Origin of the sequence: Lysinibacillus sp. FSL W7-1291 (assembly GCF_038593415.1) — a bacterium.
Taxonomy (GTDB): domain Bacteria; phylum Bacillota; class Bacilli; order Bacillales_A; family Planococcaceae; genus Lysinibacillus; species Lysinibacillus fusiformis_D.
Window position 1 is genome coordinate 115,343 of record NZ_CP151994.1, and the last position, 57,671, is coordinate 173,013.

The 57,671-nt window shown below is 39.1% G+C and carries 51 protein-coding genes, 10 tRNA genes and 5 rRNA genes (2 of these 66 running past the window's edge); 52 read left to right on the top strand and 14 right to left on the bottom strand.

Going from position 1 to position 57,671, the window contains the following annotated elements; all coding sequences use genetic code 11:
- The 15 genes from NST76_RS00565 to rrf (NST76_RS00635) all read left to right on the top strand — a co-directional run.
- Positions 1 to 322, top strand: a 23S ribosomal RNA gene (locus tag NST76_RS00565); it begins 2,603 nt to the left of the window's first position.
- 111 nt (positions 323 to 433) lie between these two features.
- A 5S ribosomal RNA gene (gene rrf / locus NST76_RS00570) occupies positions 434 to 549 on the top strand.
- A gap of 10 nt (positions 550 to 559) precedes the next feature.
- Positions 560 to 635, top strand: a tRNA-Val gene (locus NST76_RS00575).
- An 8-nt stretch (positions 636 to 643) separates the two neighbouring features.
- Positions 644 to 715, top strand: a tRNA-Thr gene (locus tag NST76_RS00580).
- Between the two features lie 7 nt (positions 716 to 722).
- Positions 723 to 798: transfer RNA gene (locus NST76_RS00585), tRNA-Lys, on the top strand.
- A gap of 17 nt (positions 799 to 815) precedes the next feature.
- Positions 816 to 900: transfer RNA gene (locus tag NST76_RS00590), tRNA-Leu, on the top strand.
- A 35-nt stretch (positions 901 to 935) separates the two neighbouring features.
- A tRNA-Gly gene (locus tag NST76_RS00595) sits at positions 936 to 1,010 on the top strand.
- Positions 1,011 to 1,113: 103 nt separating this feature from the next.
- Positions 1,114 to 1,190 (top strand) — tRNA-Arg (locus tag NST76_RS00600).
- An 8-nt stretch (positions 1,191 to 1,198) separates the two neighbouring features.
- Positions 1,199 to 1,275 (top strand) — tRNA-Pro (locus NST76_RS00605).
- A gap of 16 nt (positions 1,276 to 1,291) precedes the next feature.
- A tRNA-Ala gene (locus NST76_RS00610) sits at positions 1,292 to 1,367 on the top strand.
- A 147-nt stretch (positions 1,368 to 1,514) separates the two neighbouring features.
- Positions 1,515 to 3,061, top strand: a 16S ribosomal RNA gene (locus NST76_RS00615).
- A 94-nt stretch (positions 3,062 to 3,155) separates the two neighbouring features.
- Positions 3,156 to 3,232: transfer RNA gene (locus NST76_RS00620), tRNA-Ile, on the top strand.
- A 12-nt stretch (positions 3,233 to 3,244) separates the two neighbouring features.
- A tRNA-Ala gene (locus tag NST76_RS00625) sits at positions 3,245 to 3,320 on the top strand.
- 214 nt (positions 3,321 to 3,534) lie between these two features.
- Positions 3,535 to 6,459 (top strand): 23S ribosomal RNA (locus tag NST76_RS00630).
- A 186-nt stretch (positions 6,460 to 6,645) separates the two neighbouring features.
- Positions 6,646 to 6,761 (top strand): 5S ribosomal RNA (gene rrf, locus NST76_RS00635).
- Together the 16S, 23S and 5S rRNA genes with 10 tRNA genes alongside form the textbook arrangement of a ribosomal RNA operon.
- A 238-nt stretch (positions 6,762 to 6,999) precedes the next feature.
- Here rrf (NST76_RS00635) and NST76_RS00640 read toward each other — a convergent pair.
- Positions 7,000 to 7,671, bottom strand: a complete 672-nt coding sequence (locus NST76_RS00640; protein WP_036122152.1) for a LytTR family DNA-binding domain-containing protein — start codon at positions 7,669 to 7,671, stop codon at positions 7,000 to 7,002.
- Positions 7,672 to 7,885: 214 nt separating this feature from the next.
- Between NST76_RS00640 and aceA the strand changes: the two genes are divergently transcribed.
- The gene (aceA, locus tag NST76_RS00645) at positions 7,886 to 9,169 is read left to right on the top strand and encodes an isocitrate lyase (RefSeq protein ID WP_036122155.1); all 1,284 of its coding nucleotides are present in this window, start codon (positions 7,886 to 7,888) and stop codon (positions 9,167 to 9,169) included.
- A 112-nt stretch (positions 9,170 to 9,281) separates the two neighbouring features.
- A complete protein-coding gene (gene aceB / locus NST76_RS00650; RefSeq protein WP_058843784.1) occupies positions 9,282 to 10,880 on the top strand; it encodes a malate synthase A in 1,599 nt (532 codons plus the stop codon).
- A 240-nt stretch (positions 10,881 to 11,120) separates the two neighbouring features.
- Here aceB and NST76_RS00655 read toward each other — a convergent pair whose 3' ends face one another.
- On the bottom strand, positions 11,121 to 11,786 hold the full coding sequence (locus tag NST76_RS00655) for an O-methyltransferase (RefSeq protein ID WP_058843783.1): 666 nt from the start codon (positions 11,784 to 11,786) through the stop codon (positions 11,121 to 11,123).
- Between the two features lie 129 nt (positions 11,787 to 11,915).
- Between NST76_RS00655 and NST76_RS00660 the strand changes: the two genes are divergently transcribed.
- The 6 genes from NST76_RS00660 (at position 11,916) to NST76_RS00685 (ending at position 16,973) form a co-directional block, all read left to right on the top strand.
- Positions 11,916 to 12,809 carry a LysR family transcriptional regulator gene (locus NST76_RS00660; RefSeq protein WP_036126611.1) on the top strand — a complete coding sequence of 298 codons (894 nt, stop codon included), beginning with the start codon at positions 11,916 to 11,918 and terminating at the stop codon, positions 12,807 to 12,809.
- Positions 12,810 to 12,882: 73 nt separating this feature from the next.
- Complete coding sequence (locus tag NST76_RS00665; RefSeq protein ID WP_342544496.1) at positions 12,883 to 13,278, top strand: GntR family transcriptional regulator; 396 nt, start codon at positions 12,883 to 12,885, stop codon at positions 13,276 to 13,278.
- 4 nt (positions 13,279 to 13,282) lie between these two features.
- On the top strand, positions 13,283 to 14,380 hold the full coding sequence (locus tag NST76_RS00670; RefSeq protein WP_058843781.1) for a DUF5808 domain-containing protein: 1,098 nt from the start codon (positions 13,283 to 13,285) through the stop codon (positions 14,378 to 14,380).
- 73 nt (positions 14,381 to 14,453) lie between these two features.
- Positions 14,454 to 15,125 carry a response regulator transcription factor gene (locus tag NST76_RS00675; protein WP_089933926.1) on the top strand — a complete coding sequence of 224 codons (672 nt, stop codon included), beginning with the start codon at positions 14,454 to 14,456 and terminating at the stop codon, positions 15,123 to 15,125.
- Positions 15,122 to 16,495 (top strand): HAMP domain-containing sensor histidine kinase, encoded by a 1,374-nt coding sequence (locus tag NST76_RS00680; protein ID WP_036126608.1) that lies wholly within the window; start codon positions 15,122 to 15,124, stop codon positions 16,493 to 16,495. Before NST76_RS00675 ends, NST76_RS00680 begins: the two co-directional genes overlap by 4 nt.
- A 73-nt stretch (positions 16,496 to 16,568) precedes the next feature.
- Positions 16,569 to 16,973 carry a hypothetical protein gene (locus tag NST76_RS00685; protein WP_036126609.1) on the top strand — a complete coding sequence of 135 codons (405 nt, stop codon included), beginning with the start codon at positions 16,569 to 16,571 and terminating at the stop codon, positions 16,971 to 16,973.
- 176 nt (positions 16,974 to 17,149) lie between these two features.
- On the opposite strand, the gene NST76_RS00690 is transcribed toward NST76_RS00685, so the two are convergent.
- Positions 17,150 to 19,066, bottom strand: coding sequence for a tetratricopeptide repeat protein (locus NST76_RS00690; protein WP_271912050.1), 1,917 nt, complete (start codon positions 19,064 to 19,066; stop codon positions 17,150 to 17,152).
- Positions 19,067 to 19,305: 239 nt separating this feature from the next.
- Here NST76_RS00690 and NST76_RS00695 point away from each other — a divergent pair, with 239 nt between their 5' ends.
- The 4 genes from NST76_RS00695 to NST76_RS00710 all read left to right on the top strand — a co-directional run bounded on the left by NST76_RS00695 (position 19,306) and on the right by NST76_RS00710 (position 23,146).
- Positions 19,306 to 20,013, top strand: a complete 708-nt coding sequence (locus NST76_RS00695; protein ID WP_058843778.1) for a glycosyltransferase family 2 protein — start codon at positions 19,306 to 19,308, stop codon at positions 20,011 to 20,013.
- Positions 20,014 to 20,098: 85 nt separating this feature from the next.
- Positions 20,099 to 20,359, top strand: coding sequence for a metal-sensitive transcriptional regulator (locus tag NST76_RS00700; protein WP_036125888.1), 261 nt, complete (start codon positions 20,099 to 20,101; stop codon positions 20,357 to 20,359).
- Positions 20,360 to 20,614: 255 nt separating this feature from the next.
- Positions 20,615 to 21,751 carry a transglutaminase domain-containing protein gene (locus tag NST76_RS00705; protein ID WP_342535248.1) on the top strand — a complete coding sequence of 379 codons (1,137 nt, stop codon included), beginning with the start codon at positions 20,615 to 20,617 and terminating at the stop codon, positions 21,749 to 21,751.
- 90 nt (positions 21,752 to 21,841) lie between these two features.
- A complete protein-coding gene (locus NST76_RS00710) occupies positions 21,842 to 23,146 on the top strand; it encodes a transglutaminase domain-containing protein (RefSeq protein ID WP_338652233.1) in 1,305 nt (434 codons plus the stop codon).
- Between the two features lie 460 nt (positions 23,147 to 23,606).
- Here NST76_RS00710 and NST76_RS00715 read toward each other — a convergent pair whose 3' ends face one another.
- The 7 genes from NST76_RS00715 to NST76_RS00745 form a co-directional block, all read right to left on the bottom strand.
- Positions 23,607 to 24,554, bottom strand: a complete 948-nt coding sequence (locus NST76_RS00715; protein WP_058843775.1) for a BadF/BadG/BcrA/BcrD ATPase family protein — start codon at positions 24,552 to 24,554, stop codon at positions 23,607 to 23,609.
- A complete protein-coding gene (gene argH, locus NST76_RS00720) occupies positions 24,551 to 26,065 on the bottom strand; it encodes an argininosuccinate lyase (RefSeq protein ID WP_058843774.1) in 1,515 nt (504 codons plus the stop codon). Before argH ends, NST76_RS00715 begins: the two co-directional genes overlap by 4 nt.
- Positions 26,066 to 26,092: 27 nt before the next feature.
- Positions 26,093 to 27,814, bottom strand: coding sequence for an iron ABC transporter permease (locus NST76_RS00725; protein WP_058843773.1), 1,722 nt, complete (start codon positions 27,812 to 27,814; stop codon positions 26,093 to 26,095).
- 12 nt (positions 27,815 to 27,826) lie between these two features.
- The gene (locus NST76_RS00730; RefSeq protein ID WP_271912055.1) at positions 27,827 to 28,897 is read right to left on the bottom strand and encodes an ABC transporter ATP-binding protein; all 1,071 of its coding nucleotides are present in this window, start codon (positions 28,895 to 28,897) and stop codon (positions 27,827 to 27,829) included.
- 83 nt (positions 28,898 to 28,980) lie between these two features.
- A complete protein-coding gene (locus tag NST76_RS00735; RefSeq protein WP_036124955.1) occupies positions 28,981 to 30,087 on the bottom strand; it encodes an extracellular solute-binding protein in 1,107 nt (368 codons plus the stop codon).
- Positions 30,088 to 30,286: 199 nt separating this feature from the next.
- On the bottom strand, positions 30,287 to 31,201 hold the full coding sequence (locus tag NST76_RS00740; protein WP_036124953.1) for a DMT family transporter: 915 nt from the start codon (positions 31,199 to 31,201) through the stop codon (positions 30,287 to 30,289).
- Between the two features lie 18 nt (positions 31,202 to 31,219).
- Positions 31,220 to 31,783 (bottom strand): GNAT family N-acetyltransferase, encoded by a 564-nt coding sequence (locus tag NST76_RS00745; protein WP_036124951.1) that lies wholly within the window; start codon positions 31,781 to 31,783, stop codon positions 31,220 to 31,222.
- A 338-nt stretch (positions 31,784 to 32,121) separates the two neighbouring features.
- Here NST76_RS00745 and NST76_RS00750 point away from each other — a divergent pair, with 338 nt between their 5' ends.
- From NST76_RS00750 to NST76_RS00775, 6 genes are all read left to right on the top strand, one after another.
- Complete coding sequence (locus NST76_RS00750; RefSeq protein WP_036124949.1) at positions 32,122 to 33,069, top strand: carbohydrate kinase; 948 nt, start codon at positions 32,122 to 32,124, stop codon at positions 33,067 to 33,069.
- A 20-nt stretch (positions 33,070 to 33,089) separates the two neighbouring features.
- Positions 33,090 to 33,521 (top strand): dual specificity protein phosphatase family protein, encoded by a 432-nt coding sequence (locus NST76_RS00755; RefSeq protein WP_058843787.1) that lies wholly within the window; start codon positions 33,090 to 33,092, stop codon positions 33,519 to 33,521.
- A gap of 111 nt (positions 33,522 to 33,632) precedes the next feature.
- A complete protein-coding gene (locus NST76_RS00760; RefSeq protein ID WP_004233126.1) occupies positions 33,633 to 33,836 on the top strand; it encodes a PLD nuclease N-terminal domain-containing protein in 204 nt (67 codons plus the stop codon).
- Positions 33,833 to 34,717, top strand: coding sequence for an ABC transporter ATP-binding protein (locus tag NST76_RS00765; RefSeq protein ID WP_036125076.1), 885 nt, complete (start codon positions 33,833 to 33,835; stop codon positions 34,715 to 34,717). The genes NST76_RS00760 and NST76_RS00765 overlap by 4 nt, the downstream gene beginning before the upstream one ends.
- Positions 34,714 to 35,496 (top strand): ABC transporter permease subunit, encoded by a 783-nt coding sequence (locus NST76_RS00770; protein WP_330493871.1) that lies wholly within the window; start codon positions 34,714 to 34,716, stop codon positions 35,494 to 35,496. The genes NST76_RS00765 and NST76_RS00770 overlap by 4 nt, the downstream gene beginning before the upstream one ends.
- An 834-nt stretch (positions 35,497 to 36,330) precedes the next feature.
- On the top strand, positions 36,331 to 37,035 hold the full coding sequence (locus NST76_RS00775) for a CBS domain-containing protein (protein ID WP_036125082.1): 705 nt from the start codon (positions 36,331 to 36,333) through the stop codon (positions 37,033 to 37,035).
- A 20-nt stretch (positions 37,036 to 37,055) separates the two neighbouring features.
- Here NST76_RS00775 and NST76_RS00780 read toward each other — a convergent pair whose 3' ends face one another.
- Positions 37,056 to 37,775, bottom strand: coding sequence for a DUF421 domain-containing protein (locus NST76_RS00780; protein ID WP_080717103.1), 720 nt, complete (start codon positions 37,773 to 37,775; stop codon positions 37,056 to 37,058).
- 102 nt (positions 37,776 to 37,877) lie between these two features.
- On the opposite strand from NST76_RS00780, the gene NST76_RS00785 reads away from it, so the two are divergent.
- The gene (locus NST76_RS00785) at positions 37,878 to 39,083 is read left to right on the top strand and encodes an MFS transporter (protein ID WP_036125084.1); all 1,206 of its coding nucleotides are present in this window, start codon (positions 37,878 to 37,880) and stop codon (positions 39,081 to 39,083) included.
- Between the two features lie 33 nt (positions 39,084 to 39,116).
- Here the strand turns inward: NST76_RS00785 and NST76_RS00790 are convergent, their stop codons facing one another.
- A complete protein-coding gene (locus NST76_RS00790; protein ID WP_036125087.1) occupies positions 39,117 to 39,803 on the bottom strand; it encodes a histidine kinase in 687 nt (228 codons plus the stop codon).
- A gap of 567 nt (positions 39,804 to 40,370) precedes the next feature.
- Here NST76_RS00790 and NST76_RS00795 point away from each other — a divergent pair.
- The 10 genes from NST76_RS00795 to NST76_RS00840 all read left to right on the top strand — a co-directional run bounded on the left by NST76_RS00795 (position 40,371) and on the right by NST76_RS00840 (position 48,768).
- Positions 40,371 to 42,782 (top strand): Na+/H+ antiporter subunit A, encoded by a 2,412-nt coding sequence (locus NST76_RS00795; protein ID WP_170829878.1) that lies wholly within the window; start codon positions 40,371 to 40,373, stop codon positions 42,780 to 42,782.
- The gene (locus NST76_RS00800; protein ID WP_036125091.1) at positions 42,772 to 43,194 is read left to right on the top strand and encodes a Na(+)/H(+) antiporter subunit B; all 423 of its coding nucleotides are present in this window, start codon (positions 42,772 to 42,774) and stop codon (positions 43,192 to 43,194) included. The genes NST76_RS00795 and NST76_RS00800 overlap by 11 nt, the downstream gene beginning before the upstream one ends.
- 3 nt (positions 43,195 to 43,197) lie before the next feature.
- On the top strand, positions 43,198 to 43,536 hold the full coding sequence (locus NST76_RS00805) for a Na(+)/H(+) antiporter subunit C (protein ID WP_036125094.1): 339 nt from the start codon (positions 43,198 to 43,200) through the stop codon (positions 43,534 to 43,536).
- Positions 43,529 to 45,034, top strand: coding sequence for a Na+/H+ antiporter subunit D (locus tag NST76_RS00810; RefSeq protein WP_036125097.1), 1,506 nt, complete (start codon positions 43,529 to 43,531; stop codon positions 45,032 to 45,034). Before NST76_RS00805 ends, NST76_RS00810 begins: the two co-directional genes overlap by 8 nt.
- Positions 45,034 to 45,516, top strand: coding sequence for a Na+/H+ antiporter subunit E (locus tag NST76_RS00815; protein ID WP_036125100.1), 483 nt, complete (start codon positions 45,034 to 45,036; stop codon positions 45,514 to 45,516). Before NST76_RS00810 ends, NST76_RS00815 begins: the two co-directional genes overlap by 1 nt.
- Complete coding sequence (locus NST76_RS00820; protein ID WP_058843768.1) at positions 45,516 to 45,800, top strand: Na(+)/H(+) antiporter subunit F1; 285 nt, start codon at positions 45,516 to 45,518, stop codon at positions 45,798 to 45,800. The genes NST76_RS00815 and NST76_RS00820 overlap by 1 nt, the downstream gene beginning before the upstream one ends.
- The gene (locus NST76_RS00825; RefSeq protein WP_036125106.1) at positions 45,778 to 46,137 is read left to right on the top strand and encodes a Na+/H+ antiporter subunit G; all 360 of its coding nucleotides are present in this window, start codon (positions 45,778 to 45,780) and stop codon (positions 46,135 to 46,137) included. Before NST76_RS00820 ends, NST76_RS00825 begins: the two co-directional genes overlap by 23 nt.
- 316 nt (positions 46,138 to 46,453) lie before the next feature.
- Positions 46,454 to 47,248 carry a transporter substrate-binding domain-containing protein gene (locus tag NST76_RS00830; RefSeq protein ID WP_036125757.1) on the top strand — a complete coding sequence of 265 codons (795 nt, stop codon included), beginning with the start codon at positions 46,454 to 46,456 and terminating at the stop codon, positions 47,246 to 47,248.
- Between the two features lie 145 nt (positions 47,249 to 47,393).
- Positions 47,394 to 48,053 carry an amino acid ABC transporter permease gene (locus tag NST76_RS00835; RefSeq protein WP_036125759.1) on the top strand — a complete coding sequence of 220 codons (660 nt, stop codon included), beginning with the start codon at positions 47,394 to 47,396 and terminating at the stop codon, positions 48,051 to 48,053.
- A complete protein-coding gene (locus NST76_RS00840; protein ID WP_036125761.1) occupies positions 48,046 to 48,768 on the top strand; it encodes an amino acid ABC transporter ATP-binding protein in 723 nt (240 codons plus the stop codon). The genes NST76_RS00835 and NST76_RS00840 overlap by 8 nt, the downstream gene beginning before the upstream one ends.
- A gap of 51 nt (positions 48,769 to 48,819) precedes the next feature.
- Here NST76_RS00840 and NST76_RS00845 read toward each other — a convergent pair whose 3' ends face one another.
- Together NST76_RS00845 and NST76_RS00850 are read right to left on the bottom strand one after the other, a co-directional pair.
- Positions 48,820 to 49,863, bottom strand: coding sequence for a saccharopine dehydrogenase NADP-binding domain-containing protein (locus NST76_RS00845; protein WP_036125764.1), 1,044 nt, complete (start codon positions 49,861 to 49,863; stop codon positions 48,820 to 48,822).
- On the bottom strand, positions 49,860 to 50,564 hold the full coding sequence (locus NST76_RS00850; protein ID WP_101966954.1) for a class I SAM-dependent methyltransferase: 705 nt from the start codon (positions 50,562 to 50,564) through the stop codon (positions 49,860 to 49,862). Before NST76_RS00850 ends, NST76_RS00845 begins: the two co-directional genes overlap by 4 nt.
- Before the next feature lie 99 nt (positions 50,565 to 50,663).
- Between NST76_RS00850 and NST76_RS00855 the strand changes: the two genes are divergently transcribed.
- The 8 genes from NST76_RS00855 to NST76_RS00890 all read left to right on the top strand — a co-directional run.
- Positions 50,664 to 51,716, top strand: a complete 1,053-nt coding sequence (locus tag NST76_RS00855) for a LuxR C-terminal-related transcriptional regulator (RefSeq protein ID WP_342544501.1) — start codon at positions 50,664 to 50,666, stop codon at positions 51,714 to 51,716.
- A 274-nt stretch (positions 51,717 to 51,990) separates the two neighbouring features.
- Entirely contained in the window at positions 51,991 to 53,127 is a 1,137-nt protein-coding gene (locus tag NST76_RS00860) for a hypothetical protein (RefSeq protein WP_342544502.1), read from the top strand.
- A 1-nt stretch (position 53,128) separates the two neighbouring features.
- Positions 53,129 to 53,524, top strand: a complete 396-nt coding sequence (locus tag NST76_RS00865) for a hypothetical protein (RefSeq protein ID WP_058843763.1) — start codon at positions 53,129 to 53,131, stop codon at positions 53,522 to 53,524.
- A 20-nt stretch (positions 53,525 to 53,544) separates the two neighbouring features.
- The gene (locus tag NST76_RS00870; RefSeq protein ID WP_330493874.1) at positions 53,545 to 54,006 is read left to right on the top strand and encodes a GNAT family N-acetyltransferase; all 462 of its coding nucleotides are present in this window, start codon (positions 53,545 to 53,547) and stop codon (positions 54,004 to 54,006) included.
- 182 nt (positions 54,007 to 54,188) lie between these two features.
- Positions 54,189 to 54,701 (top strand): tail fiber protein, encoded by a 513-nt coding sequence (locus NST76_RS00875; RefSeq protein WP_089933955.1) that lies wholly within the window; start codon positions 54,189 to 54,191, stop codon positions 54,699 to 54,701.
- Between the two features lie 15 nt (positions 54,702 to 54,716).
- Positions 54,717 to 55,217 (top strand): tail fiber protein, encoded by a 501-nt coding sequence (locus NST76_RS00880; protein WP_089933958.1) that lies wholly within the window; start codon positions 54,717 to 54,719, stop codon positions 55,215 to 55,217.
- Between the two features lie 14 nt (positions 55,218 to 55,231).
- On the top strand, positions 55,232 to 55,756 hold the full coding sequence (locus NST76_RS00885) for a tail fiber protein (RefSeq protein ID WP_058843759.1): 525 nt from the start codon (positions 55,232 to 55,234) through the stop codon (positions 55,754 to 55,756).
- A 15-nt stretch (positions 55,757 to 55,771) separates the two neighbouring features.
- A protein-coding gene (locus NST76_RS00890; RefSeq protein WP_342544503.1) for a cadherin domain-containing protein crosses the window boundary here: on the top strand, positions 55,772 to 57,671 show its 5' portion. Its footprint extends 2,687 nt past the window's final position; 1,900 of the gene's 4,587 nt are visible here — the first part of the coding sequence; it begins with the start codon at positions 55,772 to 55,774; the stop codon falls past the right edge of the window.

A 57,671-nucleotide genomic window follows, 5' to 3' on the forward strand; every position in this document is an offset into this window, starting at 1 on the left:
TGGGTTCAGAACGTCGTGAGACAGTTCGGTCCCTATCCGTCGTGGGCGTAGGAAATTTGAGAGGAGCTGTCCTTAGTACGAGAGGACCTTGGGATGGACACACCGCTGGTGTACCAGTTGTCTTGCCAAAGGCATCGCTGGGTAGCTATGTGTGGACGGGATAAGTGCTGAAAGCATCTAAGCATGAAGCCCCCCTCAAGATGAGATTTCCCATTACGCAAGTAAGTAAGATCCCTCAAAGACGATGAGGTAGATAGGTTCGAGGTGGAAGTGTGGTGACACATGGAGCTGACGAATACTAATCGATCGAGGACTTAACCAAAATGTTTGAACCATTCAATGAACCGTTTATCCAGTTTTGAAAGAACAAGAAAGTTTAAAAAAGCTTGCATTTATAACGAAATAAGTTATAATAAATCTTGTCTTTTAAAAGTCTAGTGATGATGGCAAAGAGGTCACACCCGTTCCCATACCGAACACGGAAGTTAAGCTCTTTAGCGCCGATGGTAGTTGGGGGCTTCCCCCTGTGAGAGTAGGACATCGCTAGGCATATTACCCAGGAGGATTAGCTCAGCTGGGAGAGCATCTGCCTTACAAGCAGAGGGTCGGCGGTTCGAGCCCGTCATCCTCCACCATATGCCGGTTTAGCTCAGCAGGTAGAGCAACTGACTTGTAATCAGTAGGTCGTGGGTTCGATTCCTATAGCTAAGCACCATTTTTTAGAGCCATTAGCTCAGTTGGTAGAGCATCTGACTTTTAATCAGAGGGTCGAAGGTTCGAGTCCTTCATGGCTCACCATTTTTAAATAATAATAAGCGGGTGTGGCGGAATTGGCAGACGCACTAGACTTAGGATCTAGCGCCGCAAGGCGTGGGGGTTCGACTCCCTTCACCCGCACCATTATTTCATTGCCAGATAAAAAAACTTATGCACATGCGGAAGTAGTTCAGTGGTAGAACACCACCTTGCCAAGGTGGGGGTCGCGAGTTCGAACCTCGTCTTCCGCTCCAAATGTCTTATGGGGTGGCGGAACTGGCAGACGCACAGGACTTAAAATCCTGCGGTAGGTGACTACCGTACCGGTTCGATTCCATCCTCGGCACCATTTTTAATGCGCCCGTAGCTCAATTGGATAGAGCGTCTGACTACGGATCAGAAGGTTATGGGTTCGACTCCTGTCGGGCGCGCCAAAAAAGAACGGGAAGTAGCTCAGCTTGGTAGAGCACTTGGTTTGGGACCAAGGGGTCGCAGGTTCGAATCCTGTCTTCCCGACCATTTCCTAAAAATATATGGGGCCTTAGCTCAGCTGGGAGAGCGCCTGCCTTGCACGCAGGAGGTCAGCGGTTCGATCCCGCTAGGCTCCACCAATTCGATTTATTAAATGAACCTTGAAAACTGAACAAGCAAAACGTAATCAATAAAGTTTTCAGTAACTAACTTCTGTTAGTGAACGAAACAAAATTTTGGACATCAAAATTGATGCCAGCAAAACAATTTGAGCTATTCAAATTTCTTTTATGGAGAGTTTGATCCTGGCTCAGGACGAACGCTGGCGGCGTGCCTAATACATGCAAGTCGAGCGAACAGAGAAGGAGCTTGCTCCTTTGACGTTAGCGGCGGACGGGTGAGTAACACGTGGGCAACCTACCTTATAGTTTGGGATAACTCCGGGAAATGGGGCTAATACCGAATAATCTGTTTCACCTCATGGTGAAACACTGAAAGACGGTTTCGGCTGTCGCTATAGGATGGGCCCGCGGCGCATTAGCTAGTTGGTGAGGTAACGGCTCACCAAGGCGACGATGCGTAGCCGACCTGAGAGGGTGATCGGCCACACTGGGACTGAGACACGGCCCAGACTCCTACGGGAGGCAGCAGTAGGGAATCTTCCACAATGGGCGAAAGCCTGATGGAGCAACGCCGCGTGAGTGAAGAAGGATTTCGGTTCGTAAAACTCTGTTGTAAGGGAAGAACAAGTACAGTAGTAACTGGCTGTACCTTGACGGTACCTTATTAGAAAGCCACGGCTAACTACGTGCCAGCAGCCGCGGTAATACGTAGGTGGCAAGCGTTGTCCGTAATTATTGGGCGTAAAGCGCGCGCAGGTGGTTTCTTAAGTCTGATGTGAAAGCCCACGGCTCAACCGTGGAGGGTCATTGGAAACTGGGAGACTTGAGTGCAGAAGAGGATAGTGGAATTCCAAGTGTAGCGGTGAAATGCGTAGAGATTTGGAGGAACACCAGTGGCGAAGGCGACTATCTGGTCTGTAACTGACACTGAGGCGCGAAAGCGTGGGGAGCAAACAGGATTAGATACCCTGGTAGTCCACGCCGTAAACGATGAGTGCTAAGTGTTAGGGGGTTTCCGCCCCTTAGTGCTGCAGCTAACGCATTAAGCACTCCGCCTGGGGAGTACGGTCGCAAGACTGAAACTCAAAGGAATTGACGGGGGCCCGCACAAGCGGTGGAGCATGTGGTTTAATTCGAAGCAACGCGAAGAACCTTACCAGGTCTTGACATCCCGTTGACCACTGTAGAGATATAGTTTCCCCTTCGGGGGCAACGGTGACAGGTGGTGCATGGTTGTCGTCAGCTCGTGTCGTGAGATGTTGGGTTAAGTCCCGCAACGAGCGCAACCCTTGATCTTAGTTGCCATCATTTAGTTGGGCACTCTAAGGTGACTGGTGACAAACCGGAGGAAGGTGGGGATGACGTCAAATCATCATGCCCCTTATGACCTGGGCTACACACGTGCTACAATGGACGATACAAACGGTTGCCAACTCGCGAGAGGGAGCTAATCCGATAAAGTCGTTCTCAGTTCGGATTGTAGGCTGCAACTCGCCTACATGAAGCTTTAATCGCTAGTAATCGCGGATCAGCATGCCGCGGTGAATACGTTCCAAGCCTTGTACACACCGCCCGTCACACCACGAGAGTTTGTAACACCCGAAGTCGGTGAGGTAACCTTTTGGAGCCAGCCGCCGAAGGTGGGATAGATGATTGGGGTGAAGTCGTAACAAGGTAGCCGTATCGGAAGGTGCGGCTGGATCACCTCCTTTCTAAGGATTATTTCGGAATACAAACCTAGGGTTTGTAAGATTACGTTTTGCGTTCAGTTTTGAAGGTTTATTAAATAATATAAAACTTCCAAGAGGGCCTATAGCTCAGCTGGTTAGAGCGCACGCCTGATAAGCGTGAGGTCGATGGTTCGAGTCCATTTAGGCCCACCATATATACCTCTTGGGGCCTTAGCTCAGCTGGGAGAGCGCCTGCCTTGCACGCAGGAGGTCAGCGGTTCGATCCCGCTAGGCTCCACCAATCTTTGTTCTTTGAAAACTGGATAAAACGACATTGAAATTGTAACAAACACATTTATTTTTTAAGTTTTTTTATAGGCTTAATAACATTAGAAGGTTTCAAGACACGAGCAGTTCTAGGAAGCAATCGAGTGAATGAAGGAGCGTACTTGAGTACGTGACTGATTGAACGAGTGAAGCTGACAACGAAATGTGATGTGTATTGAAAGCCGTTAGGTTAAGTTATTAAGGGCGCACGGCGAATGCCTTGGCACTAGGAGCCGAAGAAGGACGGCACTAACACCGATATGCTTCGGGGAGCTGTAAGTGAGCTTTGATCCGGAGATTTCCGAATGGGGGAACCCACTACGTTTAATCGCGTAGTATCTTGACGTGAATACATAGCGTCTTGAAGGCAGACCCAGGGAACTGAAACATCTAAGTACCTGGAGGAAGAGAAAGAAAAATCGATTCCCTGAGTAGCGGCGAGCGAAACGGGAAGAGCCCAAACCAAGAGGCTTGCCTCTTGGGGTTGTAGGACACTCAATACGGAGTTACAAAAGAGCGAGTTAGATGAAGCGACTTGGAAAGGTCCGCCAGAGCAGGTAAAAGCCCTGTAGTCGAAAGTTCGTTCTCTCCTGAGTGGATCCTGAGTACGGCGGAACACGTGAAATTCCGTCGGAATCTGGGAGGACCATCTCCCAAGGCTAAATACTACCTAGTGACCGATAGTGAACCAGTACCGTGAGGGAAAGGTGAAAAGCACCCGGAAGGGGAGTGAAAGAGATCCTGAAACCGTGTGCCTACAAGTAGTTAGAGCCCGTTAATGGGTGATAGCGTGCCTTTTGTAGAATGAACCGGCGAGTTACGATTACGTGCGAGGTTAAGCTTTAGAAGGCGGAGCCGCAGCGAAAGCGAGTCTGAATAGGGCGAAATAGTACGTGGTCGTAGACCCGAAACCAGGTGATCTACCCATGTCCAGGGTGAAGGTAAGGTAACACTTACTGGAGGCCCGAACCCACGCACGTTGAAAAGTGCGGGGATGAGGTGTGGGTAGCGGAGAAATTCCAATCGAACTTGGAGATAGCTGGTTCTCTCCGAAATAGCTTTAGGGCTAGCCTCGTGATGAGAATACTGGAGGTAGAGCACTGTTTGGACTAGGGGGCCATCCCGGTTTACCGAATTCAGACAAACTCCGAATGCCAGATATTTATACACGGGAGTCAGACTGCGAGTGATAAGATCCGTAGTCAAAAGGGAAACAGCCCAGACCACCAGCTAAGGTCCCAAAGTAATCGTTAAGTGGAAAAGGATGTGGCGTTGCACAGACAACCAGGATGTTGGCTTAGAAGCAGCCATCATTTAAAGAGTGCGTAATAGCTCACTGGTCGAGTGACGCTGCGCCGAAAATGTATCGGGGCTAAACGATTCACCGAAGCTGTGGATTGACATCTACGATGTCAGTGGTAGGAGAGCGTTCTAAGTGCGTTGAAGTCAGACCGGAAGGACTGGTGGAGCGCTTAGAAGTGAGAATCTTAGATGAGTAGCGAAAGACGGGTGAGAATCCCGTCCACCGTATGACTAAGGTTTCCTGAGGAAGGCTCGTCCGCTCAGGGTTAGTCGGGACCTAAGCCGAGGCCGATAGGCGTAGGCGATGGACAACAGGTTGATATTCCTGTACCACCTCCTCACCGTTTGAGAAATGGGGGGACGCAGTAGGATAGGGTAAGCGCGCTGTTGGTTATGCGCGTCCAAGCAGTAAGGCGTGTGTGTAGGCAAATCCGCACACTGTAACGTTGAGCTGTGATGGCGAGTCCGTATGGACGAAGTTCCTGATTTCACACTGCCAAGAAAAGCCTCTATCGAGGTGAGAGGTGCCCGTACCGCAAACCGACACAGGTAGTCGAGGAGAGAATCCTAAGGTGTGCGAGAGAACTCTCGTTAAGGAACTCGGCAAAATGACCCCGTAACTTCGGGAGAAGGGGTGCTCTTGAGCGTGCAAGCGCATGAGAGCCGCAGTGAATAGGCCCAGGCGACTGTTTAGCAAAAACACAGGTCTCTGCAAAACCGTAAGGTGACGTATAGGGGCTGACGCCTGCCGGTGCTGGAAGGTTAAGAGGAGTGGTTAGCGCAAGCGAAGCTGCGAATTGAAGCCCCAGTAAACGGCGGCCGTAACTATAACGGTCCTAAGGTAGCGAAATTCCTTGTCGGGTAAGTTCCGACCCGCACGAAAGGCGTAACGATCTGGGCACTGTCTCAACGAGAGACTCGGTGAAATTATAGTACCTGTGAAGATGCAGGTTACCCGCGACAGGACGGAAAGACCCCGTGGAGCTTTACTGTAGCCTGATATTGAATTTTGGTACAACTTGTACAGGATAGGTAGGAGCCAGAGATCTCGGAGCGCCAGCTTCGAAGGAGGCGTCGGTGGGATACTACCCTGGTTGTATTGAAATTCTAACCCATGCCCCTTAGCGGGGCAGGAGACAGTGTCAGGCGGACAGTTTGACTGGGGCGGTCGCCTCCTAAAAGGTAACGGAGGCGCCCAAAGGTTCCCTCAGAATGGTTGGAAATCATTCGTAGAGTGTAAAGGCACAAGGGAGCTTGACTGCGAGACCTACAAGTCGAGCAGGGTCGAAAGACGGGCTTAGTGATCCGGTGGTTCCGCATGGAAGGGCCATCGCTCAACGGATAAAAGCTACCCTTGGGATAACAGGCTTATCTCCCCCAAGAGTCCACATCGACGGGGAGGTTTGGCACCTCGATGTCGGCTCATCGCATCCTGGGGCTGTAGTCGGTCCCAAGGGTTGGGCTGTTCGCCCATTAAAGCGGTACGCGAGCTGGGTTCAGAACGTCGTGAGACAGTTCGGTCCCTATCCGTCGTGGGCGTAGGAAATTTGAGAGGAGCTGTCCTTAGTACGAGAGGACCGGGATGGACACACCGCTGGTGTACCAGTTGTCTTGCCAAAGGCATCGCTGGGTAGCTATGTGTGGACGGGATAAGTGCTGAAAGCATCTAAGCATGAAGCCCCCCTCAAGATGAGATTTCCCATTACGCAAGTAAGTAAGATCCCTCAAAGACGATGAGGTAGATAGGTTCGAGGTGGAAGTGTGGTGACACATGGAGCTGACGAATACTAATCGATCGAGGACTTAACCAAAACGTTTGAAACATTCAATGAACCGTTTATCCAGTTTTGAAAGAATAATTTCTTTTATGAAGGGTTTCAAGATACGAGTAGTTCGAGGAAGCAATGGAGAGAGGGAAGGAGCGTACTCAAGTACGTGACTGACTGAACGACAGAAGCTGATGAAGAAATGCGATGTATATTGAAAGCCGACTATAGTCTAGTGATGATGGCAAAGAGGTCACACCCGTTCCCATACCGAACACGGAAGTTAAGCTCTTTAGCGCCGATGGTAGTTGGGGGCTTCCCCCTGTGAGAGTAGGACGTCGCTAGGCAATTGTGAAAGACCAGAGAATAATTTCTCTGGTCTTTTTTGATTCTTCTAGTTAGATTTTTCGAGCTCATTAGAAAAATTCCTCTTCAAAATCTGTGACATCCGCTTGATGATTTAGCTTGATTCATCGCATGTGAACATCTGCTAAAAATAGCAACAAAATAAGCAATGATTATCCCCTATAGAGGAGTGATTCTTTGCTTTCGTTACAAAAATAATTGAAAAGACAGTCTTCGCACTTAAAATTCAAGAGCACTTCGAAGATTATTGATATAGGATTGACTTACTGGCAATTCACTTCCATCGGTTAATGTAATAATAAAATTTGATGTTAGATCTCGGGCCATTTTTTTTATGAAATGTATATTTACAATATAGGATCTATGAATACGAATAAAGTATGATGGCAACCTTAATTGCAGCTCTTTTAGTGTAATCCCCGTTTTAAACTGTTCTTTATCTACATAAAACCAAGTTTTTTTCTGCAGACTTTCTATATGAGATATTTTACTTATTGCTACTGGATTCCACTCCTCCTCTTGTTTCCCCGTTAAAAATTGGAATGGCTCTGCTTTTTTCATAGTGAATGTGGATGGTAAGATAACAACTAATGCAGCTGGCTTATCTTGAATGGATATGGGATAGCCAATGCCATAATAGGGCGTATTGAATAAAGAATTATCTAATATGGCATCTGTTTTTTTGTGAGTGCGTAACACTTGCTCTGCAATACTCCCAGGCATTACTTGTTGACCTATCTTTAACTGAATATCTTGATGACCTGAGTGAAAATAAATATAAGAATGTTCAACAGCAATTGCAATGGATGAATTCGCTGGAACCCAGTCCTGCAACATTAAAATATACTGTTGTGAAATATCATTTCCAAAAGATTTTAACTCATTGTTCATTGTGAATATCCCCCTTGTTTGTAAACAGTCTTCCAAATTTTATCGCTCAAAAAAGTAGTTTCATCCCGAAAAAATGGTCTTTTATCCAAAAATAATGAAAATTCAAACACTCTGTTATATATTAATTTACAACAAATAAACCTGTTATGGAACAGTTAATTAAAAGTTTTTTAACAGAGTATATTGTACACAAAGGGGAAGGTGGAATTTCAATATGTCAACTCGTCAAGAAAGAATCGAAGCTTTAGAAAAACAATGGGCTGAAAACCCACGCTGGGCTGGTATTGAACGCACATATTCAGCTGAAGAGGTTGTTAAATTACAGGGCACTGTGATAATTGAACAAACATTGGCGCAAAAAGGTGCTACTCGACTTTGGAATTCGTTACGTGAAGAACCATTCATTAATGCATTGGGGGCATTAACAGGTAATCAGGCGGTACAACAAGTAAAGGCTGGATTAAAGGCTATCTATCTATCAGGCTGGCAAGTGGCTGCGGATGCAAATCTTTCTGGTCAAATGTATCCTGACCAATCGTTATATCCTGCTAACTCTGTACCAGCAGTAGTAAAAAGAATCAACCAAGCACTTCAACGTGCCGATCAAATTGATCATGCTGAAGGACGTGTCGATCAATTTGACTGGTTTGCACCAATCGTAGCAGATGCTGAAGCAGGTTTTGGTGGTCCTCTAAACGTATTTGAGCTTGTAAAAGGCATGATTGAAGCTGGTGCAGCTGGTGTGCACTTAGAAGATCAATTAGCTTCAGAAAAGAAATGTGGACATCTAGGCGGTAAAGTTTTACTGCCAACGCAAAACGCTGTTCGTAACTTAGTGGCTGCTCGTTTAGCAACAGACGTTATGGGCGTAGATACAATTTTAATTGCGCGTACAGATGCCGATGCTGCGGATATGGTTACTTCAGATATTGATCCACGTGATGCGGAGTTCATAACTGGTGAACGTACACCTGAAGGTTTCTTCCGTACAAAAGCAGGTATTAAACAAGCAATTGCTCGTGGTTTAGCTTACGCACCATATGCAGACTTAATTTGGTGTGAAACTTCTAAACCATCACTAGAAGAAGCTCGTGAATTTGCTGAGGCCATTCATGCAGAGTTCCCTGGTAAAATGCTTGCATACAACTGTTCACCATCATTCAACTGGAAAGCAAACCTTTCAGAAGAGGAAATTGCAGAGTATCAACGTGAGCTTGGTAAGCTAGGTTATAAATTCCAGTTTGTAACATTAGCAGGTTTCCATGCACTAAACCACTCTATGTTTGAGCTTGCACACGATTATAAAGATAATGGTATGGCTGCATATTCTAAGCTGCAACAAGCTGAGTTTGCTTCAGAATCAAAAGGCTATACAGCTACACGCCACCAACGTGAGGTAGGTACTGGATACTTTGATGAAATTTCTCAAGTTATCTCTGGAGGTACTTCTTCTACAACGGCAATGGCAGGTTCAACTGAAACTGAACAGTTTGTATAAGTCTTGATTGAATTACGTGTTTTCCTAAATTCATAATCATAGAGTAGTCTCCTCCGCTCCTCCTAAGGCGGAGGATGACGAAACTAAAATAGCAAAGGTGGGTAAACAACTAATGGAACAGGCAACGACAGGTAAGCTTAAAATTGTTGGAGAACAAAACGAGCAAACGAAGGAAGTTTTAACACCTGAAGCTCTTGAGTTTGTTCTTGCCTTGCATAAAAATTTTGATGCTCGTCGTAAGGAGCTGTTGAACGCTCGCCAGGAAAGACAAAATCGTCTTGATGCAGGAGAGAAACTGGATTTCTTACCAGAGACTAAAGGTATTCGTGAAGGTGATTGGACAATTGCACCACTTCCAAAGGACTTGCAAGATCGCCGTGTCGAGATTACAGGTCCTGTTGATCGAAAAATGGTGATTAATGCTTTAAACTCTGGTGCAAAAATGTTTATGGCTTGCTTTGAGGATGCATCCTCTCCAACGTGGGAAAATATGATTGGTGGTCAAATTAATATGCGTGATGCTATTAATAAGACGATTGAGTTTACGCAAGCCTCCAATGGTAAAACGTATACATTAAATACTGAAACAGCAGTGCTGTTAGTTCGACCGCGAGGCTTACATCTGCTTGAGAAGCATGTGCTTGTTGATGGAGAGCCGATCTCAGGGAGTTTCTTTGATTTTGGGTTATATCTATTCCATAATGCGAAAAATGCACTAGCACAAGGTACTGGGCCATACTTCTATTTACCGAAGCTTGAAAGTCATTTAGAGGCTCGTCTCTGGAATGATATCTTTGTGTTTGCCCAAGATTATATTGGCATCCCACAAGGGACTATAAAAGCTACTGTTTTGATTGAAACGATTTTAGCAGCGTTTGAGATGGATGAAATTTTATATGAGCTACGTGAACATTCAGCTGGTCTGAATTGTGGCCGTTGGGATTATATTTTCAGTTATATTAAACGTCTTCGCAATCAAGCTGACGTTATTTTACCAGATCGTGGCCAAGTAACGATGACTGTACCTTTCATGAAGGCTTATACGTCTTTATGTATACAGACATGTCATAAGCGAAATGCACCAGCAATGGGCGGTATGGCTGCACAAATTCCTGTTAAAAATGATGATGAGGCGAATGCGGTGGCATTTGCAAAGGTTGCAGAAGATAAACGTCGTGAGGCAACAGAGGGACATGATGGTACTTGGGTAGCACATCCAGGTATGGTGGCAACTGCAATGGAGCAATTTGATGCTATTATGACAACTCCTAACCAAATTCATAAAAAACGCGAAGATGTACATGTAAAGGCAGAAGATTTAGTAGCTGTACCAGAAGGGACAATTACGCTTGAAGGTCTTCGTATTAACTGCAGTGTTGGTGTACAGTATATTGCTTCATGGCTTCGTGGTAACGGTGCTGCACCTATAAATAACTTGATGGAGGATGCTGCAACAGCAGAAATCTCTCGAACACAAGTATGGCAATGGATTCGTCATCCTAAAGGTATTTTAGATGATGGACGTGGCATTACGTTAGCGTTTGTCTTAGAGATATTGGAAGAAGAGCTTGTGAAAATTAAAGAGGCTGTTGGGGAACAAGCCTATAACAGTGGTCGCTATGAAGAAGCTGCTGAACTGTTTAAATCTTTAATTGAGCAAGATGAGTTCGCGGAATTCTTGACACTTCCAGGGTATGAAAAATTAGCATAAGATAAAATCTACTATTAACATATTCAACTTTCCTAATTCTACTAACATAACGTGACGGGGTCTGTTCCCCCGTTAAATGAAAGAGATAAGCATGATCGAATTAAAAGGGGTCTAAATAAAAGTTAAGAGGTTTTAAGGGGGAAAAGATGTCTTATTAGCTTAGATGGGGAGCTGTAGGGCATCTTTTTTGAAAAAAATCCGCGTAGCTGCTGCAGCAGTTTACGCGGATTTTTTTCCGTCTTAATTTACAATGGCTAGTACGAAGCCGTCATACCCCTTCACACCAACTGTTTGTATAGCTGTTGCTTCAATTCTAGGTTCCTCTTTTAGTAAATCTATAAATTGCTGTACGCCTCTGACACGTTCATCTTCACTAATTTCATCAGTTACCGCACCATTACGAACTACATTATCCGCGATGATGATGGCGCCTGGATGAGCTAGTTTTAACGCCCACTTCAAGTAAGCGGGGTTATTAGGCTTATCGGCATCAATAAAAATAAAGTCAAATAAATGGCCTGCTTTTTTCAAGTTTGGTAATGAATCTAAGGCGTTTCCTAAAATGATCTCAACCTGTTCCTTATAGCCAGCCCTCTCTATATTTTGTTGAGCGACTAAGGCATACTCTTCATTAATTTCTAAAGTCACTACTTTCCCTTCTTTAGGAAGAGCCTGGGCTAAGCAAATACTGCTATAGCCACCAAGTGTGCCAATTTCTAAAATAGTTGCTGCTCCTTTTATTTTAGCTAGTAAATATAATAGTTTCCCTTGAGTAGGGGATACATCTATCTCTGGAATACCTGCTTCTTTATTAGCCTGTAGTACAGCATCAAGGTGTTCGTTTTCTGGTAGAAGCTTATCCATAAAATAGTCATCTACATTTTTCCAAACATTTAACTCTGTCATCATACAGTCCTCATTTCCCTATATTTTAAAGTGCAAGCTTGCCAATAAAGTGTATGATAGAATAAATCATAATAAAAATATATTATTATTATTTATACATAACTTTATATTATGAATAGGGGTGAAATCATCAACAGTCATAGCTTAAAATTATTTTATCAGGTTGCTACTACAGGTAGCTTCACTAAAGCTGCAGAGATCTTGTGTATTAGCCAACCTGCCGTTTCAAGTCAAATGAAGCGATTTGAACATGAACTAGGAGTCCAATTATTTAAGCAACAAGGGCGTGGTGTAGTACTAACAGAAGTTGGTGAAGCTCTAGCAGAGAAAGCTCAAAATTTTATTGCTCTTGAACAGCATATTGAAACATTTATCGAAAATTACCGTTTGGCGAAAGCAGGGAATTTACATATTGTGGCTACCTATCTGCCTGCCAATTTTTTAATTCCAAAATGGGCAGCTACTTTCAAGGCTGCAAATGAACAGGTGGATTTAATGATTACAACAACCAATACGAAGGACGCTTTTGAACAACTAATAAACTATAAGGCGGATATTGCGATATATGGTGGAGGAATGTCTGAAAGGCCGAAAGAAATCGAGTGGGATGAATTATATGAGGATGAGTTATGGTTTGTTGTGTCTCCAAATCATCGCTTTGCACATCAATCCATTACATTGGTTGAAATGTTTCAGGAGCCTTTTATTATGAGGGAAGAAGGGAGCTCGATGAGAGAGCATCTGTTTTCGTTATGTCAAACATACCAAGTGAAACCACCGAAAATTGCCCTCCAATTTAATGGCATCAATGAAACAATTCGCTCGGTCATGGCAGGCTATGGTGCAAACTTTATTTCTTCCCTCGCAGTTCGAGAGTATGTAGAGAGTGGCCAATTGGCAAGGGTTTATGTAAAGGATATACATGCTATTAAACATAAAATCGCTATTTGTACGAGAAATAACGAGAAACAAAATATGCTTGTGCAAAAATTTATTGAAACAATTAGAAATTCCCCAATTTAATAAGCTTGTATCTCATGCATTATTGCAGTAAATTTGTTATACTAGTTATATAACAAATTTGGAGCTGATAAACATGTTTATTCAAATAGAGCCACAATCAGACGTACCGATCTATGAGCAGGTGACACGTCAAATTATTGAAGGTATTGCAAGAGGCGAAATAAAACCAGGCGATACCCTACCATCTGTGCGAGGGTTAGCTGCTGATTTAGGTGTGAATATGCATACTGTTAATAAGAGCTATCATGAATTAGAGGCGAAAGGAATTATTGTTATTCGACCGAAATCAGGAGCTATTATTAGTTCAACTGAGGAGAGAGCTTTGTCACCTGAGCAGCTACGACAAATCGAAAAGAATTTAAAGCCTGTTGTAGCAGAAGGAATGGTGCTCGGCGCAACAGTAGAACAAATTGAGTACATGATGAAAAAGGTATTCGCTGATTTGCAAATTCCAGCAGAGGGAGTGTAGCAAGATGCTACTGGGTGTTTTTACAACAATCTACATCATGACATTAGCTATGCAAATGGTGGTTCCTTATATTGTAAGAGAGACTATTGTTTTTGGGGTTACTGTACCTGATCAGCATATTAAGCATCTCGCATTAGCTAAGCTGAAAAAACAGTATGTTCAATTGGTAGGAGGCTCAGGCATAGTATTTCTAATCATTATGTTGATGTGCTACAATCGTCTAGCTTCTTCTGAATCCACTCAAAGTATCGTTTTACTAAGCTGTTTGTTTAGTATGCTTACCGTAAGTATGGTGCTGTACTGGATAAATCATCACAAGGTATCAACGTTGAAAAGGCAGGAGCAGTGGGGCGTAAATATTAAACAAGTACGAGCGGTTGATTTAACTGCTCGAAGCCGTGATGCAATGATTCCTTGGACATTTTTTGCTGTACCTATAGGGATAGCGGTGTTTTTAATCATTTACACATTGCTCCATTACGACCTAATGCCAAATGATATAGCCGTACATTGGGGACCAAGTGGAGAAGCAGATGCTTGGAGAAACAAGACTTATTTTACGGCTATTTCGCTGCCGCTTGTTATGCTAATGATGCAATGTATGATGTGGGGAATTACCGATTCTATTAAACGTTCTGCTATTAAATTAGCTGTAAACCGCAAAGCTGAATCGTTGGAAGATCAGCTAAAGACTCGAAAATACATGAGTTGGCAAATATTGCTGATGAGCTATGCCTTAACCATTCTATTAACGGTTTTACAACTAAGCAATATTTATCCTTCCATGATTGTTGGCTATAAGCTATTACCAGTATTTATTTTATTTCTAGCTGTTGTGTTAGGTTCACTATTTATTTATATTTTGAAAAAGCGTAAACATAGAGTGCGTTATGAAGATAATGTTGATTCACAGGTAATGGATGTAGATGAAGATCGTTATTGGAAAGGCGGCTTAATTTATATGAATCGACAGGACCCTTCCGTTTTTGTAGAGAAACGTTTTGGAGTAGGTTGGACCATGAACCTTGCAAATCCAAGAGGTTATATTGTTATTGGTTTGCCTTTTCTTTTATTACTGTTGATTTCCATATTCTCGTTATAAAATAATAGTAATTTGTGATGAAAAATTCGTTCCATATGAGCGAGTTTTTTTCTTATTGATTGGAGGTAGGCAGATGCAAATTCTTGTTGTCGATGACGATGCTCATATTTTACAGCTAGTTACTATTTATCTCACAAGGGAAGGCTATCAGGTACTATGTGCAGAAAATGCACAGCAGGCATTAGCCTTACTAGAAGGGAATCTGCCTGATTTAGCTGTTGTCGATGTGATGATGCCGGGGATGGATGGTTTTACATTAACCGAGACTTTAACGCAAGATTATGACATTCCTGTTTTATTATTAACAGCGAAAGGCGAGCTTGAGGATAAAGAGCGTGGCTTTTTAGCAGGATCAGACGATTATGTTGTAAAGCCTTTTGAGCCAAAGGAATTATTGTTTCGTATAGCAGCTATTTTACGGAGATTGGATAAGAAAAATCAAGTAACTTTCCAAGTAGGCAAATTAGTGATTGATCGTCGAAGCTTTGAAGTTGTCATAGGAGAGGATACACTTATATTACCTTTAAAGGAATTTGAACTACTTGCTTTATTGGCATCACGCCCTCACCAAGTATTTACGCGAAGCTATATTATGGAGCAAGTATGGGGCTATGACTATGAAGGAGACGAACAGACGTTGAATACTCATGTGAAGCGAATTCGTGAAAGATTAAATCGCTATGACACGGCTGTTGAAATCACAACCGTAAGAGGTGTTGGCTATAAGCTAGAGGAGACAACATGAAAACTTTATACAGTAAATTTGTTGTGACGACGATGCTAGTGATGATTGGTAGCCTATGTATTGGTTTTTTAGCAACGAATACGTATTATCATCAAGTGGTAAAAGAAAAGAATGATGCAAAAAACGTAAACATAGCAAAGGATATCGTTCATTATATTGAAACAGCGAAGCCAGAGGATTTAAATAATTATTTGAAGACACTGGGTGAAATTGGCTATCAAATATATGTAACATCAGGCGAGGAAGGGTATTTTTTTGGTGGAGACTATCGTGATAAAACATTGTCAGCATCTGTTGTTGACCGCGTTTTACAAGGAGAAACCTATCATGGTATGCGAGACTTCCCTAAAGAAACCTTTGTGACAGGATTTTTCGCTAATGAATTGATTAATACAGTTGGTGTGCCATTTACGTATGAAAACAAGCCATATGCATTATTTATAAGACCTGATATTCGCTTATTATTTTCGGAAGTGCATACGATACTTGCAGGGTTAATGTTGGTTATGACAGTACTGAGTTTACTAGCAATGCTATTGTTTGCTAAAGCATTAATTCGTCCGATTACAAAGCTAACGGCGGCAACTCAACAGCTTGCGCATGAAAAGTTTGATACGGTGTTAGATATTGATAGTGCAGATGAAATTGGTCAATTAGCTGTAAGCTTTAATAGGATGACCGAGAAATTACAAGAAAATGATCGTATACGAAAGGAATTTATTAGTAATGTATCGCATGATTTTCAGTCGCCTTTGTTAAATATTCAAGGCTATGTTGACCTCCTGAAAAATCCGCTGCTGACTGAGCAGGAAAGACAGGAGTATGCAGCGATCATCGAGTTGGAAACAAAGCGCTTATCTACATTAACCAAGCAATTATTATTATTAACATCTCTCGACCAATCGACAAGAATCGTAAAACGTGAGCCGTACCGATTAGACGAACAATTGAGGGAGACTGTGCGAAAATATCGCTGGCAAATAGAAGAGGCACAGCTTCAAATAGCCTACAAGCTAGAGCCAATTAGTTATGCTGGTGATGCAGGACTTTTACAAAATGTGTGGGATAATTTGCTGACGAATGCTATTAAATATAATGTAGAGGGTGGACAAATACATCTACAATTACAGAAAAAATCTACTTCACTTGAAATCCTTGTGGAGGACAATGGGATGGGGATGACGACAGATCAATTAGCCAAAGTATATGACCGCTTTTATCGCGCAGATGCTTCCAGGACAAAGCAAGGAACAGGTCTAGGACTAGCAATTGTCAAACAGATTGTAGAGCTACACGGAGGTACTATTCAGATGGAAAGTACGATGCATGTCGGTACAAAGGTTTATATTCATTTACCAGTCTTGTCATAAGGAGTTCATGTAAAGTTCATGTTCACACGTTAAACTGCTACTTAGTTGAAACAAGCTTAGGGGGAGTTTTCGTATGGAACAGAAGTGGAGTATACGTCTTATTCGATTAGCGGCTATTTTTGCTTTCATCGGTACGTATTTAGGTTCACATATGTCAGGATCAGGTAGTTATGAATATAGACCAATCCATGCACATATTTTACTTGTCGGCTGGCTAAGTATGTTTGCATGGGGCATTTTTTATCGAGCCTTCAAAGTGAAATCACAAAAATTAGTAGCCGTTCACGGTTGGACAGCTATTCTTGGTGTTTTGGGTTTAACAGTTGGCATGTGGTTTTACAATATAAATCCATTTAATTTTGGTAGTACATTTACATTAATCTTCTTTATTGTAGGTGGAACTACGCTATTAATCAGCTTTGCCTTATTTATTATAGTAACATTCATGATTCATCAACAAGACTATATAAAAAGTTAATCCATTACGCATTTCTAGCGCGCAGATAAACAATGTATCCAAAATTTTTCGATTTTGCCTGTAAAAATCTGTTGAGAAAAAATATTCATCTCCCACTATAGAAAAAGGAGATGAATGCCGAAACAAGAGAAAAACCTACCGTATCACAATTCATGATACGGTAGGTTTTAAACTGTCTATTTAATATTTTCAAGCGATTTTTTCAGCCATTTTTCAGCCTCTTGATAATCTTGTGCAACCCCATGCCCTTTTTTGTAGAGCATACCAAGCTGAAATTGAGCCTTTTGATGTCCTTGATTAGCAGCCAATCGATAAAGCTGGGCAGCCTTTGCAAAATCTTTCGGTACACCCTGTCCATGAATGTGCATTTGAGCTAGTTGATATTGTGCCTTTATATGCCCTTGTGACGTTGCTTGTTCAATCCATTTAGCTGCCTCCGTGTAATCCTGTTTAACACCTTTCCCTTTATCAAATAAATTACCAAGTTGATATTGAGCACCTGCATGGCCCTGAATAGCAGCTAGTCGATAACATCTGCGTGCTTCTTCAAGATCCATAGCAACCCCTAATCCCTGCTCATATAGTAAGCCTAATTGATACTCCGCTTGAATATGTGACTGATCCGTTGCGGCTCGCCACCATTTTACAGCCTCTGTATAGTTTATAGGTACATCAACCCCTGATGTCAGTAATAGACCAAGTTCATACTGAGCATCAGCATAGCCTTTGTTAGCAGCAACTTTAAAGTATGACATAGCTTTAGCAGGCTGTTTTTGCTGATAGACATAAAGCCGACCTAGCTCGAAGCCGGCGCTAATATGCCCATTGTCAGCTGCTCGTAGAAGCCATTTTTCTGCTGAAACAAGATCCTGTTCTTTTTCATACAGTAAGCCGAGACAGTACTGTGCATTTAAATGTCCTTTATATGCTGCTAGCTTGAACCATTTTAAGGCTTCTAGATGATCCTTCGTCATTCCTTGTCCCGTATTGTAGAGCATAGCCAATTGAAACTCTGCGTTCACATGGTCTTGTAAAGCAGCCATATGAAACCATCTCGCCGCTTCTTCAAGGTTTTGAACAATACCACGACCTTTAAGGTACATATAGCCGAGATTATACTGTGCACTGGCATCGCCCGCTAAGGCAGCCATTTCGAAATAAGCGATGGCCTCTGCGTAGCTTTGCTCGACACCTGTGCCATTATGATAAAGGAAGCCTAAATTGTTTTGAGCACTTGTATTGCCTTGGTTGGCTGCTAAAGTATACCATTTAGCCGCTTCATGAAAGTTTTGCGAAAGGCCTAGACCTTGATTATAAAGGACACCTAAATTATATTGCGCATCTGCATTTCCGAGATCTGCCGCAATTTGATAATGGTGCGCGGCTTCCTTATAATCTTGTCCAACCCCATGCCCTAAATGAAAGAGTACGCCTAGACTATAGTGGGCATTTGCGTCATTTTGTGCGGCAGCTCGTTCATACCATACTTTCGCAAGTTTATAGTCCCTTTTCACCCCTCGCCCGTGATTGTAAAGAGTTCCTAAATTATATTGTGCACTGGCATCACCGTTTTGCGCTGCCCTTTCAAACCATTTGGCTGCATGTGTATAAGCCTCTGGCGATTGATTGTGCTGGAGTATGTTCTTATCCAATATGGTTGGAAGCTCTGTAGTGTGAGGAGTTAGACTTGCTGACTTGAAACTACGATCATAGCGTTTCATAAACCATTCCACAATATCGCTAAGATAATCCAAAACAATTTTTGCCGCTTTGGCTTCCACAATGTCGTTACTATTATGACTTGTCATTTTATGAACTAAATTCATTAATAAATAAATCCGACGAGGGTGAATTTGCGCTACAAAACTTCGATTATTTAATAGTGTACGGATATTTTTCGTTTTAGGTTCAGTATGCATTTCCAGCCGATAAATCTCATAAAGAATTTCTTCCAATACAAAAAGAGATTTTTGTAAAGATGTAGCTGGGTTTGAAATAGCGAGCAAACTTGCATCCTGTAGGTTTTTTGCTAATTTTGTGAAGGACAGCTGCGTTAATTTCTGACATTGTTCTTCAAGAATTTCGTAATGCATAACAATCACCCTCACCTCTTTCATCAATGATGCCTCGGCATCATTGCGTCTAATTTTCTTCGAGCCAGTTGAAAGCCCCTCTTCTAAATCTCTTTGTACATATATCGGAGAAAAATCTATATTATTGATAAGTTTTAATGGGATTCATCAGTTGAATTGTTGCTGTGACATGATACTATTTGATATAAGGGAAATTCGTAGCTACGGAGAGCCCGTCAGCCTATAGGTGGGGGATCGAAATGAAAAATATTGCAGCTATTATTCCAGCATATAATCCACAACAATCACTCATTACCTATGTACATCAATTATTAGCAACGACCATTACACAAATTGTCATTGTCAATGATGGGAGTGATCAAAGATATAAAGATATTTTTGAAGATTTAAATAAAATTGATCGTTGTCAAGTATTGCAGCATGATCGCAATATTGGAAAAGGTGGTGCATTGAAGACAGCCTTTGCATTTATCCGAGAGCAAAAAGGAAAGTGTCATGGTGTCCTTACAGTGGGGGCACATGGGCAGCATGCACTGCAAGATGTTAAGCTTGTCTTAACGATGACAAAGGTGTTTTCAGAAGGTATTGTGCTAGGGGTACGTAATTTCCATTCTGCCGATAGTTCATTTCTTTCTTATTGGGGAAATCGTGCAACAAGCCTATTTTTTGAGTTACTGTATCATCGAAAATTAATGGATACACAAACGGGTTTGCGATATATATCGATAAATGAGTTGCCTTGGCTGATGAAGGTGAAAGGCGAACGCTATGATTATGATACAAATATGCTAGTTGCGGCACTGAAAAGAAAGTGTCCAATTTTTGAGGTAGAGATTGGGCAATTACGTTTAAAGAAAAATACAATTATCCAGTACGATGAAATAACCAATGCAAGCACTATAATCACAAGAATGCTGATGAATTATTTAAAACCAAGGAATGGCTAGGTTTAAATTTGAAATAATGAGCTAGGATAAAGAATAACGATTACTCATGAGGACGTAGCGAGTATAGAAAGAAGGAGCAATGTTTATGGAATATTCAGATCAAGTGAAAAATCGTGTGAAACGGATGGAAGGCCAGCTACGTGGTATTTTGAAGATGATGGAGGAAGGTAAGGACTGTAAGGCAGTCATTACACAGCTATCGGCTGTACGCTCTGCTGTAGATCGTACAGTTGGTGTTATTGTCAGTACAAACTTATTAGAATGTGTCCAAAATGCTGAAGGTGATGACGAAAAAATGAATGAAGCCATTCAGGAAGCCGTTAATTTGGTTGTGAAAAGTAGATAATTACCTCGATTTTCGGAACAAAAAATAGTAGCTGAATCTAAATAAAACTCACTATAAATGGGGTGAGTTTTATTTTTTTGCAAAAAAATAGTTATATTCGAGAATTATATTTGGTTTTTAGGTATTTTATATCATGTAAGTGTTGATATATTTTTAGATGAAAGTCTTAGTTAGTGAACTTGTATGATAGCTTAGTAGGTACTTTCTTTGTTATGCTAAATAGTAACAAAAGATTCAAAGGGAAGGTGATTAGTGATGAAAAAATGGTTGTTATGTGGAGCAACTTTATTGATGTTAAGCCCAACTGCTGCCTATGCAAAACAAACAGAAATTACTTCCCAAATTTATCCTGTGGTAGCTAACTCAACAGTAGTTACTTGGGATCAATTGACAAAAGAGCTTGCTAAGCAAATGCGAAATTTCGAGACGGAAATAAAATTTACGTATACAGGCCCGATGGGTGATTTCAAAAAAGAAATGATGGATGCATTTGAAAAGGCTAAACAACAAGCTGTTTATGCAAGTGGACATTTCGAAAGTATGACGGTTTCTGCAGATTCTCTCGGAAATGTAACGTATAAAGTGAAGTATCTGACGAATCAAACACAAGAAGTAGCTGTACAAAAAAAGATTAATCAAATACTGAAAAATATTATCAAACCTTCTATGACAGAGTTCCAAAAAGTAAAGGCTATTAACGATTATATTGTATCGAATACGATGTATGGAACAAAAACAAAGGCAAGCCCACATAGTGCCTATGCTTTATTTTTTGAAGGACAAGCTGTGTGTCAAGGTTATGCATTAGCTGCACAAGCCTTGTTAGAGCAATCTGGGATAGAGACAAAATATGTTATAGGTTTTGTGAATGGGAACGAGGCACATGCTTGGAATTTAGTAAAGGTAGATGGAAAATGGTATCATTTAGATACAACATGGAATGATCCTTTGCCAAATCGTGTTGGTGCTGCTTCATATGACTATTTTTTAGTGACGGACAGTCAGCTTAACAAAGATCACACTTGGGTTAAAGCCGATTATCCTACTGCTACAAGCACAAAATATAGTTATATGCACAATGTTCATTTTGCGTATCAGTTAAATAATGCTGTTTATTTTAGCAATACGGCAGATAACGATAAACTGTATAAGCTGGATATGACTAGTGGGAAAAAGACAAAAGTATTAGATAAACGTGCATTGTATATTACTGGAACTAATGATTATCTATACTATAGTGATTACAGTAACGGTGGGTATTTGACAAAGCTGAATTTGAAAACATTAAAAGCTGAAGTGCTAGTTAAGCAGCCAGTAACGAATTTAAAGATCAATGACAATGATTTGCTGTATACTATGAATACTAAAGAATATAAACTTAAAATTAATTAAGTCAACAAACAAATATTAACAAGCACAATTGGACCCTTAAGTGAGTTCTTTGTGCTTTTTTTGTATATAATGAAAAGAAGACGGTTGGAGGTGAGGAATTTGTGGAAGAAATTAGCTATTATTGCCATTATTATTATTTTTATTGATCCCATTTATATGGCTGGTAAGGCAGTCGTTCAGCAGGTGCTGGATTGGACAAATAATGACGAAATAGAAACAATGCTTCTTTCAACAAAGGAGAAAATCGTAGATGTTACTGCTAGACTTTCAGACGATGCCTCCATAGAAACAGCCATACCTATAGAAGATATACATGAAGCGGAGGTAGCACCTAAAGCGCCGCCAATTCAGAAACCAGAAACGAAGCTAGTCGTGACAAATGCCAAAGAGATGGCTGATGCCATGTATGCATATTATAGTAGTTTTTCACCGAAGTTTGAAATTCAATATAAAGGTAATACACAACGAATTGAACAAATTGTGGAAGAGGCCTACAACAATGCTATTGAACGAGATGATTATGTTTATGGTCATGTTAGTAAGCATTCAATTCGTTATGAATATGGGCGAAATAAGGCAACTATTTTTGGAGAGCAGAGCTATTTAATGACGCCAGAACAGGCTGCTTTTGTCGAGATGAATGTCCAAGAAATCATCAGCAAAATCAGTAAAGACTCTATGACAGAAGTAGAAAAGGTACGAGCAGTCAATGACTATATTGTCGCTAATACTGCCTATACAGATCAAACAAATTCTAGTCCACATAGTGCCTATACCGTACTTGCGGAGCATGGGGGAGTATGTCAGGGCTATGCTTTACTAGCTCACTCGATGCTTCAAAAACTGGGAATTGAAACAAAATATATCGTGGGCTATGTCGGTCAAGAGGGACATGCGTGGAATTTGGTCAAGCTGGATGGACAGTGGTATCACCTTGATACGACATGGAATGATCCAGTACCAGATCGCAAAGGTGCCATTCGTTACCAATACTTTTTAGTAGATGATCGTACAATGGCGAAAGATCACACGTGGATTGCTGAGGATTATCCAAAGGCAACAAGCACAATGTATAGTTATTATCATGATATAGACTTCCCAGCACAGGCTGGCGATCAATTATATTTTAGTAATATCTCTGATGACAATAAGTTGTATGTGCTTGATATAAAGACAGGTAAAATAAAGCGTGTCACAAATACTCGTGCACAATACATCGTTTACTCGGATGGGTGGCTATACTTTAGTAATTACTCTCGGGGGGCGTATTTAACAAAAATTCGTCCAGACGGTAGTGGAGAACAGGTACTAAATAGGGAAGATACAAAGGATATATTTGTGAAGGATGGCTTCCTCTATTTCACAACGAATGAATTGAAGAGAATGGCTCTCTAATTTAACATAAAAAAGGTGATGTCAACGGCACAAACAGCCATGTTGAAAGGCGGGGGGTAATTTCCGTTCTGCCAGCGTTCTTCCCAGGGGGCAGTTCACTAAATCCATGTGGCAAAGGTGTGTTTTCCTTCTCTTTTATACTAGCCGTAGCGATCAAAATATTTGTATAATTAGAGAAAGGATAGGCTCTTATTTTCAATGTGGAGAAGTGATTAGTTACACACCTCTCAATAAATAAGTAGTGAACGCCTTCACTTTACTTAGGAATTTTTTCTAAAAAGATAATCTTTTGTGAGGTGGAGCGGAAGGCTACTCGATTCCCGCGAGACTGGCGAGCCTCTAAACACGAAGCGGCTCGGCGCTAGCCCACGGGAAAGCAAGTAGCCTGCAACGGAAATCCATCTTCATCTTTCACAAAATAGATGGTTTTGTTTTTTTACACTATGAAAAGGGCAATGACTTATAAATAGTCATATGCCCTTTTTGTACGTTCAATCAAATAAGTAATAGGCTGATGCTGACAAAGTTTAATATCAATTTGTGGATATAGTAAGGTGATTTCCTCCGTAAAAGTCTTTAAAATGAGTGGATTATGCTTGATGGCACCACCATTACAATAAAGTGTAAATGGTCCATTCTGATAGCCCATTTTTTTCAATACAGCGCTTGCTAGAAGAACTAATTCGTAGGCAGCCTGTAGTGATATTTGCATGGCGCAAGCATCTTCTTGCTCGACTGCCTTTGCTACAAATGAGCTCATCTTGGCCAGCTGTGCATTCGTATAGGATGGATGGAATAACCATTCCGCAAGCTCTGTTACATCCTGTATATTTAAAAAATGATAGACGGCTTCTTTTAAGATTGTTGGTTCACCACGACCATCCTCCATTTTAAATACAGCTCTTACTACTTCCTGCCCTAGCCAATATCCACTTCCCTCATCACCAGCTCGATGTCCCCAACCTCCTGCACGTACAATTCGTTGCCCGTCATAGGCATAGGCGATGGCTCCTGTTCCGGCAATGAGTAATGCACCAGCCTGTCCAGCAGTCACACCAAGTAGTGTAGCTTCCGCATCATTTTCAATAATTAGCGTCTTGATTTGTAGCTGTGTGGCCTTTAGGGCATTTTGAACAATGGCCGTTACTGTGGCATGATCCTTAGGAGAATCAATGCCAGCTAACGCAAAGGTAGCTACAGCAATTTGAGAATGGGGGTACTTTTGCAAAAATGTTTGTACATTTGCTAAAAGTCCTTGTAATCTTGCTGTAGCTGATTCGACACCAATGGCTTGATAATTCGAGCCTTGCATTGTTGTAGAATAGTGAATGTCACCAGATTCAGCATGAACGACCGCACATGCTGTTTTTGTTGCTCCACCGTCAATAATCAATAACCAATCCTTCATTGATTCCATTCCTCAAGAAAGGCTGTTAATTCCTTTTCCGCTTGTATAATAGAATTTTCCTTTAAGCGGACCCATTCATAAAGGTTTTGAGCATTCATTTTTGAACGTTCGAGCGCTGCTTTCATTGTGGCTGGAGCTGGGCCACCTAGCAATGTTCGCACACCAACAAAAGATTCTGGCTTTAATGTTTTATAAAAGTCTTCTTCTGAAATAGCTAATTCCTTTCCCGTAATCAATTTAGATTGTGTATTGGCAAGGCCCCATGTAAGGCTTGCTAGTGATTCTTCGCCATGGGCAAGTAGAACTTTAATACATTTGCTAACAATACTATGTGCTTGGCGGAATGAAATCCCCTCTGAACGCACTAATGTATCTGCAAGCTCTGTAACATTGGCAAAGCTATTCTCTGCACGGTTTCTTAATTTCTTTTTATTAACATCCATTGTGACAACAAGAGAACCAAATAACTTGTAAATACCATTTAAACGGTCAATGGCACGCCATAAATAGGGCTGCATATCATCTTCAGTGTCGACGATATCTCCGAACGGTGTATTATGTACCATTTGTAATACTGTACTTGCATCTCCAACAACCGCAGATAGTAATGAACGTGTATGCTCTACGGAAACAGGGTTACGTTTTTGAGGCATTATGGAACTTATCTGGACATATGGACTTGCGAGTGTGAATGCATTAAATTCCTGGGTAGCCCATAATAAAAAATCTTGAGATGTACGGCCGAGATTGAGTGCAGCCAGCTGTACAATACTTGCCGCTTCAGCAATATAATCTGCGCCTGCAACAGCATCCCACGCATTTTCGATAATATCATCAAATGCCAGTAGATCACGCATCCGTTCTCTACTAATATTAAAGCCTGTCGTTGTTAAGGCAGCCGCCCCCATACTACTGCGATTGACAGTTTTATAGACATGCTGCATCCGCTCAAAATCACGCTCAAGCTGGTCAATAACAGCTTTTAAATAATGGGCAAAGGTTGTGGGCTGAGCCTGCTGTGTATGCGTGTAGCCAATCATGATGGTATCTATATGTTCCTCTGCAGCCGCGATTAAGTCATCACGTAATGTTAGTAACTCGTTCATTAATAATAATAGTTTTTTCCTTAAGGTCATACGATAGATGGCGATCCCCATATCATTCCTACTTCTGCCAATGTGAAGATTTCCTGCAACATCACCAGCAAGCTCAATTAGTTTATTTTCAATGCGGAAAAATAAATCCTCATATTGGGGACTGTAATCCTCTAAACGATAATAATTTAAATCTATTTTTTTTAGAGCTATCCCAATTTGTTTCGCTTCATCTTTTTTTACGAGTCCTTGTTCTTCTAACATTTTTAAATGAGCAATATTAATTTGTAGCATGATTGTTAAAAAATTTTTCTTCGCCTCATCATAAGCTGGCTGTAAGACAATTTTCCGATAGATGTTAGAAGGGAATATCATCCCATCTTCCCGCTGCGTTTTGTTGCGAAAATCTTCAAACATTGTAATGGCCCCCTAATAGATTGGCAGCTAGATGGCTGTACCAGCACTGCCTTTTGATAGTTTTTCAGAAATAATAAGAACAACTAAAATTAAGCAAATTTGTAAGACACCATAAGCACAGGCGGTCCCAAATTTAAATGCATATAATTTTTGGAATATCGCTACAGACAATGGAATAGTGGATGTACTGTATATTAGAATGGATGCAACAAACTCACCAAAGCTTTGCACGAGAGCTAAGAGTGTCCCTGCTAAAATTCCGGTGAATGTTAACGGTACGACAATCCGTCTAAATGTATACCACCAATTGGCGCCTAAGCCACGTGAAGCCTCTTCAATCGATTGATCTAGTTGTACAAGAGAGGCGGAAGTAGATCGAAAAACAAGTGGTAAATGTCGAATAAAATACGCTAATGGCAAAATCCAAAATGTACCGATCAATACTTGATTGAAACTAAAAATACTTTCTGTACTAAAGGCAGCGATTAAATTAACCGCTACAACAGTACCAGGTAAAGCCCAAGGTACCATAATCAAAATATCGAGCAATGTTTTCCCTTTAAAGTTTAACCGAACCATAGCATAAGCAGCAGCGACACCAAAAATGATATTGCCGATTGTTGCTATGACACCCATTTGAATGGAATTCCAAATAGGCCGCCATGTACGCTCATCAGTAAAAAGAGCAATATAATGATCGATCGTATAGTCGGTCGGGAGAATTTGCGTTTTCCAAGCACCATCAACAGAAAAAGATATCAATATCAAAACTAATATCGGCAATATTAATATGAATGTCCCAACAAAGGATGCGATTGTTGCCATAACTTTAATTTTTTTAGAGGATACCTCGGAACGATGAACACTGATACCCTTACTGAGATTTTGATAATTTCGCTGATTCTGATACCAACGCATGATGATTAAAAAGGTAATAGATACAAAGGATAAAATCATCGACTGTGTTGCAGCCATCTCAAGATTGCCATTTGTACGTGATAAATATATTTGCATCGTCATGGTGCGCTCTACACCAAACATTAAAGGTGCTGTATAGGAAGCCATTGAGATCATAAACACTAATAAGGACGAGGCGACAATGGAAGGTGTCAGCATTGGTAGAATAACCTTTGTCCATACGCGAATACGCCCTGCACCTAGACTGGTTGCAGCCTCTTCTAAAGCAGGATCGAGCCCCTTAATAGCAGCTGAAGCTGTTAAGTAGAAGTACGTATACATCGTGAAGGTATGAACGACGATAACTCCCCAAATGCCTTTCAATGCAAACGGTACATGGTCTAATCCGAATAGATGCTGAAAGATTCGAGGGAAAATACCGCTATCGCCATATAAAAATGAAAAAGAAAGTACACCCACTAGAGGAGGAAGTGCCATAGGAACTAATACTAAAATAGACAGTGTACGCCTTCCTGGGAAATTATAGCGCTCCAGTAAAAAGGCCATCGTAACCCCAACGACTGCACAGCAAATAACACTGATGATCGAAATATAAATACTGGTCCATAAAGCCTCTAAGTTTGCTGGGCTCGCCAGATCAAAAAATTTTTTATAGTGAAAGAAAGCCTCATCACCAGCAAAGCTTTGGATAAATGTTTGATAGAAGGGGTAAACCACATAGGCGAACAATACTAAAAATAATGGCGATATTAAAATATAAACAAACCAATTGGATTGAAAAATTCGTGTCCACGCGCTTTCCTGAGAGGCATTGACAGACTGTTTTCCCATATTGGCTTCCTCCTATTCCCCTAATAAGTACAGTGAATCATGAGCCATATTGATTGTAATGTCTTCACCGATTTTCTTTATTTGGTCATAAGAATTAATAATCATTACTTTAAGTGAAAATGCCGTAAAATCTACAATGTAATTGACGCTAATACCTGTAAATTCAACAAATGTAATTTTTCCTGTTAACGTATTATCACCAGTACCTAGTTGAATAGACTCCGGTCGAATAGAAATAAACACTTTGTCTCCAATCATATGCGTTAAAGAGGGGGAGCTTTGTTGCTTTCGCCCAGTCAAAAGATGTCCATTTAAGGTTCTCACTTGTACATTTTCACCATTAATGGCTTGTATAGTGCCTTCGATTAAATTGGTTTCACCAATAAAGTTAGCTACAAAACGATCTTCAGGCTGATGATAAATTTCTTGAGGAGTCCCAATTTGCTTGATCAAACCATTCTCCATGACCATGATTCGATCCGACATAGCCATTGCCTCCATCTGATCATGGGTAACGTAAATTGTTGTAACGCCAAGCTCAGATTGAATTCGTTTGATTTCAATACGTGTTTCCTCACGCAATTTAGCATCTAGATTGGATAGAGGTTCATCCAGTAATAAAATATCTGGCTCAATTACAAGCGCTCTAGCCAAAGCAACCCGTTGTTGTTGTCCACCAGATAGTTCATTTATTTTTCTGTTACCATAAGCTGCTAGATGTACTTGTCCTCTAATGCGGTCAACCTTGTATTGAATTTCGGTCTTTGAAAATTTCCGCACTTGTAAACCAAAGGCAATATTTTCATCAACCGTCATATGAGGAAAAAGAGCATAATTTTGAAATACCATACCGATATTGCGTTTATTGGGCTGAAGTCGAGTGACATCTCGATTGTCAAAAAGAATTTTACCTTTAGAAGGGTAATAAAAGCCTGCAATCATCCTTAAAGTGGTTGTTTTGCCACAGCCGCTAGGACCGAGAAAAGTAAAAAATTCCCCTGCTTTTATTTCAAGATTTATATCATTCACGCCATACACTTGACCAAATTGCTTTGAGACATTTTCAATTTTGACACTTCTCAATCATAAACTCCTCTCTAACAAAGAATGCAGATGATACAGGAAGGTAAAAATTCGCAGTATAAGTCGAATTTTTACCTATTTTATTATTTGCCGCGCCCTTTTACATTGTTATCCCAATATTCCATCCATTCAGCTTCTTTGTCAGACATTAGCTGCCAATCAATATCGAACGTTTTTAAATCTAATTCCTGATACCATTCTGGCATGGAAGCCTTATCGATATCAGAACGTGTAGGAATTTGATAATAATCGTTCGCCAATTGTGTCACCATTTCTTTTTCAAATAAGAACTCTACAAATAGTTTTGCATTGTCTAAGTTTTTCGCATTGTTTACAACGGCTACACCATCTACTAAAATAGGTGCACCACTTTTTGGATAAATATAATCAAAAGGATAATCAGTCGTATATTTCTTTAATAAAATATCTTGCAAATTCCATAAAGAAACACTACCTTCTTGTCGTGTTAGCTTTAAATATAAGGCATTAGGATCTTGTGTATACTCCTTTGTATTAGCATCTAATTGTAATAACCATTCATAGCCTTTATCAGGTGAATCGTCTCCCTGTCGTACAATCATAGAGGAATAAATTGTGCGCATTGTACCTGACGCAAGCACACCTCTAATTAGAATTTGATCCTTCCATTTAGGATCTAATAGGTCATCCCAGTCCTGAGGCCCTGTTTCTTTTGTCAGTAAATCACTATTAATCATAATGACCTCTGGTAGCAACATCTCACCAAACCAACGTCCATCTGCATCTTTGTGTGAGGCATCAATGGCACCGATAAAGCTAGGCTGCCAAGCATGCAATAAGTCTTCATTTGCTCCAACAATGAGAGCGGATTGCGTTCCACCCCACCAAAAATCTGCTTGAGGATTGGCCTTTTCACCGCGGAGGCGCTCTAAAATTTGCTGTGCCCCCATCGTTAAAAACTCGACCTCAATGTCTGGGTATTTTTCATTAAACTGATCGATCACATTTTGCACCATTTCTTCATCACGACCTGTGTAAATGACAAGCTTTCCTGAAGGTGTCGTTGCTGCCACTTCTGTTTTATCACCATCAGATGTTTTGTCTTTATTTGCTGCACCATCTGTAGAATTTTGCTGATTATTGCCGTTACAAGCAGCTAAAGCTAAAAACATCAACACAAGGAAAAAACCAAGAATGCGGGTTTTTTTCATCATCTTCTCCTTTCATAAAGTAAGGTACTTGCATATTGCAGTATAATACGAAAGGATAAGATTAATGTTAGAATTATTAAAAAATTACATTTGCCTTCATCATAGCTAAGTACTTAACAGTAAGCAATGCGATTTCAGCAAAATTCAAAAAAACTCCTTAAAAAGGAATCATTCCATTTTTAAGGAGTTTTTTGTCGATTTATGAATGGGCTTCTAATAAGCTGTCTTTTTGTTGCCGTTGTGCAATAATGGTTGGCAGCATCATACCAGCAATAACGAGAATAATCCCTACGATTTGTACAGCGGTTAAAGGTTCATGCAGAACAATAACCGAAACTGTAACGGCAACTGGTAATTCGATGGCACTTAAAATGGAAGCTAGCGCGCCACCGACTTTAGGAATAGCGATTGAAAATAAGTAAATTGGTAAAATGATACCGAAAAGACCTAGTGCTAGTCCAAATTTCCATAAGCCTTGCATGAATAATTGGCCATTCCAAATAACCTCAGGGCTAAGGAAAATACTAATCATAATAAGGGCTACGAAGGAAACGATTAATACCCGAGAAGTCGTAGTAACTCCCTCGACAGGCCGCGAATTGAATTGAATGAAGCAAGCAAAGGTAAAGGCTGCTGCAAAGCCAAATAGCCACCCTTGGATAGGGATGCCACTTAAATCTACATTTAATACACCAGCAGCTAAAATAGTTCCTGCAAATAAGATAATGATCGAAATTACTTCAGGACGACTGGGTAATCTTTTGTGTAGGGCACAATCAATTAGCAGACCAATCCATGTAAATTGGAATAGCATGACTACCGCAAGAGAAGCGGGTAGATATTTTAAAGATTCTCCATACACTATTCCTGTCGTCCCAGTAAAAATTCCAGCACAAATTAAAATAAGTAAGCCCTTTTTGGATGGACTCGGTAATTTTCTGTCTGTAAAAATAAAAATGGCTACAACGAGTAAAAAGCCGATTATATACTGACTTGATACTGCCTCTGATGTTGTAAAGCCATGCTGCATAGCTACTTTGACAATCGTTGACAATATACCGTAGCTACTAGAAGCAATGACAATCAAAAGAGGGTAAATAAAATTTGTTTTCATATATAAATATTTCACTTCCTAAAACTGTTTCACCATGTGATGGAATGGCTCATCGATTATGGACCATGGCTCTGTAATAACAAAGCCCAAACGCTCATAAAGTCGGCGAGCATCTTCTTTTTGGGTTTCAACATTTAATGATAATTTTGTATAGCCGCGCTGCTTTGTTAGCTCTTCGGCAAATTGTAATAGCAATGTTCCAATTCCTTTACCTCGTGCTTCTGGTGCTACGCAAACAGTATCGATATATGCCTCATCTTCATGTGCTTCTTGATCAATGACAATGGATGTAGCGTTTTTTGCTTCTAGCCATTTAACAAGGTTAGCATCCATGTGAACGGCTTGTGCACCGTGATAATAAACGAGAATCCCTAATATTTGCTCTCCTTCAGTAGCGACAAAGGTATTTAAATAAGAATGTCGATTGTCGTCACGTTGAAAAAGAATTGTCAGTTCTTGTATAACAGCTTCAGCTGATTTCTCGCCAGTTAAGCGATTAGCAATTTCACCAATTGCATCGATAATAAGAGGCACAACGGCATGGGCATCATGTGGTTGCGCTTGTCGAATTGTAATACTCATCTTGATAATCCCTACCTTTCTATAGGCAAGTATAACAAAGATAGAGATTGACTCAAATTTTATAGCCCACTAACAAAAGTAAAACCCATTAGCTTAATCCAGCAGGTGTTCAACAAGACACTAAATTAAAACAATGGCTCTAGCTGATATCAAAGATTTTGAAAAGAGGCTTGTATGATGCAGATCAGTCAACCGTTGTCACAGGATAGACAGACAGTTATAGATTCACTTCTACTCGTCAGCTCGAAAATATTTGGACGCAATGACGCCCCGGCGTCATTGATAGAATGACAATTTTCGTGTTAATCTATAATGACTAGACATTTTGGAGGACAATCATGACAAAGCAAGAGAAGGATTTTATATTAGTCTATGGAGATGCTTTTATTGACTATATTGCTGATGATGTAACAAACACATCATTTACTAAATATATGGGTGGTGCAACGGTAAATGTTGCAGCTGGTATTAGCCGAATTGGGGCACCGTCGGCATTAATTACTATTACAGGGGATGACGAAGGCTCTCAATTTGTGCGAGATGGGCTTGCCCAAGAGGGTGTACAACTGGATTATGCCGTATTTAATCCAGCAAAGCGAGTAAGTGGCGTATATGTGCATCTTACAGAAGCGTGTGAGCGGATTTTTAAAGATTATGTTGATGAAACACCCGATTTACAAGTGGAACCATCACAGCTAAATGAAGCAGCTTTTAAACATGCTTCGGCTTTAACAGTATGTTCAGGTACTATGTTCCATCCAACAGCACTTGCCACAACGCGAGCAGCTGTAGAAATGGCAAAGGATAAGGGTGCAATTATTGCAATGGATGCCAATATTCGACCGCTACGTTGGAGCAGTGAGGAAATTTGTCGAGAGACGATTACATCATTTTTTGAGGATGTTGATATTTTAAAGGTTACGGATGATGAATTATTCTTCCTGACAGAGACAACTACCTTAGAAGAGGGCATTGCACATCTCAATAGCTATTTAGTGCCTATTATCTTAATCACAGTAGGAGAAAATGGTACTTATGCTGTACTTAATGGTGAGGTTCTCCATGTGCCGACGGAGAAGGTAGTACCTGTAGATACGACAGGTGCGGGCGATGCATTTATGGCAGGCGTACTACGTGATGTCCATTATAATGGCTTACCTACAACGCAAGAAGAACTCGTGCGCTGTACAAGCTTCGGCAATAAATTAGGAGCTTTTGCTGCCACAAAAGCAGGTGCATTAACTGCCCTACCATATTATGAGGACATTAAGCATTTACTAAAATAAACATGCGGGATGTGGAGAATATGGAAAAGAACTACGATGCTTTAGTAGAAGATCGACTATTCTTTGGTGGCGCAAAAGACGCTGAGACTGCATTTGCACAAGAATCCGTAAATATTGTGATAGATGTTCGTGTTCAAGGGCTTTCCACACAAGAGCAGCAAACAGTTCCTTATTCTTATAAACATTTGCCAATTGCAGATGAAGAGATTGAGGTAGCATCATCTATTCAACAAGTAGCGAAAGAAATTGCATCAGCCTTCGAGGACGGGCAAAAAGTATATATTCACTGTGGAAGTGGTGGCGGACGTGCAGGTGTTGCCGCCGCAGCCGCATTAATGGAGCTGGGAATGGTTAATTCATTAGAGGAAGCAGAAGCAGCAGTTAAAAAAGCTCGTCCACAAGTATCCATTCGCCCAAAAATGGAAGATGCATTGCAACAACTATATAAATAAAAAAAGATGTACCTATTAGGGTGCATCTTTTTTATTAAATTTTATTTTGTTCTATACATATTAGAACAAAGTTGTTATAGTTAATATATAACAAATGATGAGGTGATCTGTATGATGGAGGAATTAGCAAAGGTTCCATGGGCGGTTATCGCACCGCTCATCATCGTTCAAATTATATTAATGATTGTAGCGCTTATTGATCTGCGTAAAATCCATGCCACAAATGGTCCTAAAATTTTATGGGTATTTATCATTCTATTTGCCAATCTATTAGGGTCCATTGCGTACTTTATAGTAGGGAGAAAGCAGTCATGACAACATTACTTCAAGTTACAGGCTTGACCAAGCAATTTGCAGAGCACACAGTTGTAGATAATATTCATTTCGTGTTAGAAGAAAAGACTTCAACAGCTTTAATTGGACCAAATGGAGCTGGCAAGACAACAACTTTATCTATGTTAACAGGGCTCTTAAAACCGACTGCTGGAAGTGTAAGGATGTTAAATGGAGATTTACGTGCGAATATAGGGTTTTTACCTCAATATCCGCAGTTTCATCCTTGGCTAAGTGCATTAGAGTTTACAGAAATGGCTGCTAGGTTGAATGGTGTAGCAGCCAAAAAAGCTAAATTAGAAGCACAAAAAACATTAGAGTTCGTAGGGTTGGGGGATGCGCTACATAAAAAAATAGCGACTTTTTCTGGGGGAATGAAGCAACGTCTTGGTATTTCCCAGGCAATTGTGCATAAGCCTAAATTACTGCTATTAGATGAACCAGTTTCAGCGTTAGATCCCGTTGGACGCAGAGAAGTGCTCGATTTATTAAAAGGTTTACAACAAGAGACAACCATTTTATATTCAACGCATATTTTAAATGATGCGGAAGAAATGACAGACCAGCTATTATTTTTGCAAAATGGAAAACTAGTGGAGCAGGGTACATTACGTGAGGTACGGCAACGTTTTGATGAGCAAAACTATGTAATTGAATTTGGCAGTGAAGAAGAGGCGAAGCTTTTTGCGGATCCATCCTATACTATAATCGGTTGTTATGTGTATATTGAGGTTGTGAATGAGGAGCCAACGATGAAGGAGCTGCTACAACGTTTAAGTGCATGTCCTTATACCATCCGAAAAGTGGAGCGACAAACAGCATCTCTGGAAGAAATTTTCATGAAGGTGGCGAAAAAAGCATGAGTGGATTCAAAGTACTTCTGCAAAAGGAATATAGAGAAGCATGGCGGAGCTGGAAATTTTTATGGATACCTCTCGTGTTTGCTTTGCTTGGAATGAGTGATCCACTAACAAACTATTATATGATGGATATATTAAATGCTGTTGGGAATGTACCTGAGGGCTTTGAAATGCTAATGCCAGAATTAGTGCCAGTTGATTTACTCCAAGCTTCTATTGGACAGTTTCAAACAATAGGCTTACTGGTGATGATGGCTTCATTTGTAGGGGCTATTAGTAAAGAACGAGCAAGTGGCATGGCTACCCTCTTATATGCACGGCCCATTTCATATGGCGCCTACTTTATGAGTAAGTTTATTGTTATAGGCACAGTTTGTTTTGTAAGTATTTTAGCTGGCTTTGCTGCAAGTGTATATTACACAAGCATATTATATGGAACTTTGGACATTGGAGCACTACTAATTAGTTTTTGTACGTACTATATTTGGCTGTTATTTGTAATAGCTGTTTCATTACTGATGAGTGCTAGTTTTAAAACGGTTATAGCTACTACATGTGCATTTACGGTGATCTTTGTAGGGCAAATCGTAGATATGATAGTGGGAATCTTTTGGACAATATCTCCTTGGAAACTAGCGAGCTATGGAATTTTGCTAGTACGAGGAGCAATGGACATGTCAGACTATTGGTGGAGCCTAATAATGACTGTGGCATTAACAATTATCTGTATTAGCATTGGGATCGCGATGATGAAAAGAAATGCGTCTATGGCAAAAATCTAAAAAAGATAAAACGGTAAAAACCAGTTTACGATGAGTTTTTACCGTTTTTTATTTTTAAATCATCCCACCATTTATAAGCAGTATCAGCCCGACAAAGAACATAATCCAAGAAAGAGCAGAACTTATACTTTGATCAAAAAGTGTTTGAATTTTTCTTAACGGTTGATTCATAAATCCACAGAATAAAAGATGTAAAACAAGTAGAATGATTCCTGGTGTAATCATCCCAAGTTAATGAGATCTATTTCGGCAGCTACAAAAATTTGCTGTCGGAAAGCTTGCTTTTTATCTCGTTATGGATTCGAAAGCTGGATGAATTTCTGGATAAGGGACTCTGTTAGCCCTCCCTCAATAGCCGCAGCGTTCTTTAATCCAAGTATGGCACTCTCCATCTGTTGTCATTTCTTTTGTTCCTCCGCTATAAAAGTTAACTTGTTTGCCACGCCCATGAATTATTTAGTAGAGTTTGAATTTCTTTTAATTTGAATCCTGATGCCTTTAAAAATACGATTTGTTGGGGCATTTTCACCGTAAATCCTCTGTCCATCCTCCGTCTTTGCTGTTGGAAGTAACAGTCCAATCTCCTCACAGTAAGCCAGTTTGCTTGGAAACATGGTGAATCGTCAGCAGAATAACTAATACCCCTCTCTGTTACAGCCAGTATATAAAATAACATTACGTCACTTTCAAGGGGGAATTGTTAATTCATTTCTATATTTAAAAACTACATTCTTGGAATCTCTATAACTTAGGAATATAATGGGTGTGTAACTCGAAATTTGTCAAATAACTCGGAAAATATATAGATGAATAGAGAAAGAAGGTACAAGAAAAGTGGGGACTGAAAACTCCGATCGTTTCCTGACAGCGTTTAATCGAATAGATCATAGATTACGAGATATTGTAGGAGCCAAGGATTTTATGGCTTTTTATAGACTGATTGATCAAGCAAAGAAAAAGGATGTCTTGGTGAAGAAATATGAGGATGATTTACGCTCATATGCCGACTTACGTAATGCTATTGTGCATCACCGTACTTCCTTACATTATGTCATTGCAGAACCACATACCGATGTTGTAGAAAGAATTGAATACATAGATGCTACCCTTGCTAAGCCAACGCTTGTGGGACAAATGTTCCGTAAAAGAGTACTGGTTTTTCAGGAAAACGATTCATTGAAACATGTACTAAAAGTGATACGCCAACGCAAATTTACGCAGTTCCCAGTTTATTATAATAAGCAATTTAAAGGGCTTATCACGACAGTAGGAATTACCAATTGGCTTGCTTCAAAAATGGGTGGTGACCATCTACCAAAAAGGATTCCTACGTTGCATGATATTTTAATGCATGAGAAAAATAGAGTAAATTACAAATTTGTCAGCAGATCTTTAACGATCTATGAGGCTGAGGAGATTTTTAAACAAGGGGTCGAAAGGGGAAGGCGCTTCGAGGCCTTACTAATAACAGAGCATGGCGAACCACATCAAAAATTACTAGGTATCATTACACCATTAGATATAGTAAAGATCGACTAACAAAGAGACGAGACAAACAATTACGGGCTTGAATGTCTCGATTTGTCTTTTAGGCTAATGTATAAGGATCCATTTGTTTGGACTTGAGCAAAATAAACTTCTTCTACTGATTGCACATTTTGTTTTTTTAATTTTTTCAATACCCAATCTTCTGTTAGCTCAAGCTCAACTATATTTTCTGTAATAAGTTGACCATCCGAAATGACTTCTGTAGGCAGATAAGTAGGTGGTGATACATCCGCTTTCACATCTTGCTTCGTAGCCACTTGCTCAGAAGTTTTTTGTAAAACACTGAGTTTACCATTTGTTTCTAACATAGCATATTCAACATCCTGTACAGAAAAAATGGCTTGTTCACGTAGCATCATTGTTAGCTCATCTAAATGAAGACGATTTTTTTGTAGAGCTGATTCTAATATAAGCCCCTTTTGAATAACGATGGTAGGTTTATCATCGATGAGAACACGAGCCTTTTTAGATTTAATGGTAATGACGGTCATCAAATAGGTTAAAGCACTCCACCAAACGAGGGATATCATACCATCTAAAAAAGGTGTTTCTTCCTGTGAGGCTATTTCTGAAGCAATCGAACCAAATGTAATACCTGTAATATAGTGGAAGAATGTTAACTGGCCCAATTGTTTTTTCCCAAGTATACGTGCCAGAATGAGTAATGCAAAAAACGAAAGTGTTGTTCGAAGAATCATTTCCCAAAAGTGAGCATGAATAAAGCTTTCCATGCATATATCAACTCCTTTTACAGCTGTCGAACTATAGCTTGTGCAAAATGGTCGATAGTATGCGACAATCCTGTATAAACAAAATATGAGCGAGGTGGCAACATGAATAAACAATTAAATTTAACAAATCCAATCTATCCAATTATGGTTGCAATCGGTGTTGCTCACCTTATCAATGATACGATGCAAGCTGTTATCCCAGCGATGTTTCCGATTTTTAAGAGTGAATTAGGTTTGACCTTTACACAAATTGGTATGATTTCTTTTGTTTTAAACATATTTGCTTCTGCATTACAGCCTGCTGTAGGCTTTATCAGTGATAAAAAACCAATGCCCTATGCTTTACCAATAGGTATGATTAGTTCTTTTATAGGTATCGCCATTATCGCGTTTACAACACAGTATTGGATTATTATTATTGCGGTATTATTTATCGGCTTTGGTTCAGCTATATTTCACCCTGAGGGATCGCGAGTTTCATTTATGGCAGCTGGTTCTAAAAGAGGACTTGCTCAGTCTATCTATCAAGTAGGAGGAAATTCAGGACAAGCTCTTGCACCGTTAATTAGTGCGTACATCTTTGATATTTTCGGGCAGCGTGGTGCTGCAATCGTATTAGTCGTTGCAACGTTCGGTATCATTTTATTGAGTAAAATAGCTACATGGTATAAAAAACAATTGGAGCAAGAGCGTATAGCGAAGAAAAAACGTGTACTAATCTCAACATTGCCTCCTTTAACAAAGAAACAAGTAGGAATTGCGTTAACATTATTATTTACAATTATTTTTGCACGATCATTTTATACAACAAATATAACAAGCTTTTATGTGTTTTATTTGATGGATCACTATGATGTCAGCCTGCGACTAGGACAAATATTAATATTCACCTTCATGGCATTCGGGGTAGTAGGTACATTTTTCGGAGGCTCTTTATCAGATCGTATTGGTAGAAAGAATGTCATTATTCTTTCTGTGGTAGTGCCAATGCCATTTTGTTTAGCATTGCCCTATGTACCATTATGGGCCGCTATGATATTTTTAGTCATTATCGGTACATTGATCATGATTAGCTTCTCCGTAACGGTAGTCTATGCTCAAGAGCTAGTACCAACAAAAATTGGTACAATGGCTGGCTTAACAACGGGCTTTGCCTTTGGTATGGGAGCAATAGGTGCGATGGTTATCGGCATTTTAATGGATCATAAAGGGATTGATTTTACTATGATGGTCGTTTCCTTATTACCGTTATTATTGTTGATTGCCTTCTTTTTACCGAAGGATAAACCAGCATCCACTGCAGTTTAAAAAACGCGTCCTCTTTAAGAGGTACGCGTCTTTTTATTGTCTTAATGGAGCTAAAAATTCTGCTGGCAACTTCTCTTGATCGATCACGTAGCCCTCTGAAATATGAACTTCATGCATTTTATCATTGTAAGTAAATTTAAAGATGCCATTGTCAAAGTCCGTGCCAATTTCCTTGAAAAATATACCTTCGATGGATACATATTTAGGGCAAGTAAATGCTACTTTAAAGTGATCCTGCTCTTTAATTAAGTAAGCACGTACTCCTTTTTCATATGTTTCATTTGCATCATCGTCTGTTGGACGTTGAACAGCCACAATATGAAAGTCTACAAAAGGAACTTCTTTTAACAGTACGTTTAGGAAAGAACCTTTAGTGATTTCCTCCCAACGACTTTGTGCGCTTTGCCCTACGATAATTTGTGAAATACCATAACTCTTTGCGACTTCTGCAATAACTTTTTGAATGGGGCGTTTTTCATTATCTTGCAAAATGAATTTTTCAACCTCAAGTTCATCTGATAGCTTCTTCCATTGCTCTATATAACTAGATTTTTCTGCGTCAAATGCATCAAGGGGTTGCGAATCGACTGAAAGAATATAGAGTGGACAATCTAGCATTGTGGCCATCTTATGACCACGACGTATTAAACGTTCGCCATTTAAGCCGTAGTAAACACAAACTAATATACTTTCATCCAAACGCCCTTTTACATGCTTCATAAAAAATGTACACCTCTTATCTGTTGGTATTTTGTTAATTTCACTGTTGTATCGAAAAAATTATCCTAAAACAGCTAAAATTGATGCTGTTACAGTGCATTATGCTCATTTATATTGTATACTTAAAAACGTATAAAAGTTAACGGAAATATATTGGAAAACCCTTGAAGGATTAAGCTTAAATCAATAATTTAAAATTATTTAATTTATGCATTATGTGCATCTGAGCAAAATTGCTTTCATATGCCACACTATTATGCAGTGTGTTAAATAGATAGTCAAGTGTCTTCATTGTACTGATATAACCTAAGTTACAACTGTATAAATTATCTGATTTTCCACAAGTTATTTAGGCTTGCATCGGGTTAGAAGTGACTAAATAACTAACATAACCATTTTTGATAAACGACAAGGCACTTTTTCACACCCCACCACATTCCATTTAAAAAATTTCAAGAATAGATCTGATATGTTACTTAGCTTGAACAAATTTCTAGAGTCTTAGCACTTACCATTCCAATCACCACAAAAATTTGCTAGATGATTTTGATAGTAGGAGGTTTTCATTTGGTTACTGTTCTCATCGCAATACTTTTGCCAATTGTTTGTGCTGCACTAATCCCATTGCTTTATAGGCGACTAAGGCGTGTCACACATCTTGGCTGGTTTGTTTTATCTGTTCCACTTATCTTGTTTCTTTTACTCGCGCGCTATATTCCTCAACTTGCCGAGGGTAAAACATTTATCCATACATATGAGTGGATTCCCTCTTTTAATATAAATTTCACAACTTACCTTGATGGACTCAGTATGATTTTTGGTTTACTGATTACAGGAGTAGGTAGTTTAGTCATTTTATATTCTATTTTTTATTTATCAACGAAAGAATCTCTTCATCATTTTTACTGCTATTTATTACTATTCATGGGCGCTATGCTTGGCGTTGTTTTTTCAGATAACCTAATGGTATTATACACATTTTGGGAACTAACAAGTGTGTCATCATTCCTATTAATTGCTTTTTGGCACCATAGAAAAGCATCTCGCGCAGGAGCTAAAAAGGCGATGATGATTACAGTCTTTGGTGGTCTATCGATGCTTGCAGGCTTCTTAATGCTTTACGTGGCCTCTCAAACATTTAGTATTCGTGAAATTGTAGCTAATGTAGAAGTAATACGTGATCATTCTCTGTTTACGCCAGCGCTAATTTTAATTTTACTAGGAGCTTTTACAAAGTCTGCTCAATTTCCATTCCATATTTGGTTACCAGATGCTATGGAAGCACCAACACCTGTTAGTGCTTACTTACACTCAGCGACAATGGTTAAGGCAGGAATTTATTTAGTTGCCCGTTTTTCACCAGTCTTTGGAGGAGAAGCCATTTGGTTCTGGCTAGTCAGTGTCGTTGGTCTAATTACACTATTCTGGGGTTCCTTTAATGCTGTTCGTCAAACGGATTTAAAAGCTTTATTAGCTTTTTCAACAGTGAGTCAGCTGGGCTTAATTATGAGTCTATTAGGCCTTGGATCTGTTGGTCATTATTATGGCTATGCAGAGAATTCTATTCTCTATACACAAGCAAGCTTTGCGGCGTTATTTCACCTTGTGAATCACTCGACATTTAAGGGAGCCTTATTCATGATGGTTGGAATTGTCGATCATGAAGTGGGAACTCGCGATATTCGCCGTTTAGGTGGCCTAATGTCTTTAATGCCTATAACATTTACAATCGCAGTTATCGGTAGCTTCTCGATGGCAGGATTACCGCCATTTAATGGTTTCTTAAGTAAGGAAATGTTTTTTGCTGCGGTATTGGCTATTCGAGATGTAGAGGCATTCTCAATTGCTGATGTAGGGCTGTTTTTCCCATTAGTAGCATGGGTGGCAAGTGTCTTTACATTTGTTTACAGTTTGATATTAATTAGCCGTACATTTTTGGGTAAACTACAGCCAGAGAAGATGGATAGAAAACCACATGAAGCTCCGTTTGGCATGTTAATTTCACCAATAATCTTATGCTTGTTGGTAATAGGTATCTTTTTCTTCCCAAATGTGCTAGGTCACTATATTTTAGAGCCTGCTATGGCAAGTATTTATCCTACATTCCCAACAACAAGTGAATTAACACCACATGTCCATGCGTGGCATGGCATCAATGCGGAATTAATAATGACGCTAGGTGTCATTATTATTGGGATAATCTTATTCAAAACATTAAAAAGCTGGAAGCCACTTTATCGCCTATTTTCACAAAAGTATACGTTTAATACGTATTACAATCGAATAATTGAGATGAGTGAAAGCGGCTCTAAGAAGCTCACTAGTAAATATATGACAGGTAATTTAACACATTATTTTGTCTATATATATGTATTTTTCGTTGCACTTATTGCTGGTTATTTTATTTGGTCAGACGCAATGACCTTTCATTTTGACATGGACTCTGCTGTTGAATACTATGAGCTAATTCTTGTATTTGTCATGATTTTTGCAGCTGTTTGGATGATTTTTGCAAAAGGTCGTGTGACAGCTATGTTGTTAAATGGTGTATTAGGTTATTCCATTGCCTTCTTCTTTGTCATTTTCCGTGCACCAGATCTAGCTTTAACACAATTGGTTGTTGAATCGGTAACAACGGCTTTATTCCTGTTGTGCTTTAAATATTTACCAGATCTAATGCCGGAAGCTCCTCGCAAAAGGGTTCAATGGTCAAAAGCGATGATCTCCATTTTTGTTGGGGCAACCGTAACAATGGTTGGATTGGCAGTCGTACACTACGATCGCTTTGAACCAGTGTCCACTTACTTCAATGATTCCTATGAATTAGCTGGGGGTTCCAATATTGTCAATACAATTCTAGGGGATTTCCGTGCCTTTGATACGATGTTAGAGGTTGTTGTTCTTCTGATTGCTGGCTTAGGGGTCTATATGTTGACAAAGCTTAAGCCACGAAAGGAGGAAGCAGATCGTGAAAATTAATGATGTGATATTAAGGACGGTCACAAAGACAGTCGTGTTCATTATTTTAACACTTGGCGTGTATTTGTTCTTTGCTGGACATCACGCGCCAGGTGGTGGCTTTATAGGTGGCCTCGTGTTAGCTTCTGGCATTGTTTTATTATACCTAGCCTATGATATTGAGACTGTGCATAAAGGAATGCCATTTGACTTTAAAAAGGTTGCAGCATTAGGCGTATTGCTTGCAACTGGAACTGCAATAGGTTCGTTGTTTTTCGATGTGCCGTTTTTAACACAGGCCTATACGTATATTGATGTGCCGATATTTGGGAAAATGGGTTTTTCAACCGTAACCATTTTTGAAGCGGGTGTAGCTTTAACAGTGGTGGGTGTTGTCGTGACAATTATTTTAAGTATAAGTGAGGATGAGTAGCCAATGGAGTCTTTAATACTTGTTTTAGTAGGTATATTAGTAGCTGTTGCAACGTACTTAATCCTCTCGAAACAGTTATTGCGTGTTATATTAGGCACTGCTGTTTTATCACATGCTGCCCACTTACTGATTCTGACAATGGGAGGTCTTAAAAAAGGAGCTGTACCATTATTAGGGGAATCAGAGGGCCCTTATACAGATGCGTTACCACAAGCGTTAATTTTAACAGCTATTGTGATTAGCTTTGCTGTTACTGCATTTGTTTTAGTTTTAGGCTATCGTGCGTACAAGACAAATGGTTCAGGGAATTTTGATGAATTGAGAGGTACGCCGGATGAGTAATATAATTGTCTTACCATTAATTGTACCGGTAATTACAGCTATTTTACTGGTTTTTTTAAAAGAGCATGTGATGTTACAACGTATCATCAGCTTATTGACATTAAGCTTTATTGTTATTATTAGCATTATTTTATTGTTAGAGATTCAACATCAAGGTATATTGCGAATTGATTTTAGTGGCTGGGCTCCGCCATTTGGTATTTCATTTGTGGCAGATTCATTTGCAACATTATTAGTGTTAGTTGCTAATCTTGTGGCCGTTATTTGTATACTATATGCAATTTTTACGATGGAGTTAAGGTATGAAAAAATGTATTTTTATCCATTTACCTTACTCATGGTAGCGGGCGTTAACGGCTCATTTTTGACGGGCGATATTTTTAACTTATTTGTATGTTTTGAAGTAATGCTGCTTGCTTCCTATGCACTTATTAGCTTAGGTGGCGAGAAAATTCAACTGCGTGAAGCATTGAAATACGTGCTCATCAATATTGTGGCCTCTTGGATTTTCTTAGTGGCGTTAGCTTTCCTATATGGCACAGTTGGTACATTAAACATGGCCCATATATCTGTTCGTGTGATGGAGGCAGGGACTAATCCCCTTATTACAACAGTGGCGCTTATTTTCTTAATTGTCTTCAGCTTGAAGGCTGGACTTTTATTATTCTTCTGGTTGCCAGGCTCCTATAGTGTACCACCAACTGCTATTGCTGCTTTATTCGCTGCTTTATTAACAAAGGTAGGGATTTATGCACTTGTACGTACTTTTACATTGCTTTTCCCTAACAATACGGAAGTCACACACATGGCACTCGGCATAATGGCTGGAGTCACGATTATAGCAGGCTGTATCGGCGCTCTTTCAGGACGAGATGTCAGAACGATTGCCTCCTACAATGTGCTGATTGGTGTTGGCTTTATAGTAGCTGGTCTAGCGATTGGTACAGAATCAGCCTTGCAAGGCGTTGTCTACTATTTAATGCATGATATGGTAGCCAAGGCTATGCTGTTTTTAGCAATTGGTATGATGATTTATGTCACTGGGGAAACGGTAATAGATAAAATGAGTGGACTTATACGAAATTATCCTTTTTTTGGATGGTTATTCTTTGTAGCTATGTGTTCTTTAGCTGGTATACCGCCATTAAGCGGTTTTCTAGGAAAAGTTTTAATTGGACAAGGTGCGATAGAAGGTGGCAATTTTGTTCTATTAGGTCTAGGATTTTTCTCTAGTTTAATTGTTTTGTATTCACTGCTACGAATATTTCTTTCTTCCTTTTTTGGAGAAACCATCATTAGTATAGAGGATGAAAAACCTTTACCAAAACGTATTCTGCTACCATTAACACTATTGGCTGCATGTACACTCGGTTTAGGTATTGGGGCTGAAAAATTGGCACCTTTTGTAACAGATGCAGCGGAAACACTTTATACACCATCTATTTATATTGATGCTGTTTTAGATGGTGATTTATGGCAAGGTGAGGTGAATAAATAATGGCGATGCAGTTTATCTTAAATTTATTTATCGCAACACTTTGGTTACTTTTACAGGATGAAGTGACACCACATTTTTCGACATTTTTAATGGGCTTTATTGTAGGTATGGGTATTTTATATGCGATGCATCGCTTTTATGGCACCCAATTTTATTTGCGACGTGTCTTTTCAATCTTAAAATTATTATGGCTGTTTAATTGGGAGCTATTTTTATCAAGTTATAGCGTTATAAGACAAATAACTACTCCAAGGCTTAACATTACACCTGGTATTTTCACGTATAAAACGGTACTTAAGGGCGATTGGGAGATTACAGCTCTTGCCTTACTGCTAACGTTAACACCTGGCTCTGTAGTGATGGAAGTATCAGAAGAGGGCGATGTCTTTTATATCCATGCCATGGACATTGAGCAGTCTAAGGATGCTGTCATACGCTCAATTGGGAAATTTGAACAAGCAATAATGGAGGTGACACGCTAATGATTACCAATGTTCTACTGCTAGCGCTTGCTTTTTTTAGTATTTCCATTGCGCTGTCGCTGTATAGAGTCATCCGTGGTCCATCAATGCCTGATCGAGCCATAGCTCTCGATACAATTGGTGTAAATCTTTTATCGGCCATTGCGATTGTTTCGATTATTTTAAAGACGAAGGCATATTTGGAGGCCATTCTTATTTTAGGTATTTTAGCGTTTATTGGTACAATTGCCTTTACCAAATATATTGAAAGAGGTGTGATTGTTGAACGTAAATCAAATGATTGAATGGGCGGCCGTCATCCTTATTTTGATAGGTTCAATAGTGAGCGTTATTAGCGCATTTGGCATGATTCGCTTACCAGATGTGTATACACGATCACATGCTGCTACGAAAAGCTCTACATTATCAGTGTTAACTTGTTTATTAGGTACGTTTATCTATTTTTGGGTGCATGATGGTTTTGTCAGTGTACGCCTCATTTTAGGTATTCTTTTCGTCTTTGTAACAGCACCAGTTGCTGGACATTTAATCTGCCGCGCAGCTTATCGTTCGCATGTTCCATTAGCAGAAGGCTCTGGGGAGGACGAGCTAAAGACAAAGTTGTTTCCTGAGGAAAAATAAATTGGAGGACCTCCATTACATTGGGGGTCTTTTTTTATTTATTTTTAATTCAATATTTATGGGATAATTGTTGTGCTTTCGGAAAATAGTATAGTAAAGAGCAATTGAAATATAAATAAATTGACTTATCTGAAAATTATGTATATAATAATTCGCTAAAATATTTTTAGTTTATCTTGATTATTATTTCAAAAGAGTATATCTTAATTAGCAGATAGATTTTTTATTCTTAAGTATGAATAAATATCCAATCAACTATTTTCGAGAAATGAATTCTCATACACAATAAATTATAAATAAAAGGAGATCAATGATTATGAAGAACAAGTTATTCATGGTAATGCTTGTACTTGTTATAGGTGTACTTGCAGCATGCGGCACTAAAGATAATAATGCAAGCGATACAGGATCTAATACTGATACAGGGAACAAGCAAGTATTAAAGGTTGGTACTTCAGCTGACTATGCTCCATTTGAATATGTTGATGCAGCTAAAGGTGAAGAAATTATTGGATTTGATATTGATTTAATCAAATTAGTTGGAGAAAAAATAGGCGTTGACATGCAAGTGCAAGATATGGACTTCAACAGTTTAGTACCAGCATTACAAGCAGGGAAAATTGATGTAGTTATTTCGGGTATGACACCAAACCCAGATCGTGAAAAAGTGGTTGATTTCTCTGATCAATACAATGAAACAGAGCAAGTAATCATTGTTAAAAAGGATAGCGGCATTAAAAAAGAAGCTGACTTGGCTGGAAAAAAGATTGGTGTACAAACAGCATCTATTCAAGAAAATTTAGGTAATGATATTGCAAAAAAAGTAGATGTAGCAGTAGAAGGACGTACACGTATCCCTGAGATTATTCAAGATATGATGTCTAAACGCTTAGACGCAGGTATTTTAGAGGGTGGCGTTGCGAAAGGTTATTTAAAAACAAATGACCAATTAGAAGCCTTTCCTGTAGAAGAACAACCGGAAGATTTCAAAGCGATCGCAGTTCCAAAGGGCAGCGATTTGAAAGATAAAATTAACAAAGCACTAAAAGAATTAGCAGAAGAAGGAAAAATTCAAGAGTTAGAAGAAAAATGGTTAGAAAAAGTTGAATAATTAAAGCGTGCGATAGCTCTTATTTGGGCTATCGCTTGTGCTTTTCTTCTCCCCTATAGAGGGGAGAGTTTTCTATGCTCGACGTTTCACCTTCTGTACAAAAAACAATAGCTGTATCAAGATGAAAAAGAAAGGAGGGAGCGCTGTGAATTTAGATTTTACGGCGATTGTTCCCTCTATTCCTTATATTTTAAAAGGGATAGGTGTTACACTTCAAATTGCAATCGGTGCATCCATCATCGGTTTTATCGTAGGTATACTACTGGCATTATGTAAAATTGGTAAGGTCAATGTTTTACGTTGGTTTGCTGATTTCTATACGTCGATTTTCCGTGGTACACCACTTGTATTACAATTATTGATTATTTATTATGCAGTACCACAATTACTGGATATTCAAATTGAACCAATTCCTACAGCGATTATTGCATTTGGTTTAAACTCTGGTGCTTATATTTCAGAAATTATCCGTGCTGGTATTAATGCAGTGGATAAAGGGCAAATGGAAGCTGCACAAGCACTTGGAATTCCATATGCAAAAATGATGAAGGATATTATTATTCCACAAGCAGTAAAAAATATTTTACCATCTTTAGTTAATGAATTTATTACATTAAATAAAGAAACAGCCGTTGTGACGGTAATCAGTGCATTAGATATTATGCGTCGTGCCTATATTGTAGGAGGTTCAACATACCGTTATCTTGAGCCATTACTTTTTGCGGGAGTAATTTATTACCTTATGACGCTTGTTTTAACGTTCCTTGGTAAACGAATCGAGAAAGGAATGAGAAAAAGTGATTAAAATTGAAGATTTACACAAATCATATGGGCAAAATGAAGTACTAAAGGGTATTTCTACAGAAATCAAAGAACAAGAAGTAATCGCCATTATTGGACCATCAGGATCTGGTAAATCGACATTCCTTCGTTGCTTAAACTTATTAGAAATCCCCACGAGTGGAAAGGTAACAATTGCAGGGGATGTCCTTACGGATAAAGGGACAAATATTATGAAAATACGTGCAGAAGTAGGAATGGTATTTCAGCATTTCCATCTCTTCCCTCATAAAACAGTACTAGAAAATTTAACATATGCCCCAATCAATGTGAAGGGGTTAGATAAAACAGCTGCTATCAACAAAGCAGAAGAACTACTGAAGAAAGTAGGACTGTTTGAGAAGCGCCAGGAATATCCAAACCGATTATCTGGGGGACAAAAGCAACGTGTTGCCATTGCGCGAGCACTTGCGATGGACCCTAAAGTTATATTATTCGATGAGCCTACATCAGCACTTGATCCTGAAATGGTAAAAGAGGTATTAGCAGTTATGAAAAGCCTCGCAGATTCAGGTATGACCATGTTGATTGTGACACATGAGATGGGCTTTGCTCGTGAGGTTGCTGATCGTATTCTTTTCCTTGATGGTGGTAAGCTCATTGAGGATGCTCCACCAGAATTGTTTTTTACAGCACCATCAACACAGCGTGCAAAGGATTTTTTGGAAAAAGTTTTATAAATAATCAGAGGCATTTAGCTCTCCCGTATAGGCGAGTGCTAAATGCTTTTTTTATTGGGAAGAAAATGTGAATTGAGCTTGTAATGTTTCTAGTGTAAACAGTTCCTCAATATGATAAGTTCCAAAAGGATGCTTGTTGTTCAGGAGTTCTTTAGCAATCGCCGTTGCAACTTTTGCTGTCACGAGAGATTCATCACGGTCAAGAAAGTCTAATGTAAAGACTGCTTCTTTATGATGTTTTTTCCCAATGGCTTCTACGTGAATGCCACATACCTCTGAGCCAATTTTTATTTTTTGAATGAGAGAAGCGAGTGTTGTTTGTATTTTGTTGAATTTTAACAATTTTGCAATTCGGCTTTTTTGCAAAAAGGATACGAACCAATTGAGTGACTCTACATCAAAGCCCAATCTTGTCATGATTGGAATAGTAGGGAAATGCTTTGCTAATGTATGTTGGTCTGAGAAGTTGAATTGGTACACACTACGTTTGCCAAGCTCTTTAAACGGAACTTTTCTCCTATTAGTAAAATTAGTGGTTTTTTTATTTTTATAACTATAAAACGGAATGTTTAGTTGGTGTAATATCCAGAGAATAGCCGCGTTTCCATGTGTATCGCCTGCTCCTAGTAGGATAGAAATATGGAGTTTCTCGATGGAGGCTAATTGCTGTGCAGCATGCATAGCCATTAAATTAGTCAATCCAGGTGCCATACCAACACTAAAAACGGCTGTTGCATTATTCTGTTTAGCTATTGGATGGAGTTCCTCTAATTTTTTTAGGAAGGCATAGCTTGCCGTAATATCGATATACATAATCCCTTCCTTCAAGCAGAGAAGTGCAAATGCAGTATCTTTTTGCTCTAGACACATAATGACAAGTGCTACATTGGCTAATTGCTGAGCGTTTACGGTCTTGGACACATCCATTTGGATAGGCTTAGCAAGATGATGGTGTTGTGCGCAAAATTGTTTTGCCTTTTCAAAGCTTCGACCTGCAATCCATATTTTGTTTGGATAGCTTGTGAGTAGCATAGTTGCCATTTTACTACCGACTTCACCATAGCCTCCGACAATTAAAATATTTTCTCTGCTCATTTATTTACCTCTTCCTTCGTGGCTACTAATGCATCGACTAAATATGATTTAAAATAGGGAACAATCTTTGTGAAGCCAACCTCATGTAGTAAGTCAATCAATAATTCAAGTTTAATTGGATAAATAGTTGAGCCAAAGGACTGCTCAAAACGTAACCAATCTTCTTCGGAAATATCATTTTGGTACATGGAATTTCGCCAATACTTGAGCTGCTGTTGGCATATTGTGTCTGTCATATCAGCATTAATAGAAGAAATGAATAAGACGCCCCCATTCTGTAGGCTTGTTGCCAATTTTTGCAGTAGTGCCCTTTTTTGTTCGAGATCCTTTATAAAATGTAAAACCAAATGGCAGGTAGTAACATCATATGGATGGTGGAATCTGAGGGAAAGTACATCATCCTCATACCAATCAATATGAAGGTCTTGATCAAGCTGCTGTATGCGCTGATCAGCAGCCTGTCGCATGATTGTTGAAGTATCAACGGCTGTAAAATGTGAGGAAGGGAAGGCTTCTCCTAGAGTAAGAAGTTCCTGACCTCCGCCAGCACCTACTACTAAAGTGTTATCAATGACAGGGTGACCACGAAGTATATCTGTCATCATGTTATAGATGAGGTCATAGCCTATAATTTTTTGTCGAATGGTATTTTGATAAGTAGATACAATGGGACTGTGCCAATCATGTAGTGGATTTTTCATTTTTATACCTCCGTGTTGTACAATATAATTAATAATTATTCTCAATTATAAATACTTATGGAGAATGTGCTATCCCATAATTCTGGGGGGAGGAGTTTTATGAGAAATTGTCATGATTGGCAAAGGATATCAGAGAGATGTATAAAAAATAGTCAAAATTCATTTCAATATCGACAAATGATGGTAGAAGAATTACGGAAATTCATTGATTTTGATGCCTATTGCTGTTCAGTGACAGATACGCAAACCCTTTTTTCGATCGGTGCTGTAACAGAGCAATCGATTGAGGATGTTCATCAAAAAATAATGACTTTTGAATATGCATTTGAAGATGTGAATAACTATAGAAAGCTAGTGGAAAGTGGCCAATGTATAGGACGATTAAGTGATGCAAGTAGTCAGAGCTTGCGTTATAGGGAGATATTAGTGCCCAATGGCTTTAGCGACGAAATTCGAGCTGCATTAATGTTTCAGGGGCAATGTTATGGCTTTTTAACCCTTTTTAAAAAGATGAAAAATGCACAGTCCATCTTTCAAGATGATGAGCTAGAACAAATAAAAATACTCATGCCAGTGATGGGAGAGGCATTAAAGGCGTTCTACCATTCGATTATTGAAGAGCAGCTGTCAACAGAAGCAGGAGAGAGTGGCATCGTTATTTTAGATAAGGATTATCATATTTTATCTATGAGTACGAAGGCTTCTCAAATACTAGCACTTTTAAGAAGTAATGAGGGCTTGTCGGATGGGCAATTACCCAAGCCCATACAGGCATCCTGCGCTAAGTTACAGGCTGAAGACAATACACCTATTTCCTTACTAGTGCCTATCCATGACAAAGGATATATTACAATCCAAGCGTCTTTTCTTATGACAACCGATTTACAGCAGCAAATAGCCATTTTATTAAATGAGGCGTCTCCTAAAGAGATGTTGGCTTTTTTACTAACTGCTTATCAACTCACACCTAGAGAAAAAGAGGTAGTAGTGGAAATGATGAGGGGCATACCAACAAAGGTGATTGCATATAATCTTGGCATTTCTAGCTACACTGTACAAGATCATTTAAAGCTAATCTTTCAAAAAGTAGGTGTGGGAGACCGTAATGAATTAGTCTGGAAGATATTCTCTCGCTTTCAAATAAATGAATAGGAAACAATAAAAATCTGCACCTTTTGCAGATTTTTGTTGTTTTGATAAGGTGAAAAGTTTCAATTTGATTGAATTGAACTAAATAATGAAGTGAAGGTTAAGAAAAATTAACCTAAAAAATGGAATTATTTTATAGAGAATAGATGGAACCTATACTATAATTAAAGCTGTAAGAAAGTCTCATAAAAATACAATAATCGACATCATGGGATACAGATAGTAAAAAATTACATGTAAATTATTCTGAAAATTCAATTAACAGGAGGATCAAACAATGACATGGACTTTCTATCTAAATGTCACGAATGACACAGATCGAGATTTAGAGCTGGTAGAATCACAGTTGCATTGGGGTTATTGGAATACAGGTGGTGAAGAGGATAAAGAACCTCAATCTATTAAAGCGGGGGAAACGATTCAAGCTGTTGGCGCCAAATCAGCTTTTGGACCAAATGGTTATGAATTTTCTTGTTCCTGGAAAGATAAAAATAATGAATATCAAGCACCGTATGGAGTAATAAGCCTTTATGTAAATGTTCCCTATAATGATCCTAATGAAGCTAGATGTCGAGCAAATGGATATTTTGAAGTAGCGGAGTGGAAAGATATTACACATGATGGTCATAACTTTGTTCGAAATATACGAATTTCTAACAAATTGGATAAATGGAGACAAAAAGAAATAAGTAACAATTTGTTTACGGAATGGTCCAAAATCAAAACATTGAAAGAAATTGAGGATGTTAGAGATATAGATCTGAATCAATATATTCCGAGTGGTGTTCATTTTGAAAAAATGTCATTATTCCGAACGTCTCTCTTCAATATTTCTAAAATATTATGGGACGGGGTAAATGATTTAGAATTTGATAGTCTTTATTTAAAGCAGCGTGAAGTGCAACAGTATTTTTCTGTAGAGGTGACTTGTTTAAGAGCGGATGCTACTAAGATTGAAACTGTTACTAAAAAGGGGAAAATTACAGTTAAAGATGAGTATGGATTATCTACTGCTAGTAAGGTGGTAGAGGAGAAGGTTAGCACTATTGAAACAGCGTTTAAATTTACTGAAAAGATCTCCGTATCTGAAGAAAAAGTAGTGAAGGCGAGCGTAACGCAGGAACTACAGGCGGAATTAAAGGCAAAATTTAATATATTAAATGCTGTTACAAAAGAGCAACAGCAAACTGAAAAAAAATCAAAGGAAAGAGTTTTTGAAGCCCCAAGCGATAAGGATATGGACGTTGTGCCATGGATTTTTAGTAAAATGATTCTTCTTTATCGAACGGACAATAATAATGTCACAACGCTCATTGGCGCATCTGAATGGGATTATGCAGTATTACATCGTACACATGTATATGATGTGATGGATAACGCGAAGAAAAAAGTGACGACAGGAGGAGAGTACTAAAATGGCGACTTGGACATTTTCATTAATGATTACAAATGCAACAGACCGTGAGCTTGAAGTTTTTCAATCACAGTTGGAATGGGGAATCTGGAATACCAATGATGAGGAGGACAAGCAGCCAGTTAGTATTCCACCAAATACAACATTGCAGGCATTAGGAGTAAAAGCTTCAACGGGTCCGAATGGTTATGAATGCTCTTGTTCATGGCGAGATAAAGTCCCATCAGGCGAAAAATCCTATGGCACAATCTCGCTAGTCCTAGACGTACCTCAAAAAAGTAAAAATCGAGCTGAATGCTTAACTGAACATCAATTGCATGTAGATAGCTGGGAAGACTTACCTGAAAAAGGACATAACTTTGTAAGATCTATCATTGTGACTAATAAGTATGTTTAAAAGAAAGTGGAACAAATGTGATGAAAATCGAGCTTAAATCTATTACAAAGGAAGATGAAGCATTTCTTTTCGAAATCTATGCATCTACAAGAAATCAAGAAATAGATTCATGGGGATGGTCAGCTGAACAAAAGAAGCTTTTTTTAGAAATGCAATGGCGCGCACAGCAAGCTTCCTATCATCAGCAATTTCCAGGGGCAAGTCATTCTATCATTGCTGTAGGTGAACAATACGTAGGGAGATTACTAACGGAAGAATTATCAGATTATCATCATCTTATTGATATTTCAATTTTACCAAGTTACCAAGGTAAAGGGATAGGTACATTTTTAATTACTCAACTTCAACAGAAGGCAAGAGAAGAGAATAAGCCAGTTATATTGCAAGTTTTTCATACAAATCCTGCGAAAAATCTTTATGAGAGATTAGGATTTCAAATATCGTCAGCAGATGAAATATATTTGAAAATGACATGGCAGTAAGAAAGAAATCTTTCAATTTCAAAAAGTTCAAGATTATGTACCTATCATTTTCTAAATATTTCGCATCGAAGTAGATATGAAAGTAGAGTCTATTCAAGAAGCACATAAAGATGTGTTAGCGAGTATTGCTTAATGCGTTTTTATAGCACTCATTGAAATTACAATAAGGGAGGGTTTGCATAATGTCAGATCAATATATAGGAGAAATTCGCATGTTTAGCGGTAAATATGCCCCAGTAGGGTGGGAACTATGCAATGGTCAATTATTAACTATTACAGGTAATGAGGCACTTTTTTCATTAATAGGTGTCAAATACGGGGGAGACGGTGCAACGAATTTTGCTTTACCTGATTTACGTGGAAGATTACCGATTCATAATTGTTCTCAGTATCCATGGGCAAGTAAAGGTGGAGTGGAGACAGTTATGTTAACCGAGGAACATCTACCTGCACATACTCATGGCGTTTATGCCAATAATATAGCAAATGAAGCAACAGAAAATTCACCAGCTAATAATACATGGGGTGTATCAAACCTCACCAACTATCAAACAAATGTTTCCAGTAATATTGTACAAATGAATAACAAGTTAGTTTCTAATGTAGGTGGAACTCAATCTCATAGTAACATTATGCCATCATTTGTTATTAATTTTATTATTGCAACGAATGGTCTTTATCCCGATTTTCAATAAAAAGGAGTGAGTATAATGGCAGAGCCATTTTTAGGAGAAATACGTCTTTTTAGTTTCAATAAAATACCGAATGGGTGGCTTCCTTGTAATGGTCAACTTTTACCGGTAGCTACAAATACTGCACTTTTTTCATTGTTAGGATTTACATATGGAGGGGATGGTAAGACAATTTTTGCGATTCCCAATTTACAGGGGAAGGTACCATTACATTCAGGTAATCAGATTGCCTATGGATCAATAGGAGGAGAAGCAACACATACATTGACAGTTAACGAGATACCTGCTCATACACATCAAATAACAGCAGATTCATCAACAACAGATAAGCCCTCCCCCAAAGATAATACATGGGGTGCAGTTAATGGAAAGAATATTTATGCTAAAAAAGATAATACAGCCATGAATGAAGCTGCTTTGTCAATGACAGGGCAGAATAAAGGACATAATAATATGCAACCCTATTTAAGCGTATCTTTTTGTATCGCAACAATGGGCATCTTTCCAAGTAGAGTATAAGGAGGAATTAGAGAATGGATCCGTATTTAGGTGAAATTAGAATTTTCGCAGGAAACTATGCTCCGAGGGACTGGGCATTATGTGATGGCAGTCTATTATCTATTGCTCAATATAATGCTCTATATTCCATTATCGGCATAACTTATGGTGGAGATGGCAAGACAACATTTAAATTACCTGATTTAAGGGGACATGCCCCTATGCATTATGGCGATGGTCCTAATTTAACGCCAAGGACATTTGCACAATCAATAGGATCGAGCACAGTAACACTTAATGAAATGCAAATGCCTATTCATACACATAGCGCACAGGGTTCCTCTGTAGTAGCAGGTGGAATTGACAACCCCACTAATGCCATTTGGGGAAGTGAGTCAGCACTTTCGGCAAAGCCATATGTTAATGTGAAAAATCCAGTTGCAATGAAAGTGGACATAGTAAAGCCACAAGGAGGAAATCAGCCACATAATAATATGCAGCCTTTTGTAGCAATGAATTTTATTATTTGTTTAGAAGGAATATATCCTCAGAAGCCCTAACAAGGAGGAGTGAGAATGGATTTAGTATCTTTTATAAAAACAGCAGTATATAAAATATTAATAATTTTAACCATTTTGGCAATGGTTTTCTCAACCTTAGGAATACAACCTGCAAGTGCTAGTTCTACAGTACCGCCGTTACTTCCTGTAGCACAGTTGAATGCACTAAACGATAGTAATGGCAACTTCGAAAAATATATTAACGAAGAGATTTATTTAGATGTTTCAAAGACTACTGATAATAAAACACGTGTAGCTGCTGTGAAATTTAATAATATTAATACAACTAAAAGCATCATTTCGGCAAACCTTATTTTAAATGTTACAAATGATAATGATAATATTAATGATATGCCAGTTTCCGATTTAGTAATAAGAGTTGGATCAAGTAACTGGAACGATGGTAGTTTTCCAAATAATTTAGATATACCTTCTGAAAAAGTATCGGTTTTGAAGGATACGTCAGGCGAGCCAATTAATGTATCAATTGATGTAAAAGAGTTACTGAAAAATCCCTCTGCAATTGATACACAACAGATTACATTTTTACTGAGCAGCGACGCTAAAAATATGGTAATTGTAAAATCAGAAAATCCAATTGCACCCGAATTGGGCCCATACTTAGAGATTACGTATGGTGATGTGCAAAATAGTGCACCTACCGACATAACATTAAGTTCGACTTCAGTAATAGAAAGTCAACCATCAGGAACCAAAGTAGGGACATTAAGTGCCGCTGACCCTGATGCAGTTTCCTCTTTTACGTATAGTCTAGTAGGAGGATCCGGGTCAACAGATAATAGTAGTTTTAGCATAGTAGGAAATGAACTACGAACGAATAGTTCATTTGATTATCAAGCAAAGAACAGCTATAGTGTTCGAATTCAGGTAACGGATAATGGAGGATTAACCTTTGAAAAAATATTCACCATTTCGGTGACAAAATTAAATGAGCGTCCAACTGATATTGTGCTGAGCTCGCTGACAGTAGCAGAAAATCAGCCAGTAGGAACGGTTGTTGGTACATTTAGCGCAACTGATCCAAATGTTGGAGAAACGTTTACTTACAGTTTAGTGGCTGGCACAGGAGCTACAGATAACAGTAGCTTTACCGTCGATGGGAATCAGCTAAAAACAGCAGGAATATTTGATTATGAAGCAAAGAATAATTACAGTGTGCGGATTCAAGTATCCGATAGTGCCAATAATTTATATGAAAAATCATTCACTATAAATATTTCAGATGTCAATGAAGCTCCAACAGATATTTCATTAAGCCCAACATCAGTAGAAGAAAATCAACCATCAGGAACCAAAGTGGGTACATTAAGTGCCACTGATCCTGATGCAGGTTCCTCTTTTACGTATAGTTTAGTAGGTGGTGCTGGGTCAACAGATAATAGTGGCTTTAGTATAGCTGGGGATAAACTACAAACGAATAGTCCATTTGATTATGAAACAAAAAATAACTACAGTGTACGGATTAGGGTGACAGATCAAGGCGACTTATCTTTTGAAAAAGTGTTTACTATTTCGGTGACAGATGTCAATGAAGTTCCGATTCCCACACTGGTATCAACCGTACCAGTTAACAAGATGACAAATGCTTCTATTAATCCTACGCTAACGCTAAATTTTAGCAAGAGTGTGAGTGGTATTGCAGGAAAACATCTTCGTATCTATGATCAAGATAATAATTTAATAGAAACAATAGAAGCCACTGCAACAAATGTGACAGTGAATGGCAGTAACGTGTCAATTCAATTAACAAATAATTTAATAAAAGCAACAACTTATTATGTATTGATGGATGATGGAACTTTCGTTGATACATCCAATCAAGGTGTAGCTGGCATAACAGCAAAAAATATATGGAGTTTTACCACTTTACCTCCTAGTAATAATGCCTATTTAA

Bases quoted from the DNA above. Each gene is read 5' to 3' on its own strand.
- NST76_RS00640 (WP_036122152.1), bottom strand. From the start codon at position 7,671: ATGAACAATGAGTTAAAATCTTTTGGAAATGATATTTCACAACAGTAT.
- aceA (WP_036122155.1), top strand. From the start codon at position 7,886: ATGTCAACTCGTCAAGAAAGAATCGAAGCTTTAGAAAAACAATGGGCT.
- aceB (WP_058843784.1), top strand. From the start codon at position 9,282: ATGGAACAGGCAACGACAGGTAAGCTTAAAATTGTTGGAGAACAAAAC.
- NST76_RS00655 (WP_058843783.1), bottom strand. From the start codon at position 11,786: ATGACAGAGTTAAATGTTTGGAAAAATGTAGATGACTATTTTATGGAT.
- NST76_RS00665 (WP_342544496.1), top strand. From the start codon at position 12,883: ATGTTTATTCAAATAGAGCCACAATCAGACGTACCGATCTATGAGCAG.
- NST76_RS00670 (WP_058843781.1), top strand. From the start codon at position 13,283: ATGCTACTGGGTGTTTTTACAACAATCTACATCATGACATTAGCTATG.
- NST76_RS00675 (WP_089933926.1), top strand. From the start codon at position 14,454: ATGCAAATTCTTGTTGTCGATGACGATGCTCATATTTTACAGCTAGTT.
- NST76_RS00680 (WP_036126608.1), top strand. From the start codon at position 15,122: ATGAAAACTTTATACAGTAAATTTGTTGTGACGACGATGCTAGTGATG.
- NST76_RS00685 (WP_036126609.1), top strand. From the start codon at position 16,569: ATGGAACAGAAGTGGAGTATACGTCTTATTCGATTAGCGGCTATTTTT.
- NST76_RS00690 (WP_271912050.1), bottom strand. From the start codon at position 19,066: ATGCATTACGAAATTCTTGAAGAACAATGTCAGAAATTAACGCAGCTG.
- NST76_RS00695 (WP_058843778.1), top strand. From the start codon at position 19,306: ATGAAAAATATTGCAGCTATTATTCCAGCATATAATCCACAACAATCA.
- NST76_RS00700 (WP_036125888.1), top strand. From the start codon at position 20,099: ATGGAATATTCAGATCAAGTGAAAAATCGTGTGAAACGGATGGAAGGC.
- NST76_RS00705 (WP_342535248.1), top strand. From the start codon at position 20,615: ATGAAAAAATGGTTGTTATGTGGAGCAACTTTATTGATGTTAAGCCCA.
- NST76_RS00715 (WP_058843775.1), bottom strand. From the start codon at position 24,554: ATGAAGGATTGGTTATTGATTATTGACGGTGGAGCAACAAAAACAGCA.
- argH (WP_058843774.1), bottom strand. From the start codon at position 26,065: ATGTTTGAAGATTTTCGCAACAAAACGCAGCGGGAAGATGGGATGATA.
- NST76_RS00725 (WP_058843773.1), bottom strand. From the start codon at position 27,814: ATGGGAAAACAGTCTGTCAATGCCTCTCAGGAAAGCGCGTGGACACGA.
- NST76_RS00735 (WP_036124955.1), bottom strand. From the start codon at position 30,087: ATGAAAAAAACCCGCATTCTTGGTTTTTTCCTTGTGTTGATGTTTTTA.
- NST76_RS00740 (WP_036124953.1), bottom strand. From the start codon at position 31,201: ATGAAAACAAATTTTATTTACCCTCTTTTGATTGTCATTGCTTCTAGT.
- NST76_RS00745 (WP_036124951.1), bottom strand. From the start codon at position 31,783: ATGAGTATTACAATTCGACAAGCGCAACCACATGATGCCCATGCCGTT.
- NST76_RS00750 (WP_036124949.1), top strand. From the start codon at position 32,122: ATGACAAAGCAAGAGAAGGATTTTATATTAGTCTATGGAGATGCTTTT.
- NST76_RS00755 (WP_058843787.1), top strand. From the start codon at position 33,090: ATGGAAAAGAACTACGATGCTTTAGTAGAAGATCGACTATTCTTTGGT.
- NST76_RS00760 (WP_004233126.1), top strand. From the start codon at position 33,633: ATGATGGAGGAATTAGCAAAGGTTCCATGGGCGGTTATCGCACCGCTC.
- NST76_RS00765 (WP_036125076.1), top strand. From the start codon at position 33,833: ATGACAACATTACTTCAAGTTACAGGCTTGACCAAGCAATTTGCAGAG.
- NST76_RS00770 (WP_330493871.1), top strand. From the start codon at position 34,714: ATGAGTGGATTCAAAGTACTTCTGCAAAAGGAATATAGAGAAGCATGG.
- NST76_RS00780 (WP_080717103.1), bottom strand. From the start codon at position 37,775: ATGGAAAGCTTTATTCATGCTCACTTTTGGGAAATGATTCTTCGAACA.
- NST76_RS00785 (WP_036125084.1), top strand. From the start codon at position 37,878: ATGAATAAACAATTAAATTTAACAAATCCAATCTATCCAATTATGGTT.
- NST76_RS00790 (WP_036125087.1), bottom strand. From the start codon at position 39,803: ATGAAGCATGTAAAAGGGCGTTTGGATGAAAGTATATTAGTTTGTGTT.
- NST76_RS00805 (WP_036125094.1), top strand. From the start codon at position 43,198: ATGGAGTCTTTAATACTTGTTTTAGTAGGTATATTAGTAGCTGTTGCA.
- NST76_RS00810 (WP_036125097.1), top strand. From the start codon at position 43,529: ATGAGTAATATAATTGTCTTACCATTAATTGTACCGGTAATTACAGCT.
- NST76_RS00815 (WP_036125100.1), top strand. From the start codon at position 45,034: ATGGCGATGCAGTTTATCTTAAATTTATTTATCGCAACACTTTGGTTA.
- NST76_RS00820 (WP_058843768.1), top strand. From the start codon at position 45,516: ATGATTACCAATGTTCTACTGCTAGCGCTTGCTTTTTTTAGTATTTCC.
- NST76_RS00830 (WP_036125757.1), top strand. From the start codon at position 46,454: ATGAAGAACAAGTTATTCATGGTAATGCTTGTACTTGTTATAGGTGTA.
- NST76_RS00845 (WP_036125764.1), bottom strand. From the start codon at position 49,863: ATGAGCAGAGAAAATATTTTAATTGTCGGAGGCTATGGTGAAGTCGGT.
- NST76_RS00850 (WP_101966954.1), bottom strand. From the start codon at position 50,564: ATGAAAAATCCACTACATGATTGGCACAGTCCCATTGTATCTACTTAT.
- NST76_RS00855 (WP_342544501.1), top strand. From the start codon at position 50,664: ATGAGAAATTGTCATGATTGGCAAAGGATATCAGAGAGATGTATAAAA.
- NST76_RS00860 (WP_342544502.1), top strand. From the start codon at position 51,991: ATGACATGGACTTTCTATCTAAATGTCACGAATGACACAGATCGAGAT.
- NST76_RS00865 (WP_058843763.1), top strand. From the start codon at position 53,129: ATGGCGACTTGGACATTTTCATTAATGATTACAAATGCAACAGACCGT.
- NST76_RS00870 (WP_330493874.1), top strand. From the start codon at position 53,545: ATGAAAATCGAGCTTAAATCTATTACAAAGGAAGATGAAGCATTTCTT.
- NST76_RS00875 (WP_089933955.1), top strand. From the start codon at position 54,189: ATGTCAGATCAATATATAGGAGAAATTCGCATGTTTAGCGGTAAATAT.
- NST76_RS00880 (WP_089933958.1), top strand. From the start codon at position 54,717: ATGGCAGAGCCATTTTTAGGAGAAATACGTCTTTTTAGTTTCAATAAA.
- NST76_RS00885 (WP_058843759.1), top strand. From the start codon at position 55,232: ATGGATCCGTATTTAGGTGAAATTAGAATTTTCGCAGGAAACTATGCT.